The sequence below is a fragment of the Corallococcus aberystwythensis genome, assembly GCF_003612165.1.
Taxonomy (GTDB): Bacteria; Myxococcota; Myxococcia; order Myxococcales; family Myxococcaceae; genus Corallococcus; species Corallococcus aberystwythensis.
In genome coordinates this window covers 1-44,158 of record NZ_RAWK01000045.1, presented here as the reverse complement: position 1 = coordinate 44,158, position 44,158 = coordinate 1, and the positions used below count along the sequence as shown (strand labels likewise).

The 44,158-nt window shown below is 70.2% G+C and carries 34 protein-coding genes; 17 read left to right on the top strand and 17 right to left on the bottom strand.

The window, feature by feature from the left end:
* The first annotated feature begins 183 nt into the window (after positions 1-183).
* Entirely contained in the window at positions 184-1,152 is a 969-nt protein-coding gene (locus D7W81_RS09820) for a hypothetical protein (RefSeq protein ID WP_120555078.1), read from the top strand.
* Between the two features lie 23 nt (positions 1,153-1,175).
* On the opposite strand, the gene D7W81_RS09815 is transcribed toward D7W81_RS09820, so the two are convergent.
* From D7W81_RS09815 to D7W81_RS09805, 3 genes are all read right to left on the bottom strand, one after another.
* Positions 1,176-2,468, bottom strand: a complete 1,293-nt coding sequence (locus D7W81_RS09815) for a hypothetical protein (protein WP_120555077.1) — start codon at positions 2,466-2,468, stop codon at positions 1,176-1,178.
* 39 nt (positions 2,469-2,507) lie between these two features.
* A complete protein-coding gene (locus tag D7W81_RS09810) occupies positions 2,508-3,392 on the bottom strand; it encodes a hypothetical protein (protein WP_120555076.1) in 885 nt (294 codons plus the stop codon).
* 160 nt (positions 3,393-3,552) lie between these two features.
* On the bottom strand, positions 3,553-4,686 hold the full coding sequence (locus tag D7W81_RS09805) for an aminotransferase class I/II-fold pyridoxal phosphate-dependent enzyme (RefSeq protein ID WP_120555081.1): 1,134 nt from the start codon (positions 4,684-4,686) through the stop codon (positions 3,553-3,555).
* Positions 4,687-4,850: 164 nt separating this feature from the next.
* Here D7W81_RS09805 and D7W81_RS09800 point away from each other — a divergent pair, with 164 nt between their 5' ends.
* Together D7W81_RS09800 and D7W81_RS09795 are read left to right on the top strand one after the other, a co-directional pair.
* Positions 4,851-5,360, top strand: a complete 510-nt coding sequence (locus D7W81_RS09800; protein ID WP_120555075.1) for a peroxiredoxin family protein — start codon at positions 4,851-4,853, stop codon at positions 5,358-5,360.
* 41 nt (positions 5,361-5,401) lie between these two features.
* Entirely contained in the window at positions 5,402-6,442 is a 1,041-nt protein-coding gene (locus tag D7W81_RS09795; RefSeq protein WP_120555074.1) for an SDR family NAD(P)-dependent oxidoreductase, read from the top strand.
* A gap of 31 nt (positions 6,443-6,473) precedes the next feature.
* On the opposite strand, the gene D7W81_RS09790 is transcribed toward D7W81_RS09795, so the two are convergent.
* Positions 6,474-7,583, bottom strand: coding sequence for an MJ1255/VC2487 family glycosyltransferase (locus tag D7W81_RS09790; RefSeq protein WP_120555073.1), 1,110 nt, complete (start codon positions 7,581-7,583; stop codon positions 6,474-6,476).
* Positions 7,584-7,656: 73 nt separating this feature from the next.
* Here D7W81_RS09790 and D7W81_RS09785 point away from each other — a divergent pair, with 73 nt between their 5' ends.
* Both D7W81_RS09785 and D7W81_RS09780 read left to right on the top strand, forming a co-directional pair.
* Positions 7,657-7,944 carry a hypothetical protein gene (locus D7W81_RS09785; protein WP_120555072.1) on the top strand — a complete coding sequence of 96 codons (288 nt, stop codon included), beginning with the start codon at positions 7,657-7,659 and terminating at the stop codon, positions 7,942-7,944.
* A 129-nt stretch (positions 7,945-8,073) separates the two neighbouring features.
* Entirely contained in the window at positions 8,074-8,973 is a 900-nt protein-coding gene (locus tag D7W81_RS09780) for a LysR family transcriptional regulator (protein WP_120555071.1), read from the top strand.
* A 20-nt stretch (positions 8,974-8,993) separates the two neighbouring features.
* On the opposite strand, the gene rsmB is transcribed toward D7W81_RS09780, so the two are convergent.
* From rsmB to D7W81_RS09760, 4 genes are read right to left on the bottom strand one after another with little or no spacing between them, the layout of a single operon-like run.
* Positions 8,994-10,310: a 16S rRNA (cytosine(967)-C(5))-methyltransferase RsmB gene (rsmB, locus tag D7W81_RS09775; protein WP_120555070.1), complete on the bottom strand. Its 1,317-nt coding sequence runs from the start codon at positions 10,308-10,310 to the stop codon at positions 8,994-8,996.
* A complete protein-coding gene (locus D7W81_RS09770; RefSeq protein ID WP_208721234.1) occupies positions 10,307-11,269 on the bottom strand; it encodes a type II 3-dehydroquinate dehydratase in 963 nt (320 codons plus the stop codon). The genes rsmB and D7W81_RS09770 overlap by 4 nt, the downstream gene beginning before the upstream one ends.
* Before the next feature lie 49 nt (positions 11,270-11,318).
* Positions 11,319-12,257 carry a methionyl-tRNA formyltransferase gene (fmt, locus tag D7W81_RS09765; protein ID WP_120555069.1) on the bottom strand — a complete coding sequence of 313 codons (939 nt, stop codon included), beginning with the start codon at positions 12,255-12,257 and terminating at the stop codon, positions 11,319-11,321.
* Between the two features lie 33 nt (positions 12,258-12,290).
* Positions 12,291-12,881: a signal protein gene (locus D7W81_RS09760; RefSeq protein ID WP_120555068.1), complete on the bottom strand. Its 591-nt coding sequence runs from the start codon at positions 12,879-12,881 to the stop codon at positions 12,291-12,293.
* A gap of 103 nt (positions 12,882-12,984) precedes the next feature.
* Here D7W81_RS09760 and D7W81_RS09755 point away from each other — a divergent pair, with 103 nt between their 5' ends.
* Positions 12,985-14,580 (top strand): HEAT repeat domain-containing protein, encoded by a 1,596-nt coding sequence (locus D7W81_RS09755; RefSeq protein WP_120555067.1) that lies wholly within the window; start codon positions 12,985-12,987, stop codon positions 14,578-14,580.
* Between the two features lie 142 nt (positions 14,581-14,722).
* Here D7W81_RS09755 and D7W81_RS09750 read toward each other — a convergent pair whose 3' ends face one another.
* A complete protein-coding gene (locus tag D7W81_RS09750; protein ID WP_120555066.1) occupies positions 14,723-16,930 on the bottom strand; it encodes an FUSC family protein in 2,208 nt (735 codons plus the stop codon).
* A gap of 102 nt (positions 16,931-17,032) precedes the next feature.
* Complete coding sequence (gene rpsD / locus D7W81_RS09745) at positions 17,033-17,665, bottom strand: 30S ribosomal protein S4 (RefSeq protein ID WP_120555065.1); 633 nt, start codon at positions 17,663-17,665, stop codon at positions 17,033-17,035.
* A gap of 348 nt (positions 17,666-18,013) precedes the next feature.
* Between rpsD and D7W81_RS09740 the strand changes: the two genes are divergently transcribed.
* A complete protein-coding gene (locus tag D7W81_RS09740; RefSeq protein WP_120555064.1) occupies positions 18,014-19,807 on the top strand; it encodes a M4 family metallopeptidase in 1,794 nt (597 codons plus the stop codon).
* Between the two features lie 61 nt (positions 19,808-19,868).
* Here D7W81_RS09740 and D7W81_RS09735 read toward each other — a convergent pair whose 3' ends face one another.
* Positions 19,869-22,223 carry an arylsulfatase gene (locus tag D7W81_RS09735; protein WP_120555079.1) on the bottom strand — a complete coding sequence of 785 codons (2,355 nt, stop codon included), beginning with the start codon at positions 22,221-22,223 and terminating at the stop codon, positions 19,869-19,871.
* 96 nt (positions 22,224-22,319) lie between these two features.
* On the bottom strand, positions 22,320-23,354 hold the full coding sequence (locus tag D7W81_RS09730) for an aldo/keto reductase (protein ID WP_120555063.1): 1,035 nt from the start codon (positions 23,352-23,354) through the stop codon (positions 22,320-22,322).
* Positions 23,355-23,518: 164 nt separating this feature from the next.
* Here D7W81_RS09730 and D7W81_RS09725 point away from each other — a divergent pair, with 164 nt between their 5' ends.
* From D7W81_RS09725 to D7W81_RS09710, 4 genes are all read left to right on the top strand, one after another.
* Positions 23,519-25,300 carry an ABC transporter ATP-binding protein gene (locus D7W81_RS09725; RefSeq protein WP_120555062.1) on the top strand — a complete coding sequence of 594 codons (1,782 nt, stop codon included), beginning with the start codon at positions 23,519-23,521 and terminating at the stop codon, positions 25,298-25,300.
* A complete protein-coding gene (locus D7W81_RS09720) occupies positions 25,297-27,111 on the top strand; it encodes an ABC transporter ATP-binding protein (protein WP_208721232.1) in 1,815 nt (604 codons plus the stop codon). The genes D7W81_RS09725 and D7W81_RS09720 overlap by 4 nt, the downstream gene beginning before the upstream one ends.
* A 716-nt stretch (positions 27,112-27,827) precedes the next feature.
* Positions 27,828-28,580, top strand: coding sequence for an SDR family NAD(P)-dependent oxidoreductase (locus D7W81_RS09715; RefSeq protein WP_244227100.1), 753 nt, complete (start codon positions 27,828-27,830; stop codon positions 28,578-28,580).
* Positions 28,581-28,645: 65 nt separating this feature from the next.
* Entirely contained in the window at positions 28,646-29,524 is an 879-nt protein-coding gene (locus tag D7W81_RS09710; protein WP_120555059.1) for an aldo/keto reductase, read from the top strand.
* A 10-nt stretch (positions 29,525-29,534) separates the two neighbouring features.
* Here the strand turns inward: D7W81_RS09710 and D7W81_RS09705 are convergent, their stop codons facing one another.
* Positions 29,535-30,131 (bottom strand): TetR/AcrR family transcriptional regulator, encoded by a 597-nt coding sequence (locus D7W81_RS09705; protein WP_158621512.1) that lies wholly within the window; start codon positions 30,129-30,131, stop codon positions 29,535-29,537.
* A 108-nt stretch (positions 30,132-30,239) separates the two neighbouring features.
* On the opposite strand from D7W81_RS09705, the gene D7W81_RS09700 reads away from it, so the two are divergent.
* Positions 30,240-31,805, top strand: coding sequence for an FAD-dependent oxidoreductase (locus tag D7W81_RS09700; protein ID WP_120555057.1), 1,566 nt, complete (start codon positions 30,240-30,242; stop codon positions 31,803-31,805).
* A gap of 79 nt (positions 31,806-31,884) precedes the next feature.
* The gene (locus D7W81_RS09695) at positions 31,885-33,258 is read left to right on the top strand and encodes a spondin domain-containing protein (RefSeq protein ID WP_158621510.1); all 1,374 of its coding nucleotides are present in this window, start codon (positions 31,885-31,887) and stop codon (positions 33,256-33,258) included.
* On the opposite strand, the gene D7W81_RS09690 is transcribed toward D7W81_RS09695, so the two are convergent.
* Together D7W81_RS09690 and D7W81_RS09685 are read right to left on the bottom strand one after the other, a co-directional pair.
* The gene (locus tag D7W81_RS09690; RefSeq protein ID WP_244227098.1) at positions 33,242-34,672 is read right to left on the bottom strand and encodes a TerB family tellurite resistance protein; all 1,431 of its coding nucleotides are present in this window, start codon (positions 34,670-34,672) and stop codon (positions 33,242-33,244) included. The genes D7W81_RS09695 and D7W81_RS09690 overlap by 17 nt on opposite strands.
* Before the next feature lie 200 nt (positions 34,673-34,872).
* Entirely contained in the window at positions 34,873-35,736 is an 864-nt protein-coding gene (locus D7W81_RS09685) for a metal-dependent hydrolase (protein WP_120555055.1), read from the bottom strand.
* Positions 35,737-35,946: 210 nt separating this feature from the next.
* Between D7W81_RS09685 and D7W81_RS09680 the strand changes: the two genes are divergently transcribed.
* The 4 genes from D7W81_RS09680 to D7W81_RS09665 are packed head-to-tail and all read left to right on the top strand — an operon-like array spanning position 35,947 to position 39,763.
* Positions 35,947-37,797, top strand: a complete 1,851-nt coding sequence (locus tag D7W81_RS09680) for an HSP90 family protein (protein ID WP_120555054.1) — start codon at positions 35,947-35,949, stop codon at positions 37,795-37,797.
* Positions 37,794-38,906, top strand: coding sequence for a hypothetical protein (locus D7W81_RS09675; RefSeq protein ID WP_120555053.1), 1,113 nt, complete (start codon positions 37,794-37,796; stop codon positions 38,904-38,906). Before D7W81_RS09680 ends, D7W81_RS09675 begins: the two co-directional genes overlap by 4 nt.
* Before the next feature lie 15 nt (positions 38,907-38,921).
* Positions 38,922-39,296: a hypothetical protein gene (locus tag D7W81_RS44375; protein ID WP_120555052.1), complete on the top strand. Its 375-nt coding sequence runs from the start codon at positions 38,922-38,924 to the stop codon at positions 39,294-39,296.
* Positions 39,293-39,763, top strand: coding sequence for a DUF6714 family protein (locus D7W81_RS09665; RefSeq protein WP_147445411.1), 471 nt, complete (start codon positions 39,293-39,295; stop codon positions 39,761-39,763). Before D7W81_RS44375 ends, D7W81_RS09665 begins: the two co-directional genes overlap by 4 nt.
* 9 nt (positions 39,764-39,772) lie before the next feature.
* On the opposite strand, the gene D7W81_RS09660 is transcribed toward D7W81_RS09665, so the two are convergent.
* Together D7W81_RS09660 and D7W81_RS09655 are read right to left on the bottom strand one after the other, a co-directional pair.
* Positions 39,773-42,082 (bottom strand): Tex family protein, encoded by a 2,310-nt coding sequence (locus D7W81_RS09660; RefSeq protein ID WP_120555050.1) that lies wholly within the window; start codon positions 42,080-42,082, stop codon positions 39,773-39,775.
* A gap of 53 nt (positions 42,083-42,135) precedes the next feature.
* Positions 42,136-44,151 (bottom strand): glycosyl hydrolase family 28-related protein, encoded by a 2,016-nt coding sequence (locus D7W81_RS09655; protein WP_244227102.1) that lies wholly within the window; start codon positions 44,149-44,151, stop codon positions 42,136-42,138.
* Between the last annotated feature and the right edge of the window lie 7 nt (positions 44,152-44,158).

Below are 44,158 nucleotides of genomic sequence, written 5' to 3'. Positions count from 1 at the left end.
GACTTCGTGGGAGGACGCAGGCGGGGCGTCCACGTAGGGAGCAGGGGTGGGAGTCATGGGCGCCGGTAGGATATCGGGACTTGCAGCCAATAGGCATCGCGCGGAGCCCCCTAGCAACTCCTGCCGGGCCCGGCGGACAATGGATGAGCCGCCCGACCCACGGGCCATCACCCGAGGAGAACCATGACATCCATCCGCCGCGTGGGTTCTGGCATCTCGACGTCCCGGGCCTGGTCCATCTCCAATGAGCTGGAGGTCACCGCCCCGGTGAAGCAGGACCCCATGACGCCGGTGGAGCCGGTGCGGCGGGGCTTCGCCGACGAGAGCGACTTCCAGGCGGACGCCGACGGCGACCTGGCGGGGGCGCTGCTCGCGGACCTGGGGCTGACGTCCGGCCCGTCCCCGGAGGCCCGGGGGCGCGCGCCAGGACTGGAGGCCCCGGAGCCCCGGGCCGCGCTGCTGGAGAACGCCCAGCTGCGCACCTTCGCGGGGGAGAGCACCTTCGAGGATGCCGGGCCCGCGTACGCCCAGCTGCTGGGCACGCCGCAGACGTCGACGCCGCTCCTGCAGGCGCGCCACTTCCAGCAGGCGGAGCGCCGCGCGGAAGCCGCGCCGGTGGATCCGTCCATGGACCCGTCCGACATCCTGTCGCCCGACGACGCCGCGTGGGAGCTGCAGAACCTGGACACCATGCCGAGCACCGTCTCCGCGCAGGAGGCGGAGGACCTGCTGTTCCTCCTGGAGTCCGGGGACCTGTCCAGCCTGAGCGACGAGGAGCTGCGCGCGCTGGGTGATGACCTGGACGTGGCGGACGCGGACGCGGACAGCCTGGAGGCGCCCGGCGCATCGGATGACTCGGATGGGTTCCTGGCCACGCTGGAGGACAGCGGACCGGAGCTGCCTCCAGAAGAGGCGCCCGGCACCTCGTCCTCGAGTGACTTCCTCGCGGACGCGGACGACTTCACGATGGAGGCCGTGCAGGCCGAGGCCGCCTATGCCGCGGCCTACGCGGAGGCCCGCTCGGGAACGGCTCCCGCCGCCGAAGCGGAGCCCAGCATCGTGGTGGCCTCCGACGTGGAGGACGTGCAGGACGCGGACCTCGTGGAGGTCGACGCGGCCCACACGCCTCCGCCACCGCCGCTCGAATCCTGAGCCCGGTCCCCCGGCCCTGACGCTCAGGGCTCGGGCGTGTCGGAGAGCGCGGCGTCCAACTGCTTCTGCGCCTCCATGACGTCCTTCTCCAGCTCGTTCGTGTAGCGGTCGCGCTCCGGGCTCCTCCACTCCGCGGGCGAGAACTGCTGGAGCGAGTACTCGCGCGTGGTGTGCACGGGCCCCCGCAGCGTGACCATCAGCTCGCGGTCCGGGTCGCCCATCTCCTTGAGCAGGAAGCCCTCCACGTCGCGCAGGGTCAGCGGGAACGTGGGCGCCTCGTCGCGGATGAGCTTGCCGAAGACGTTGAGCTTCACCTCCTGCGCCCCCTCCTGCAGCTCCTCGTTGAACGACACCGACGCGAACGGCACGCCGCCTTCGTCGTCCAACCGGCCGGACACCACGTACCGCCCCGCCTTGCGGACCTGCACGGACAGGTACAAGTCCAGCGACCCCGCCTCCACCACCTCGCGCACCCGGCGGGTGAACGTGGCCGGGGGCGCGGGCGTGTAGAGCACGTCGAAGAACGCCGAGTCCTCCAGCGAACCCGAGCGCACGCGCACGTCCACGCGCAGCGTGCCGGAGAACATCGCGAAGCCCTGCTTCGACGGCTGGAAGCGCCCGGTGAGCATTCCGTCACCCGCCACCGCGTCGCCGCCCTGGCCCGAGTCCACGAACGTCACCGGCATGCCCGGCACGCCGCCCGCGTCCACCAGGTGGTCCGCCTCGTGCGCCATCGCGGACACCACCTCGCACGGGCGCGGCGCGCGGCGCGAGTCCTCGCACCCCACGGTGAAGAGCACCGTTTCATCACCGACGACGAACACCTTGTCCTGCTTGAGCCGCAGCTGCACGTCGGAGGTGCCGTCCTCCGCCGCCTTCGGGCTGAGCGGCCGGGTGCGCTCCGGCTCCGCCAGCTCCATCTGATCCGGATGCTCGCGGCTGGGCCGCGACTCGGGCGGATAGCGCGTGGCCGCCACGTAGGACTCCAACGAGCGCTTCGCGCGCTCCAGCCGCTTCTGCCACAGCTCGCGGCGGGCCTCGCGCTCGCGGGCCTCCGGGCTGAGCAGTGACGGCGGGGCGGACTCCGCCGCCATCGCCGCGCCGCCGCGCTCCGCCGGTGCCCGCGCCACCTCACGGGGGGCGGACGACACCGGAGCGGAGGCGGACTCCGGTGCGCCCTCCGGCGCTTCGGCCCCCTCGCTTCCCTGCCACCAGAAGAACGCGCCTCCCACGAGCACCAGGGGCACGAGGGCAAACAACCACCGGCCGTGGCGCAGCCGGGAGGCGGAAGGGACAGGGCCGTCGTCGGGGGTCATGAGCGGACTTCGCCGGAGGGGGCGGGGGAAGCCGTTACTCTAGTACGCGTACGTGGCGACGTCCTCGCGCACCTTGGAGACGATGCCGCCCCAGTTGCCGTTGGCGTAGTGGTTGTACGACTCACCATCGTCACGCAGGGACACGGTGTGGAAGCTCCACTTCGCCCGGCCGTCGCTGCACGCCGCCGTGCCCGTGTTGAGCGTGCCGCCGCAGAACCAGTCGCCCGGGTTGCAGTAGGACCCGTTGCCGCTGCCGGACACACCGCCCGTGGAGTGGTAGGCCACCGCCTCGTCGTCCTGGCCCGGGAGGATGCCGGAGTACGCCGTGCCCTTGGAGCCGGCGAACATGTAGAACCACACGTTGCGCGTGGTGTTGTGGTTGTACATCGCGCGCGCCGTCGTGGTGACCAGGTCGCTCACCAGCGGGTCGCTCACCGCCCAGTCACCGTGGTCCGCCAGCTCGCTGCCGCCGCCCGCGCCGGACGCCACATCCACCCACTTGATGTTCCAGCCCGTCTGCGTGGAGGTGCCCACGTTGCCGCACTCGCCGTTGGCGTTGGGCACGGCGTTCTTCACCTGCCGCGTGCTCCCGCCGTACATCGACAGCGCGTAGCCGATCTGCAGGTCACCGGCGCTGTGCGCGGCGACGTAGCACCAGTTCGTGCCCGTGCAGAAGCAGTCCAGCGCGTTGCGGATGCGGTAGTTCTCCGTGCCGATGCGCTGCGTGCCGTTCCAGTTGACCGCCTTCTTGTTCACGCCCGCCGCGGTGGTGGAAGGACCCCAGTAGCTGAAGTCGGCGTAGTTGCCCGCCTTCGTCGTGTTGCCGTTCTTGCCGTGGATCCACAGCGTGTAGTTCGTCGCGGCGGCCTCGGTACCCACCAACAGCGTCGCGGCGGTCACGGCCGCGCCAATCAGCATCTTCATCGGGGTGTGTCTCCTGGCCTCTCGGGGGGATGAGAGGGCTTCCGCACGGCCCCAGGCCGAGCGAGGGGACAGCCACTCTAGGGGTTGTTTCAGATGAACGCGATAAGCCGAAAGTCCAGTGCTCTGTGCAAACCCTGACGCATCGCGCTGACCGGTGGCGTCACTCCAACGCGTCCAGGGCGCCGTCTCGTACGAAGCGTTCCAGGCGCTCCAGTGCTTCCAGCATGTTGGCGCGTCCCAACCCCAACCGGAAGTGATTGCCGGGAAAGCCATACACGTCCCCCGGCAACAGCAATACGCCCTCACGGGTAATCAGTGACTCAGTGAAACGAGCCACCGGAATGTTTCGCAACAGACGGGGGAAGGCCACGCTGCCGGCGCGCGGGCGCACCCAGTGGAAGGTGTCCGCGTGGCGGGCGAAGAAGTCATCCAGCCGCGCGAGGTTCGCGGTGAGCAGGCCGCGGCTGCGCTCCAGCACGCGCTCGCGGGCGCGCAGCGCGATGAGGGACAACAGCTCACTGGGGGCGCCGTTGCAGAGCGACGTGTAGTCCTTGAAGGCGCGGCAGCGCGCCAGCAGCTCCGTGTCCCGGGTCGCGAGCCAGCCCACGCGCAGCCCCGCCAGGCCAAACGCCTTGGACATCACGCCCAGGCTCACGCCCTTCGCGAAGCACGCCGCGGCGGGCGGCAGCGTGTCCGCGGCGTCGTACTCCAGCAGGCGGTACACCTCGTCGGAGAACAGGTGGATGCCGCGCGCTTCGCACAGCGCGCACAGCTTCTGGAACGTCGCGCGGTCCGGCAGCGAGCCCGTGGGGTTGTGGGGGAAGTTCACCACCACCATGCGCGTGTCGGGGCGCAGCGCCGCCGTGAGCGCGTCCAGGTCCAGCGCCCAGCCGTCCTCTTCGCGCAGCGGCAGCAGCGTCACCTCCGCGCCGGTGGCGCGCGCCACTTCATAGAGCGACTGGTAGCCCGGCCAGGTGACGACGGCGTGCGTGCCGGGGCCCAGTTGGACGTTCATCGCGACGAACAGGGCCTCCTGCGCGCCCGCGAAGGTGAGGATGTCCTCGGGGAGCAGGCCCGGGTACATCCCGGAGATGGCCTCGCGCAGGGCGGGCAGGCCGGACGTCTCCGTGTAGCCGAGCGTCAGCCCGTCCCAGCGGGCGCGGTCCTCCGGCGACGCGAGCGCCAGCAGGTCCGCCATGCGCCAGCCCTCCACGTCGGAGGCGCACAGCAGGTAGGGCGCGGCGAACTCCCAGCGCGCGAAGTACCGCTCCAGATCGAAGTCGGGGATGCGCATCACGTCCTCCATGCCGCCTGCCTGCCCACCGGAGGGCAGAGCAGGCCACCACACCTTGCCGGACAGGCGAGCGGACGGGCGCGCAGCCGGGAGCAACCGGTAGCGCATGCATAGCTTGAGTCACGTCCCGTTGAAGCGCTTTCCACTTCCCATAGGGAGCCCGTATGGCCTCGACGAAAATCCCGCTCACGCTGCTGGACCCGGATGGCGGCTGGGTGAATGCCCCCGTCCACGTCTCGGAGCTCGATGGACTGCCCGTCCTCCTGCACTTCTGGACCATGGACTGCGAGGACTGCGCCGCGCAGTTCGAGGCCGTGAACCAGTGGATCGTCGATTACGGGCCCAAGGGCCTGAAGGTCATTGGCGTGGACGTCACCCACTCGGAGACGGAGCTGCGCGACACCAACAAGGTGGAGGGCTTCGCGCGCGAGCACGGCCTGCGCTACCCCATCGCCATGGATGACGGCTCCATGGCCAAGGCATACGGCGTGGAAAAGCACCCCGCCTTCCTCCTCTTCGGCACGGATGGACGGCTGAAGAACCGCATCGGCGGCAAGGACGCCCTGCGCCGCATGCGCACGCTGCTCAAGGACCTGCCCGGCCAGGAGGCTCCCGCGCTCTCCGGCGAGGTGTCCCGCGAACAGGAAGACCAGGCCGCGGCCTCCAATCCCTAGCGCACGCCCCTTCACCCCTCCCTTTCCTGGAGCGCCTCACCATGGCTGACCGACGACACACCGAGCGAAAGGGCTTCTCCCTGGGCGCGCTGGCCGCCGGGGTGGGGGCCGCCGTGGGGCTGACGCGCGCGCTGCGGCCGCGCTACAGCTTCAAGGACAAGACGGTGCTCATCACCGGCGGCTCCCGGGGGCTGGGGCTGGTGATGGCGCGCATGCTCCTGAAGGAGGGCGCGCGCGTGGCCATCTGCGGCCGCGACGTCGAGTCGCTCCAGCGTGCCCACGAGGACCTGGCACGCGGTGGGGGCGAGGTGCTCTCCCTGCGCTGCGACGTGCGCGACCAGGTGCAGGTGGACGCGATGGTGGGCGCCGTCCACGAGAAGTGGGGCGTGGTGGACGTGCTCATCAACAACGCGGGCGTCATCATGGTGGGCCCGCTGGAGTCCATGGCGCTGGAGGACTTCGAGGAGGCGGTGGACATCCACCTGTGGGGGCCGCTGTACACGACGCTCGCGGTGGTGCCGTCGATGAAGGCGCGCGGCGAGGGCCGCATCGTCAACGTGTCCTCCATGGGCGGAAAGCTGAGCATCCCGCACCTGGTGCCGTACTCCGCGAGCAAGTTCGCGCTGGTGGGCCTGTCGGACGGGCTGCGCGTGGAGCTGGCCCAGGACGGCATCCGCGTGACGACGGCGTGCCCGTCCCTCATCCGCACGGGCAGCCCGCGCAACGCGAGCTTCAAGGGCGCCAACGAGAAGGAGTACGCGTGGTTCCACGTGAGCAATTCGATGATGGGCGTGTCCATGAGCGCCGAGCGCGTGGCGCACAAGATCATCGAAGCGTGCCGCCGGGGTGACGCGGAGGCGCTGGTAGGCATGCCCGCGAAGCTGGGGGCGGTGGGCCGCGCCCTGGCGCCCAACCTCACCATGCGGGTGCTGGACGTCGTCAACCGGCTCCTGCCCCAGGACAGCACCCCGGAGCGCCACAAGGGCAGTGAGAGCGAGACGCCCCTCACCCGCTCCTGGCTCACGGAGATGAGCCGCCGCGCGGCGGAGCGCAACAACGAGAACGAGGTGTCCCTGCACTGACGGCGCGGGGACACCCCGGTGGACGGCGGCCTCAGGCCTTGCCGTCCATCTCCGCCAGCTCCATGCGCCAGTGGCCGCGGTGCTCGTAGGCCTGCGCCAGCTGGTCGTTCAACGCGGAGAGCATCTTCACGTTCCCGTCCTGCTCGTAGCCCTTGAGGGCCTCCGCGCAGGCGGGCACGCGTGAGAGGAACGTCTTCAGCGCGTCCAGGCTCAATTCCTTCACATACATCCCGTAGCCCAGCTTCTCCAGATACAGGGCGTTGAGCACCTGTTCGAACTGGCCTCCCACGGGGATGCTGAGCAGCGGCTTGTGCAGGTAGACGGCCTCGCTCATCAGCGTATAGCCGCCGCCCGCCACCACCGCGCGCGCGGTGCGCAGGTCGTCGATGAAGCCCGCCTCGCTGAAGGGCCGGTAGGTGAGGTTGCCGTCCACCACGTCCTCCTTCAGGTCGCGGCGAAGGCCATACACGCGGCACGGCACGCCGGACTGCTTGAGGATTTCCGGCAGGTGCGTGTTCGTCGTCGCCGTCTGGTACACGAGCAGGTGCTCACCGGCCTCCGGCTTCGCCGTGATGATTTCCGGCCGGAGGATGGACGGCGCCAGCGTGGTGCGGCGCTTGCGCACCGGCGGGTAGAAGAACGTCGTGGTGAGGTAGTGGAAGGCCCCGGGCAGCTTCGCCTTCACGATGGCGCGTGACGCCTCGAAGCTCTCCTCGTGGCCCGCGAGCAGCGCCGGGTCATGCTGACAGCGGTTGATGACCTGCATGTTGTCCACGCTGATGACGGGCAACATGTGGCGCTTCGCGAAGAGGTAGCTGAACGTCTCGAAGTCGCTCACCACCACGTCCGGCTTGAAGCCCTCCACCAGGTCGAAGTACTGGCGCACGTTCTGCGGCCAGCCCGCGACGGCGCCCTGCAGGTTCTGCAGCACCGTCTGCCACTTCTTCACCGAGTTGCCTTCGTAGGCGATGGTCAGCCCCCAGATGCCGTGCACGTTCTGGAAGCGCTGGGCCAGGTAGTGCTGAGCCCGGCCCGACACCACGATGTGGACCTCGTGTTCCTTCGTCAGCGCCTCCAGCAGCACGCGTGAACGCGTGGCGTGGCCCATCCCTTCGCCGACGACCCCATACAGGATTCGCATGGTCCGGAAGCATACGCCCGGGACACCCTCCCCTGTCCCTTCCAGCCCGGGACGGTGCTACGCCTCCGGGCCCATGACCTCCCTGCCCACGCCCCGGGGTGCCTCCGTCCTGCGCGCCGCGGCGCTCGGGGGCGTGGCGGGCCTCATGCTGGGCGGCCTGGGGCTGCTCGGGCTGGGCGTGAGGGCCGTCTTCGCCCCCGCCGACTGCGCCCAGCTGTCCTCGCAGGAGTGCCAGCTCCTTCATGAGACGGACCGCGACCTGGGCCGCGTGCAGACGCTCTCCGGCGGTGCGCTCGTCGCCCTGGGCGCCGCCCTCTTCGCCCTCACCCGCCCCCGGCCTCCGAATGACTCCAGCGTTTGAGAGCCCGAGGATTTCGCCGCGCCGCGCAAGCAGCCGGGCGCCTTTTTCCTGTAGGTCATTTTCGCGCGCGGGGTAGGTCAACTAATTACCACTGGCCCGGCCATTAGGTTTGAGGGTAGGAGACGGCCCATGCAGCTCGAATCATTGAAGATGTTCTGTGACGTGGTCGAGACGGGCTCTTTTTCGCGCGCGGCACAGCTCAATCACGTGACCCAGTCCGCGGTGAGCCAGCAGATTCGCGCGCTGGAGAACCGCTATGAGCAGAAGCTGCTCTCGCGCAGCGCGCGGCAGGTGACGCCCACGCCGGCGGGCGAGCGCCTGTTCCGGGGCTGCAAGGAGATATTGGCGCGCTTCGCGGAGGTGGAGCAGGAGATCCGCGAGCAGGCCACGGAGATCCAGGGCGCGACCACCGTGTCCACCATCTACTCGGTGGGTCTGCACGAGCTGGCCGCGGTGCAGAAGCAGCTGCTCAAGACGCACCCCAAGGTCAACATGCGCCTGAACTACCGGCGCAATGATCAGGTCTACGACGACGTGATCCTGGGCGCGGCGGAGATTGGCATCGTGGCCTATCCGCAGCCGCGCGCGGGCGTGGACATCCTGCCGTTCCGCGACGACAAGCTGGCGGTGGTCTGCGCGCCCAACCACCCGTTCGCCAGCAAGGCGAAGGTGAGCATCACCGCGCTGTCGGGCGTGCCCTTCATCGCCTTCGACCGGGAAGCCCCCACGCGCAAGGCGCTGGACCGCCTGTTCCGCGAGAAGAACATCGACATCAATCCGGTGATGGAGATGGACAACGTGGAGACCATCAAGCGCGCGGTGGAGATGGGCCTGGGCGTGGCCATCCTCCCGCTCGCCACGGCCCACGCGGAGATCAAGAACAGCTCGCTGGTGGCGAAGCCCTTCGCGGAAGGGCCCGTGTCGCGCCCCATTGGCCTGCTCATCCGCAAGGGCAAGTACCTGGACCGCGCGTCCGGCGCGGTGCTGGAGGCCTTCAAGCAGGCCGCCCTGATTCCGAACGAGGACTGAACGCCCTCGCGCGGCGCTTTTCAGTAGAGCTTGCGCAGCCGGGCCGCGAAGAAGCCGTCGTAGCCCTCCGGCCCGGGCAGCGTGCGCAGCCAGGCCTGGGCCAGGGGCAGCTTGAGGCCGGGCAGCACGGGCGGCTCGGCCGTCCACTCCGGGTGGCTGCGCAGGAACATGTCCACCTGGTCCTGCCCCTCCTGCGGCTCCGGCGTGCAGACGGCATAGACGAGCAGGCCGCCCGGGGGCACCGCTTCCTGGCAGTTCTCCAGGATGCGCCGCTGGAGCGTCGCCAGCCGCGCCACGTCCTCTTCCTTGCGGCGATAGCGCAGCTCCGGGTGCCGGCGCAGCGTGCCCAGCCCGGAGCACGGCGCGTCCACCACCACCGCGTGGAACTCGCCCCAGCTTTCGGGGAACGGCTCGGCCGCGTCGTGCGCGTAGGCCTTCAGCCGGCCGGACAGCCCCAGCCGCTGGGCCTCCGCGTCAATCTTCCGCAGCTTGTTGGCGTGCAGGTCCACCGCGACGACGTCGTGCGTCTCCGCCTGATGGCAGGCCTTGCCGCCCGGCGCCGCGCACGCGTCCAGCACGCGCGCGGACTCCGGGATGGCGCCATAGACGCCCACCAGCTGCGCGGCCTCGTCCTGCACCTGCCACAGCCCCTCGGCGTAGCCGTACAGGTCCTCCACCCGGCCCACGGACGGCAGGATGATGCCCACGGGCGACGACTCCGTGGCACGCGCGTCCACGCCCACGTCCTTGAGCTGCGCGAGCAGCGCGTCGCGGGTGATCTTGGAGGTGTTGGCGCGCACGACGACGGCGGGCGGCAGGTTGTTGGCGACGAGCATCGCCTCGGCGCGCTCGCGGCCGAACTGGCGGATCCACCGCTCCACCAGCCAGCGCGGGTGGCTTTCGCGCACGGACAGGTACTCCACCGGGTCCGTCTGGGCCGGCAAGGGCGGCGAGGGAAGCTCCGACAGCTTGCGCAGGATGGCGTTGGTGAAGCCCGCCGCGCGCCCGAGTCCCACGTCCTTGAGGGCCTGGACGGTCTCCGCCACGGCCGCGCGCGCGGGCACGCGGGTGTGGAACAGCTGGTAGGCGCCCACGCGCAGGGCGGCCAGGACCTTGTCCTCCAGCGCGTCCAGCTTGCGGTCCGCGAAGCGGGTGATGGCGTAGTCCAGCGCCATCTGCCGGCGGGTGGCGCCGTAGGTCAATTCGGTGACGAGCGCCGCGTCGCGAGGGTCCTTGGGCGGGGACTCCGACAGCACCGTGTCCAGCACCACGTTGAGGTAGGCATCCGTGGCGCGCACGCGCGACAGGATGTTGATGGCGAGGATACGGGCGTTCATCCTTCTTCCAGCCGGGTCATCAGGTCCACCAGTTGCGTGTCCGTCAGCCGCGTCGCGGGCAGATGGGACAGGGTGAGGCTCTGGAGGCTGTCCTCCAGCAGCTCGCGGTGGCCGCTCTCCGCCGGCTCTCCGCGCTGGACCTGCTGATACTTCGCGCGGGCCCAGGTGGCCAGCTCCGCTTCACTGAGCCGTCCGGCCAGCCGGTCCGCGATCTTCTGGCGCACGAGCGCCCGCGTGAGCAGGTCCGACGCGGGCGTGGCCCCGGCCTTCGCCGCGCGGCCCAGCGTCTTGCCCGCCTTGCCCTCCCCCTTCACGACGGTGGGCACGGACTTGCGGCCCAGCGTCTTGAGCGGGCCCCCCGCCTCCGCCGTGCGCCGCAGCGAGCGCGCGGGCGTGGCCAGCGGCGTGAGCTCCGGCCCGTCGTCCTTCTTGAGCGGGTGCACGCGGGCCACCAGCTTGGGCTTCGGGCGTGAGCCCTCGTCCTCTTCCGCCGCGGCGCCCTTCTTGCGGCGGCCCAGCGTCTTCACCGGCCCGGGGATGGCGGGGTGGAAGATGCCGCTCGCGAAGGTCTCCAGCGCCTGGATGTACGGGTCGAAGCCGTGCAGCCCCAGCACCTGCATGGCGCAGGCTTCCGCGACCACGGACTCGCGCGCGGGCGGCTTGAGCAGCACCTCGATGGCGGGCAGCCCCACCGCCTCCAGCGCCTCCTTCAGCGCGTAGGACGCGAAGTACCCCGCCGGGTTGATGAGGATGCCCTCCACGTTCTTGCGCTCGGCGTGGAGCGTGTCGATGAGGACGCCTTCGTGATTGGACTGGACGATGGTCAGCTCCAGTCCCAGGTCCTTCGCCTTCGCGCGCAGGGCCGCGTCGAGGTCCGGCAGGCGGCCCCCCGCGACGTCCTCGCGCTCCCCCAGGAGGTTGAGGTTCGGCCCGTGCAACACCAGCAGCTTCATGCCCATCCGTGAGACTCCATCGCGCAAGGATTCCACATGGCGCTCGGGGGCGCGCTCACGACGTGAACGGCTGACTGCCCGGCTGCAATCTGTTTCCGGAGAGGAAGTCCGCGGCGCGCATCACCCGCTTGCCCTCTGGCTGGACCTCCAGGAAGACGACCGAGCCCTCGCCGCAAGCGACCTCGATGCCCTCCGGCCCTGCGGACAACACCGTGCCGGGCTCTCCCTTCCCCGCCGCCGGCTGCATCCGGTGCACCTTGAACACCTTGCCCCCCAAGAGCGTGTACGCGCCAGGCCACGGCGTGAAGGCGCGCAGGCGGCGGTCCAGCTCCACCGCGGGCTTCGTGAAGTCCAGCTTGCCGTTCTCCTTGTCGATGATGGGCGCCAGCACCATGCCCTCGGAGGGCTGGGGCCGGGGCGTCAGCTCCCCGCGCAGGTAGCGCGGCAGGGACTCACGCAGGATGTCGCCGCCCAGCGCGGACAGCTTCGCGTGCAGCGTGGCGCTCGTCTCATCCGGGGCGATGGGCAGCCGCTTCATGTCCAGCACGGGGCCCGTGTCCAGGCCCTCGTCCATCACCATCAGCGACACGCCCGTCTCACTGTCGCCGTGCGCGATGGCCCACTGGATGGGCGCGGCGCCCCGGAAGCGCGGCAGCAGCGAGGCGTGCACGTTCACGCAGCCCTTCACCGGAAGCGCCAGCAGGTCCTTGGGCAGGATCTTCCCGTACGCGGTCACCACGCAGACGTCGGGGGCGTACTGGCGCAGCTCCTCGGAGAAGGGCGGCGTGCGCAGCTTCTGCGGCTGGAGCACGGGGATGCCCTTCTGGAGCGCGCGCTCCTTCACGGGCGGCGCGGTGACGGCGTTGCCCCGGCCCTTGGGCTTGTCCGGCTGGGTGACGACGGCCACGACGTCGCCCACGTCGAAGCAGGCCTCCAGCGAGGCCACGGCGAACTCGGGCGTGCCCATGAAGACGATGCGGGGTCGGCTGCTCATGTGAGGAGAATCTCTTGAAGGAAGGGGATGGGGTCAGGCCACGGACTTGAACGTGGCGGGCGGCGCGGAGGGGTCCACCGCCTGGCGCTTGCGCGCGCGCAGCGCCTCCAGCGTGGACAGGGCCTCGCGCGATTCAGGGGTGGTGGCCACGTCCTTGAGGACGTCCAGGGCCTTCTCCAGCGCCAGGGCCTCGTCCGCCTCGCGCTGGCGGATGCGGTCCACCGCTTCGCTGAAGCGCGCGAAGAAGGCGCGCAGCTCGTCCTTGCGCCGCAGGGGGCGCAGGCGCGGATAGCGGCCCGCAGCGAGCGCGGCGACGTACAGGCTCATCACGTGGACGGGGCCCGCCACACGGTGCGTGAAGAGGAGCCCGAACAACCCGAGCGCGATGCCTAGCCCCACGGTGGCCACGCCGGTCAGCCACCAGAGCGTCTCCTCGCCCGACAGACCCCCTTCGGCCGCCATGCGGTGCACCTGATGGGCGAGCACGCCGAACAGCAGCATGCTCCCGGCGCCCATGCCGGCGAGCAGCAGGATGTATTTGAGCTGGAACTCCCGGTCGAGCAGGTACGTCCGGCGGATGATGGTCGGACGCGACGCGTTACGACTGTCTTCGGCAAGGGCCATGTCGTTGACCAGCGTACCTCAGGAGGTGGGGGAGGTTTGCGTCCTTCGTCAGGACAGGTCTACACCCGACGAAAGCCCAGACGTTCGGACGCAAAGGAGCCTCATGTCCCGCTCATTCGTCGCCCTGTCCCTGGCGGTGTCCTGCCTCGCCCTCGGAGGTTGCAAGAAGGAGGACCCCAAGACGCCGGAATACTGGCAGTCCAACCTGGAGGGGGCGAAGCGCCCCGACGACCGGGTGCGAGTGATTGAGTCCATGCGCACGTCGGGCAACGTCAGCGAGCAGTTCCTGCCCTTCCTGCACGCGCGGCTGTCCTCGGAGCGCCGGCCGGAGGTGAAGGCGGCCCTGGCCCGGGCGCTGGGGGATTTGCACCACCCGACGTCGCTGGAGCCGCTGACGGCCGCGCTGGACCCCGGCGCGTCGGACGCGTCCGAGCAGCAGGTGAACAAGGCGGTGGTGGGGGCGCTGGGGCGCATTGGAGATGCGCGCGCGGTGCCGTCGCTGGTGCCCCTCCTGCGCAGCAAGGACAACTACACGCGCATCGAGGCCATCCAGGTGCTGGGCGCGATGAAGGCGAAGCCCGCGGTGGAGCCGCTCATCCAGCTGGCGACGGACGAGGCCACCGAGCCGTTCCTCAACAAGAAGGCCATCGAGGCGCTGGGGCAGATTGGAGACCCTCGCGCGGTGCCGGCGCTGATGCGCACGCTGACGAAGGAGCGCCGGGGCGTGTCGTTCTACGTGGAGAGCAGCTTCGCGCTGTTCCAGCTGGGCGCGCCCGCGGCGGACGCGCTCCTGCCGGTGCTGGAGGGCAAGGACGCGGAGCTGCTCACGTGGGCGAAGGCTCAGGGCGTGAACCCGGCCAGCTACCCGATGAAGGCCGCGCAGGTGCTGGGCGACCTGCGGGAGAAGCGCGCGGTGCCGACGCTGGTGAAGCAGCTGTCGTTCACGCACTCGGATCCGCAGATTCAGGCGCTGGTGCGGATGCAGGCGGCGGATGCGCTCGGACGGATGCGCGCGCCGGAGGCGGTGAAGCCGCTGTCGGGGCTCGTGGCCGAGCCGGATCCGACGGTGCGTGATGCGTACGTGCGGGCGCTGACGCTGCTGGGCAGCCGGGATGCGATTCCCGCGCTGGAGAAGGCGGCGGGCAGCGGGGACTGGTACGCGCGGGAGATCGCGGTGAAGGGCATCGTGATGCTGGGGGATGCGCGGGAGCAGCCGGTGCTCGCGAAGCTGGCGGCGGCGGAGCCGGCGCGCACGGCGGCGGACTGCAAGGAGACGGGCGAGGACGGCTGCAACGACCCGGCGGCGCTGGGCAAGAAGCGCGCGGACCAGGTGCAGGGCTATGGCGCGGTGCTGGAGGCGGCGCAGGCGTGCACGGGTAACGCGGGCTGCTGGTCGCAGCGGCTGGCCAAGGCGGACGCGGTGCTGTTGCAGCGCGCGGCGCTGGAGCTGGGGCGGCTGGGGGCCGCGGACCAGGGCCCGACGCTGGCGGCCCGGCTGGCCGAGCGCGACACCGAGGCGCGCGCCACGGTCATCCAGGCGGTGGACTGGCTGGCGGACGCGCCCGGCGCGGCGAAGAAGCTGCGCGACGCGTCCCTGCCCGCGCTGAAGAAGCAGCTGGAGGACGAGAAGGGCAACTCCAACTTCGTGCGCGTGAACGAGGACCTGCGCCGGCTGATGGTCAAGCTGGAGCGGGCGTAGCGCGTCCCTGAAGCATCCAGCGCGGAGGGCACGCGCATGTGCCCCCGTGCAGGCCCCGGCTCACGCTGGAACAAGCGTGGCGCCGTCCTCCGAATCGCGCAGCGCGGAGGGCACGCGCATGTGCCTCCGTGGAGGCCTCGACTCACGCAGGAACCGGCGCAGCGCCGTCCTCTGACGCTCGCAGCGCGGGCGGCATGCGCTCCACCGCGTGGTGGAGCACGCCCAATTGGCGCACCAGCCGCGCCACCTGCGTGCGCGCCAGCGCGTCCGGGCCCTCGAATCCGGGCGCCTCGCGCTTGAGCGCTGACGGCACCCGGTGCGCCACCAGCGCCGCGGACAATTCCTCCAGCGCATCCGACGCGTAGCGCACCACCGGTCCCAGGTCCGCCCCCGGATGCCAGGAACGGCTCGCCGCCAGCGCCGTCACCGCCGCGGTGAAGCGCCGCGCGTAGGTGATCAACGCCATCCCTGGCTCCAGCTCCTTCGCCGGTCCCTTCCACTCACTGAGCAGCCGCTGAAAGGACGCCTCCGCGGACAGGAGCGCCAGGCCCACCTTGCGCCGGGCCTCGCGCAGCGCGGCCTCCGAGGGCACCGGCGTCCGCGCCACCTCCCGCAGGTAGTCCCGGTCCGCATTCAGCACACGGGCCACCTCCTCGGCGAAGCGCGCGTGCTCGGGACTGGGCCAGAGCAGCCGGATGCCCAGCAGCGCCAGCACGCCGCCCATCAGCGTGTTGAGGATGCGCACCCCCGCGAGCCGCCAGTCTCCCGTCTGCATCTCCGCGAGCAGCACCAGCGCCGGTGCCAGGAGCACCTGGTAGACCGTGAAGTTGAGCGGCCGCACGCTCACCGACACACAGACCAGCACCACGATGACCGCGAGCATCATCCAGTGCTCCGGCAGCACGTGTACCAGCCCCATGGCCAGCACGCTGCCCACGAACGTGCCCGCCACGCGCTGAAGCCCCTTCTCCGTCGTGAGCCCTGCGTACGGCTGCAACACGACAATCACCGTGATGGTCACCCAGTACCAGTGATTGAGCCCCAGCCCCTCCGCCAGCGCCGTCGCCACCATCGCGGTGAGCCCCAGCCGCAGCGCGTGCCGGAAGACCACGGACTCCGGCGTCAGGTGCTCGCGCAGCACCTTCCACCAGGACCGCCCGCGGCCCGGCTCCAGCCCGAAGGGCTTCGTGTCCCGCTCCGGCAGTGGCTTGCCGCTCTCCAACCGCGCCGCCACATCCAGCGCCACCGCGCTGTACTCCCGCAGCCGCCTCAGGAGCCCCGCGACGTGCGCGTATTGCGAACGCGCCTGCTCCGGAGGCGCCGGAGCCCCGCCGTCCGGCTGGAGCACCCGCATCACCCGCTCCGCGTCCCACGACGCAGGCACTGGCACCGTGCCCCGCGTCAGCGCGCCCACCACGCCCCGCAGGTCCACCGCCAGCGCGCCCAACGCGTGCTGCGCCTCGATGCGGGCGGCGCGGCACGCGCCCTCGCGCGGCGCCTCGTCCAGCGCCTCCGACATCGCCGTGAGCAGCAGGGACAGCGCGTCCGCGTCCTCCATCAGCACCAGCAGGTGCTCGCCCCGGCCGCTCTCCTCCTGCCGCCCCTGGCGCGTGGCGCCCAGCATGGCGCGCGCCGTCTCCATCGCTCGCCGGATGCGCGCGGCCCGCTGCACCGCGTCCCACGTCCCCACCCGCGAGGGCCCCTCCATGGGCCAGCCCGCCACCGCGTCCGCGCCGTCCGCCAGCTCCTCGTAGCAGGCCGCGACGGCGAGCCGCGCCGGGCGGTAGGGCCTGAGCGGCCACAGCACCAGCGCCAGGAACATGGACCACAGGCCGCCCGCCACGAAGAACGCCGCCTGCATCAGCGCGGCTTCTGGCCCGCGCGACGGCAGCGCCAGCGACACCACGAACAGGTTCGCCAGCAGCATGCCCACGATGCCCGGCGTGTCGCCGTAGCTGCGCGCGAAGCCGCACGCCGTCACCCAGAAGAACGTCAGCGCCACGTCCACCCAGAAGGGGCTGGGCAGCGCGACGACGAGCCCCACCATCGCGCCCAGCACCGTCATCGCCCCCATGGCCCGGGCGCGCGTGCGGTACGGCCCGCCCTTGTCCACCAGCGCGACGAAGAGCCCCGCCATGCCGGCCCAGGCCAGGGCCGGCATGCCCAGGAGCGCGGAGACGATGAGCGGAACCCCCAGCGCCAGCGCCGTGCGCAGCCCCGCCGCCAACGCGGGCCGCCCCGGCTGGAAGCGGAAGAGGCCCGCGACATGGCGGGGCAAGTGTCCCCGGGCCGCACGCCCGCGTGGCGCCACCCAGCCCTCCGCCACCGTCTCGCCTCCGTCCCCGCGCATCCCCGCTCCTCCCTCTCCGGGAGAAGATGGGGTGCGCGAGCGCCGCATTCCGCGCCTGCCCGCCCGCATGCACGGCGGGCGGGAGGAAGCGGGCGCGGACGGTCAGCTGCGCTGCGCGTAGTACTCGACGATGAACGGCTCGTTCACGTCCACGGGGATCTCCTCCCGCTCGGGCAGCCGCACGTAGCGCATGCCCTCCCCTTCCCCCAGGACCTGCACATACGCGGGCACCTGGCGGGACTTCATCCGGCCGAAGGCGTCCTGCACCGCCGCGAGCTTCAGGTGCGCCGGATGGAAGCGCACCTCGTTGCCCGGCTTGAGGCGGATGCTCGGGATGTCCGCGCGCTTGCCGTTCACCTGGAAGTAGCCGTGGCGCACGAACTGCCGCGCCTGGCGGATGCTCGTGGCCAGCCCCGCGCGCAGCACCAGCGCGTCCAGCCGGCTCTCCAGCAGCTGCATCAGCACCTTGCCCGTGTTGCCCGGCGACCGGCGCGCTTCCAGGAACGCGCTGCGGCACTGCTTCTCCAGCAGGCCGTAGTACAGCTTCAGCTTCTGCTTCTCCCGCAGCCGCTGCGCGAAGTCGCTCACCGACACGCGCGCCGTCGCCCCGTGCTGGCCCGGCGGATACGGCCGGCGCAGCACCGGGTCCTTGTCGGGGTCCTTCGCGCTGATGCGCGACAGCGGGATGCCCAACCGCCGACACAGCTTCCCTCGCGGTCCCAGTTCACGTGCCACGGTGTGCCCCTCCGGCCTTCCTGTTGGCTCGAGCCAAGTTGATTTTGATAATCACTATCAATTTCAATACCCACAAAGGGAGCGGGCGGTCAAGCTTCCAGCCACTGGGTGTGGGTGGACGGGCGGGCACAGGCAGGTTGAAAATGAACGGAAATACAACCCGGCACACCTGCCTACCTACCGGTCGGAATGTGTTTCCGGAACAGATGTGGGACGAACACTTCACCTGTGAATTCATGAGGATGGACCCACTCATGACCGTGTAAGCAGCCACCCACACGCAACATCCTGGCGGCTGACACGAGAATCAATTTGTCCGCTTCACCTTCCCCCCGAAAGCACGCCCCCATGGCCCTGCGCACCGACCTGTCGAAGCCCGTTGCCGCCACCCAGACCCGCACCGACACGAAGCCGGTGAACACCGTGAAGCCGCAGGGCCCGGTGGGCATGAGCTCGCAGTCCAGCTTCAGCGCGGGCGCGCCCTCCAAGGCGAAGGCCACGGTGGCGCTGAACGGCGTGGGGCAGAAGCTGACGCCGGGCCCGGTGGACCTCGCCAGCCCCCAGGCGCAGCAGGCCGTGCAGCAGACGGTGGCGTATGTGAACCAGAAGAACCCGCAGCTGACCGGCATCACGGGCGGCACGTCGTTCTCGCCGCGCACGGTGGAGCGGGACCAGCTGGGCATGACGCACGTGCGCATGGACCGCATGCACGAGGGCGTGAAGGTCGCCGGTGAGCAGATCATCGGCCACCTGGACGCGAAGGGTCAGTTCGACAGCCTGACGGGCGACGTGTCCAACATCCCCGCGGGCCTGGGCAAGGCGCCCACGAAGCTGAACGCGAAGGACGCGCTGGCGGTGGCGCAGAAGGACTTCAACGGCGACACGACGCGCGCGCCCACCGCGGAGAAGGTCATCGTGAAGGGCAAGGACGGCCAGTACCGCGCCGCCTACCACGTGACGCTCACGGACACGTCCGTGTCCACCGGCAAGGACCCGCGCTCGATGAACTACTTCATCGACGCGAACACTGGCGAGTCCCTCAAGCAGTACAACACCATCAGCCACCTGGACCGCACGACCAACGCGAAGCGCGCGGAGGGCACCCAGGGCAAGCCCGCGACGCCCACCACGCCGACGACGCCCACCACGCCGGGCAGCGCGGGCCGCGTGGCGGACGACCAGACGATGTACAGCGGCAAGGTCGACATCCAGACCACGAAGAACAAGGACGGCACGTTCTCGCTGGATGACAAGACGCGCGGCAAGGGCATCGTGACGTACGACGCGAAGAACAAGGCCGAGGCGTCCGGCACCACGGGCTTCACCGACAACAACGACGCCTGGGGCGAGAAGACCGACCCGTCGCGCGCCGCCACCGCGGTGGACGCGCACTACGGCGCGGAGATGACCTACGACTTCTACAAGGAAGTCCTCGGCCGCGACTCCATCGACGGCAAGGGGGAGAAGCTCGTCTCCTACGTGCACACCGACGTGAACCTGGTGAACGCGTTCTGGGACGGCGAGAAGATGCAGTACGGCGACGGCGACGGCCGTGACTCCGGCCCGCTCACCACGCTGGACATCGCGGGCCACGAAATCACCCACGGCCTCACCGAGCGCACCGCGGGCCTGGAGTACGAGGGCGAGTCCGGCGGCCTCAACGAGTCCTTCAGCGACATCATGGGCACCGGCGTGGAGTGGTTCGCCAGCCAGAAGAACCAGGCCGTGAAGTTCGACTGGGCGGTGGGCGAGGACGCGTGGACGCCCAAGAACGGCGACAACACGGACGCCCTCCGCTACATGAACGACCCGACGGCGGACGGCTACTCCATCGACAACTACAAGAACTACCCGAAGATGACGGAGGTCCACGGCTCCAGCGGCATCGCGAACAACGCCTTCTTCCTGCTCACCGAGGGCGGCAAGAACAAGACGTCCGGCATCGAGGTGAAGGACGGCATCGGCATGGAGAAGAGCCTCAAGGTCTTCGGCCGCGCGCTCACCACGTACATGACGCCGCAGACGAACTTCTCCCAGGCCCGCGCCGCCACCATCAAGGCCGCCACGGACCTGTACGGCAAGGACTCCGTCGAGGCGAAGAAGGTCGCCGAGGCCTGGACCGCCGTGGGCGTGACGAAGTAGTCCGCTGAAGTTCCAGGCCCGGGCGGGAGTCTTGACGGCTCCCGTCCGGGCCTTTTTCGTTTCACTGCTTCGCCATGGCCACCTTCTGTTCGGCCTTCGTGTCGCGGACCTGCTCCCCGGCGACGTCCACCGTCACCTGGTGGAGGGTCCCGGTGAACTCGAAGGGTGAGGAGTAGCGCTCGCTCACGGGCGAGTTCTCGTCCCGGCCGCAGGTGAGCCCCTCGCCCAGGCTGAGGATCACCGGCATGGTGACGCCGATGTCGCTCTGGGCCACCAGGTCCCCGTTGATGTAGAGCCGGCCGCGTCCGGGAGCGCCCCGCCCCAGGGCCGGCTCCGCCTTGCCGGTGGGTTCGAACTCGAACTTCAGCTCCGAGCGCCCCTCCGGCACGTCCACCGCCGACTCGATGTGGAACTCCTGCTCGCCGACGTAGTTGTAGACGTAGTGCAGCTTCCGGTCCTGGATGAAGAACGTGTATCCCCCGGTGAGGCCGCCGTGGCTGAGCAGCACGCCCTCCGTGCCGGCCGTCACCTCCGCGTCCGCGGTGAGGGTGTGGGGCCGGTTGAGCACGTGCACCGCGGCGTTCTCCGGTGCCGGAGACGTATGCGGCCGGTACACGTAGCGCGTGCGGTCCTTCGTGAGCTGCGGGCGCTCCAGGGCGAACACGGTGAGCGTGGGCGACGCGAGCGGGAACACCTGGTAGCGCCCGGCCTCCGCGTACCAGAGGGCGATCATCTCGATGAGCTTGCCCCGGTTCTCCTCCGCGACGTTCTTCGTCTCGGAGCAGTCCTCCGCCACGTGGTACAGCTCCCAGCCGTGCGCATCCAGCTCGCGCAGCCGGGCCTCGTCGAGCAGCGACTGGCCGAATGCCTCTCCGGCCTCGGCGAAGGACGGGCCGGGGAACGGGCACACCGCGCGCCAGCCGTCATGGTAGATGGCGCGCGAGCTGAACATCTCGAAGTACTGCGTGCGGTGGCGGCTCTCGACGTTCCCGTCGTTGAACGTGTGCCGGAAGCTGATGCCCTCCAGGGGTGACTGGGTGACGCCGCGGATCTCCGCCAGCGGCTCCAGGCCCAGGCAGTCCAGCACCGTGGGCACCATGTCGATGGCGTGCGCGTACTGCGTGCGCACCTCGCCCTTCGCCTGGATGCCCCGGGGCCAGTGGACGAGGAACGGGTCGGTGGTGCCGCCCCGGTACGTCTCGCGCTTCCAGCGGCGGAACGGCGTGTCCCCCGCCCAGGCCCAGCCCCACGGGTAGTGGTTGAAGTACTTCGGGCCACCCAGGTCCTCCAGCGCCGCCAGGTTCTGCTCCAGCGACTCCGGCGCGTTGTTGAAGAACTTCAGCTCGTTCACGGAGCCGTGCGGCCCGCCCTCGGCGCTGGCCCCGTTGTCGGACAGCACCATGATGAGCGTGTTGTCCAATTCGCCCGTGTCCTCCAGGAACTTGAGCAGCCGGCCGATGTGGTGGTCCGTGTGCTCCAGGAAGCCCGCGAACACCTCCATCATCCGCGCGTAGAGGTGCTTCTCCTCGGGGGGCAGAGAATCCCAGTCCTGCACGTCGGGGTCGTGCCGGGACAGCTGCGTGCCTTGGGGGACCACGCCCAGCTCCAGCTGCTTCGCGAAGACGCGCTGGCGGTAGGCGTCCCAGCCGTCGTCGAACTGGCCCGCGTAGCCGTCCGCCCACTCGCGGGGGACGTGGTGGGGCGCGTGCATGGCGCCGGTGGCGAAGTAGAGGAAGAAGGGCTTGTCGGGCGCGACCTGCTTGGTGTCCGCGATGCAGTCGATGGCCTTGTCCACCAGGTCCGGGGTGAGGTGGTAGCCCTCTTCTGGAGTGCCGGGCGGGCGGATGGCGTGGTTGTCGTGGATGAGGTCCGGGTAGTACTGGTGCGTGTCACCGCCCAGGAAGCCATAGAAGCGCTCGAAGCCGCGGCCCAGCGGCCAGCGCGAGTACGGCCCGGCGGCGCTCGTCTGCTCCGCGGGGGTCAGGTGCCACTTGCCAATGGCATACGTGTTGTAGCCGGCCTCCATCAGCATCTCGGAGAGGAAGCCGTTCTCGAAGGGGATGGTGCCGTTGTAGCCGGGGTAGCCCAGCGACGTTTCGGTGATGGTGGCCATCCCGTTGGAGTGGTGGTTGCGGCCGGTGAGGATGCACGAGCGCGTGGGCGAGCACAGCGCGGTGGTGTGCATGTTGTTGTAGAGCAGCCCGCCCTTCGCCAGCCGGTCCAGGTTCGGCGTGCGGATGGGCGAGCCGTAGCAGCCCAGGTGCCCGAAGCCCGTGTCATCCAGGATGATGAACAGGACGTTGGGCGCGCCCGGCTTCGAGCGCAGGGGGGAAGGCCACGCGGGAGACGACTGCTCCCAGGTGCGGCCGATGACGCCGGGGAAGGGACTGCCGGGCTTGTATTCTTTGAGGGACATGGGTGTGAGGTGCATCGCCCGGGAGGACAATGAACCTGCCCTCCGGACGGAGCCGGGCGCGCACAGGCCCCGGCCGCCTCCCCCTTCACGCCCCGCTCACGTCACGGGGAACGGGTTGCGCTCGTGGAACTGGCGCTGGTGGAAGTACGGGTACGGCCAGGGCACCGTGCTGGCGGCGTCCAGCGTGGCCACCTGCGCGGGCGTGAGGTTCCACCCGATGGCGCCCAGGTTCTGGCGCAGCTGCTCCTCCGTGCGCGCGCCGACGATGACGTTCGACACCGTGGGCCGCTGGAGCACCCAGTTGAGCGCCACCTGCGGCACCGTCTTGCCCGTCTCCTGGGCCACGGCGTCGAGCGCGTCCACGACCTTGAAGAGGTACTCCTCCGGCACCTGGGGGCCGCCGGCCGCGGTGGCGGGGTTGTTCAGGCGGCTCGTCTCCGGCTTCGGAGCGCCCCGGCGCAGCTTGCCCGTCAGCCGTCCCCAGCCCAGCGGGCTCCACACCACCGCGCCCACCTTCTGGTCCTGCGCGAGCGGCATCAGCTCCCACTCGTAGTCGCGGCCCACGAGCGAGTAGTACGCCTGGTGGGCCACGTAGCGCGCCAGGTTGTAGCGCTCCGACACGGCCAGCGACTTCATCAGGTGCCAGCCGGAGAAGTTGGAGCAGCCGATGTAGCGGATCTTCCCCGCGCGCACGAAGCCGTCCAGCGTGTTGAGGACCTCCTCCACCGGCGTCACCGCGTCGAAGGCGTGGAGCTGGAACAGGTCGATGTAGTCCGTCTTCAGCCGGCGCAGCGCGGCCTCCACGGCGCGCGTGAGGTGGAAGCGCGAGGAGCCCACGTCGTTGGGGCCCTCCCCCGCGCGGAAGGTGGCCTTGGTGGAGATGATGGCCTTGTCGCGCCGTCCCTCCAGCGCCTTGCCCAGGATCTCCTCCGCGAGCCCGGCGGAGTAGCCGTCCGCGGAGTCGAACATGTTCACGCCCGCGTCCAGCGCGATGTCCACGAGCCGCGTGGCCTCCTTCACGTCGCTGGACCCGAAGCCCTTGAAGAACTCACCCGAGCCGCCGAACGTGCCCGTGCCCAGACTGAGGACGGGGACCTTGAAACCAGAACCACCCAGCTGCCGGTATTCCATGACGTTCACCTCGTGACGAAGCGGGAGGAAAGGCGGCCCACGTAACGGGCCGTGGCGCGGCGCGCAACCGTCGTTTCGCGACATGCGTGGTGCTTGAAGCGGCGCGGTGGGGCGCCCATCATGCGCGCGCCTTCCCGGGCGGGAAGGCAGGGTCCAGGTCCCACGTGAGCACGTCCGCGCCACCCGCATCCGGCCGCCCCCCCATCCTGCGGGCGCTGGGCTATCTGCGCCGCTACCGCCTGGAGGCGTTGGGGGCACTGCTGTCGCTGCTGCTCGTCTCCGTGGCGAACCTGGGCGCGCCGCAGATGATCCGCATCGCCATTGACCAGGGGCTCGCCCGGGGTGAGCAGCGGCCCGTGTGGCTGGCGGTGGGAGGACTGGTCGCCATCGCGCTGGGGCGCGGCCTGTTCAACTTCCTCCAGGGCTACCTGGCGGAGCGCGCGTCGCAGGGCGTGGCGTTCGACCTGCGCGACGCGCTCTTCGCGCGCATCCAGCGGCTGTCCTTCAGCTACTACGACCAGGCGCAGACGGGGCAGCTGCTCACGCGGCTGACGAGCGACGTGGAGGCGGTGCGCACCTTCGTGGGCAGCGGCATCGTGCAGTTCGCCGCGGCGGCGGCGATGCTGGTGGGCTGCGCGGGGCTGCTGCTGTACCTGGATCCGGTGCTGGCGCTGGCGGCGTTCGCGCCGGTGGCGCCCATCGTGGTGGTGCTGCGCATCTTCATCCGGAAGATGCGGCCGCTGTTCGGCCAGCTCCAGGCGCTGCTGGGCTCACTCAACACCACGCTCCAGGAGGACCTGCGCGGGCTGCGCGTGGTGCGCGCCTTCTCCGCCGAGGCGCGGGAGCTGGAGCGCTATGGGAAGACGAACGCGGAGCTGAAGGAGAAGAACCTGCGGGTGGTGGACGCGCTGGCCAGCAACTTCCCCTTCGTCACCTTCTTCGCCAACCTGGGCATGCTGATGGTGATAGGCGTGGGCGGCTGGCGCATCTTCCACCAGCGGCTGACGCTGGGGGAGCTGGTGGCCTTCAACAGCTACCTGGCCTTCCTGCTGATGCCCCTGATGACGCTGGGCTTCATCGCGGCCAGCCTGTCGCGGGCGAGCGCGTCCGCGCAGCGCCTCTTCGAGCTGCTCGACACGGCGGTGGAGGTGACGGACCGCCCGGGCGCGGTGGCGCTGCCGCAGCTGCAGGGCCGCATCGAGCTGCGCGACGTGCGCTTCCGCTACGCGGGCAGCGAGAGGGAGATCCTGCGCGGAGTGAGCGTGACGCTGGAGCCCGGGCAGCTGGTGGCGGTGCTGGGCACCACCGGCTCCGGCAAGAGCACGCTCATCAACCTGCTGCCCCGCTTCTACGACGTCACCGGGGGCGCGGTGCTGCTGGACGGACAGGACGTGCGGGACGTGACGCTCGCGAGCCTGCGCTCGCAGATCGGCGTGGTGCTCCAGGACGCGCTGCTGTTCTCCGGCACGGTGCGGGAGAACATCGCCTACGGGCGCCCGGAGGCGACGCAGGCCCAGGTGGAGGCCGCGGCGGAGGCGGCCCAGGCGGCGGAGTTCATCCGCGAGCTGCCCCAGGGCTACGACACGGTGGTGGGCGAGCGCGGCGTGGGGCTCTCCGGCGGGCAGCGGCAGCGGCTGGCCATCGCGCGGGCGCTGCTCACCGACCCGCGCCTGCTCATCCTGGACGACAGCACGTCCGCGGTGGACGCGCGCACGGAGACCGCCATCCAGGGCGCGCTGGACGCGCTGATGCGGGACAAGCGCAGGACGGCCATCGTCATCGCCCAGCGCATCAGCACCGTGAGGGACGCGGACCTCATCCTGGTGCTGGACGAGGGGCGCATCGCCGCGAAGGGCCACCACGAGGAACTGAAGGCCACCAGCGAGCTGTACAACGACATCCTCGGGTCGCAGCTGCTGCCGCCGCGTCAGGAGGAGGTGGCATGAGGCGGCCCGGAAGCATCGAGGCGATGGCGGAGCTGGAGGCGGGCCGCGCGAAGCAGCGCGGGAAGGTGCTGCGCCGGCTGCTGGGCGAGCTGCGTCCGCACACGCGCATGCTCGCCGCGGCCATGGTCTTCATCCTGGTGGGCGCGGCGTCCCAGGCGCTGGGGCCGTACCTGATGAGCCGGGCCATCGACCACGACATCGGCGCGGGGGACGGCTGGGGGCTGCTCAAGACGCTGGGGCTGCTGTTCGTCGTCTACGCCGTGGGGCTGGTGTCGCAGCAGGCGCAGACGCGGCGGGTGGGCCACGCGGGGCAGCACGTGCTGGCGGACCTGCGCCAGCGCCTCTTCGCGCGGCTCCAGCAACTGCCGCTGTCATGGTTTGACCGCCGTCCGCTGGGCGACCTGATGAGCCGCCTGCTCAGCGACGTGGACACGCTCAACCAGCTCTTCGCGCAGGGGCTGACGCAGCTGCTGGGGTCGCTGCTGGGGCTGGTGGGCGTGCTCGTGGCGATGTTCGCGCTCAACGCGCGCCTGGCGCTGGCGTGCTTCTCGCTCATCCCCGCCATCGTGCTCACCACGTGGTTCTTCGCGTCGCGGGCGCGCAATGCCTACCGCAAGACGCGGCAGACGGTGGGCGACGTGACGGCGAACCTCCAGGAGGAGATTGGAGGCGTGCGGCAGGCGCAGGCGTTCAACCGCACGGAGAAGAACATCGAGCGCTTCCGCGGCCGCAACGCGGCCAACCGCGACGCGAACGTGGCGGCGGTGGGCATCACGTCCGCGTTCTCGCCGGCCATCGACCTGCTCTCCACGCTGTCCACGGCGCTCGTGATTGGCTACGGCGGCGCGTTGGCGCTGAGCGGGCAGCTCACGGTGGGCGGCGTGGCGGCGTTCCTCATCTACGTGCAGCAGTTCTTCCGGCCGGTGCAGCTGGCCGCGTCGGTGGCCGCGCTGATGCAGTCCGCGCTGGCGGGGGCGGAGCGCATCTTCGCCATCCTCGACGAGACGCCGGAGCCGCCGGACGCATCCGGGGCGGTGGAGCTGGGGCCGCTCCAGGGCCAGGTGGTGTTCGAGGGGGTGTCCTTCGGGTACGACGCGGCGCGGCCGGTGCTGCGCGACGTGTCCTTCCAGTTGGAGCCCGGCCAGACGCTGGCGCTGGTGGGGCGCACGGGCGCGGGCAAGACGACGGTGGCCAGCCTGGTGCCGCGCTTCTATGACGTGACGGGAGGCACGGTGCGCGTGGACGGACAGGACGTGCGCCAGGTGACGCGTGGAAGCCTGAGGCGGCAGATGGCCATGGTGCTCCAGGAGCCATTCCTCTTCAGCGGGAAGGTGGCGGACAACATCGCCTATGGGAAGGCGGACGCCACCCGCGAGGAGGTGGAGGCGGCGGCGAAGGCGGTGCACGCGCACGACTTCATCACCCGGCTGCCCCAGGGCTACGACACCGTGCTGGGCGAAGGTGGCGCTACGCTGAGCCAGGGACAACGGCAGCTGCTCGCGTTCGCGCGCGCGGTCATCGCGAATCCGCGGGTGCTCATCCTCGACGAGGCAACGGCGAACATCGACACACGCACGGAGGGGCTCATCCAGCTTGCGCTGGGGCAGCTGCTGTCGGGCCGCACGAGCATCGTCATCGCGCACCGGCTCAACACCATCCGCCACGCGGACCTCATCCTGGTGCTGGAGCACGGCACCGTGGCAGAGCGAGGCAACCACGAGGAGCTGCTCGCGAAGGGCGGGCTCTACGCGGAGCTGTACCACCAGCAATTCCGTGACACCCCGGAGACGACGGTCAAGGCACTGGGCTGAAGGAGCGCAGCGCGGCGCGTGGACGGCGACGCGCTGGCTGCAATCCCAGCGCCAGCCCCCGGACATCCGGCGCCCCCTGCCCGGCGCGGGCTTCCCAACTGGTCCGACTGTCGGACCAGTTCATCCCACGCGGCGCCGACAGGGGCCCCGGGTCGCGGTCTTCCAACTGGTCCGACTGTCGGACCAGTTCATACGGACCGCCGCCGACAGGGCGCCCCGGGTCGCGGTCTTCCAACTGGTCCGACTGTCGGACCAGTTCATACGGACCGCCGCCGACGGGGGGCCCCGGGTCGCGGTCTTCCAACTGGTCCTACTGTCGGACCAGTTCATCCCGAGCGGCGCCGACGGGGAGCCTCCTCAGCGCTCTCACCTTCTCAACTCGAGGGACGGGCTGCATGCCCGAGGCTCCTGAGGAGGCGCGTCCCGGCCTATGGACGCCGGTACGTGGACCCCATCCCTGTGCCGGACGGAAGCGTGCCGCCACGGCGTGGACGTCGCGCGCTGGACCGTCGCCTGGACTTTGATTCCCGCCGGGCCTGCATCCTTCTTGCACGGCTGCCCGTCCCCCGTTACCCAGCGGCCGAGGGTACGGCGCGGGCGGCATGCGCTTCGCGGCGGCTGTCTCCATCTCCAGCATTCATTGCGACGGCGACGGGCGCGCACCCTCTTCACCTATCCAGGGAGCAGGCATGGCAGGCAGTCGAGGGACAGCGTTGGTGACGGGTACGTCCGCGGGAATTGGCGCGGTGTACGCCCGGCGGCTGGCGGCGCTTGGGTATGACCTCGTCCTCGTCGCGCGGAGGGAGGAGCGGCTGAAGGCGCTGTCGGCGGAGCTGACGGCGGCGCATGGCATCCGCGCGGAGGTGCTGCGGGCGGACCTCACCGTGCACGCGGACCTCCAGCGGGTGGCCGGGCGCGCGGCGGGCGAGGACGTCACCCTGCTCATCAACAACGCGGGCGTCGGCGGCTATGGCCCCTTCGCGCAGGTGGAGCCCACGGCCCTGGAGGGGCTGGCGAACCTGCACATGATCGCGCCGATGCTGGCCACGCGCGCGGCGCTGCCCGGCATGCTCGCGAGGGGCAAGGGCGCGGTCATCAACGTCGCCTCCCTGCTCGCCTTCTCCGGCGCGATGCCGCCGGGTCCCCTGCCCCACCGGGCCACCTACGCGGGCGCGAAGGCGTTCCTCGTCCACTTCACCCGCACGCTCGCGGGCGAGCTGCGCGGCACGCCCGTGGTGGCACAGGTCGTCTGCCCGGGCATGACCTTCACCGAGTTCAACGGCGGCTATCCCGGCACCATGTCGCCGGAGGACGTCGTCACCGCGTCGCTCGTCGCACTGGAGCGCGGCGAGACGGTCTGCGTCCCCGGGCTGGAAGCAGCGGAAGCCCTCGCGGCCCTGGAGAAGGCCGAGGCCGGGCTGCTGCGGGGAGCCACCCACACCCTGGCCGGACGGTACCGGACGGTCTGATTCGCGGAAACGCATTTGCTGCACATGCATCGATTCAGGCGTTCACCTGCACGGAGGAAGCACTCATGAGCGGAACCTCGACGCGACCCGCGGAGAAGAGCGGCACCTTCAAGCTGGGCGGCGACCTGCCCGTCCACCGGCTGGGCTACGGCGCCATGCAGCTCACCGGCCCCGGCATCTGGGGCCCGCCCAAGGACCGGGCGGAGGCGGTGCGCGTGTTGCGCCGCGCGCTGGAGCTGGGCGTGGACTTCATCGACACGGCGGACTCCTACGGTCCCTACGTCAGCGAGGAGATCATCGCGGAGGCCCTGCACCCGTACGCCAAGGGCGTGGTGGTGGCGACCAAGGCGGGCCTGGTGCGCACGGGGCCCAATGAGTGGCACCCGGTGGGCGCGCCGAAGTACCTCCGCCAGCAGCTGGAGATGTCGCTGCGCCGGCTGAAGCTGGAGCGCATCGACCTGTACCAGCTGCACCGCATCGACCCGAAGGTCCCGGTGGAGGAGTCGCTGGGTGAGCTGAAGGCGCTGCAGAAGGAAGGGAAGATCCGCCACATCGGCCTGTCGGAGGTGTCGGTGGAGGAGATTGAACGGGCGCGCAAGGTGGTGGACATCGTGTCGGTGCAGAACCGCTACAACCTGACCGACCGCGTGCACGAGAAGGTGTTGGACTACTGCGAGAAGGAGAACCTGGGCTTCATCCCCTGGTTCCCGCTGGCGACGGGCGGCCTGGCGAAGCCGGGGAGCACGCTCGACTCCGTGGCGAAGAAGCACGACGCGACGCCCGCGCAGATTGCCCTCTCCTGGCTGCTGGCGCGCTCGCCGGTGATGCTGCCCATCCCGGGCACGTCCTCCGTGAAGCACCTGGAGGAGAACCTCGCGGGCGCGGAGGTGAAGCTCACCAAGGACGAGCTGGGCGCCGTGGACGCGCAGGCATCGGGCCGCTGAAGCCAGACAGTCACTTCCGCTTCACGTAGCGCAGGAGGAGCGTCACCAGCTCCTCCTGGAGCAGCCCCGGGGTCAGGGACTCGGGGCGCTCCACCACCGCGCGGTGGATGACCGCGTGGGACACCGTGTCGATGAGCCACAGCGCCAGCTCCGGGTCCGGCACGTCGGTGCTGAAGCGGCCCAGGGCCTCCACCATGGGCGCGTCCTCCGGGTCCCACTTCCTGGCGGGACGCGCGGGCAATTGCTCCGTCAGCGCGTGGTGCAGCTTTGGATCCACCGCGTGCGCCGCGAAGCCCAGCGCCACCAGCGTCCGGATGAGTTCCTCCAGGGTGTCGAACTTCCGCGTCGTCAGCACCTCCCTGGCGGCGGCGCGCTGCTCCTTCACGTGCCTGCGGTTCACCTCCGCCACCAGCGCCTCCTTGCTGGGGAAGAACTGGTACAGCGAGGCCACGTTGACGCCTGCCCGCTCCGCGATGCGGTTCGTCGTCAGCTTCGCGTAGCCGTCGCGGACCAGAATGTCAGCAGTCGCCTGCACCAGCGCGTCCACCGTCGCGCGCGAGCGCTCCTGCGTGGGCATCTTCCGAGGGGAAAGCTTCGCGCGCGGCATGCCGGGCTCCTGGGGCGGGAACGCAAGCTGACAACATAAGCAGTTCCTTACATTCTTGTCTCCATCGCCGTTGGCCCACGAACGGGCCACCGCGACAGGAGACCTTCCATGTCCCATGCAATCCTGCCGGTGCTCGTCATTGGCGCTGGCCCTACCGGTCTGACGCTCGCGTGTGACCTCGCGCGCCGGGGCATTCGCGTGCGCATCGTGGACGCGGCCCCTCGGCCCTTCGTCGGTTCTCGCGGCAAGGGGCTTCAGCCTCGCACGCTGGAGGTGCTGGACGACCTGGGCGTGCTCGATGCCGTGCTCGCCGCGGGCACCACCTACCCCCGCATGCGCATCCACTGGCGGCGCTTCGTCGTGGGCCGCTGGACCCTGATGGCCCCCCGCGCCGCGACCCCGGACGTGCCCTACCCCAATGGCTGGCTCGTCCCCCAGGACCGCACCGAGGGCATCCTGCGCGACCGGCTGGCGTCGCTGGGCGTCACGGTGGAGTTCGGCGTCGCGCTCACCGGCCTCACCCAGGACGGCACCGGCGTCACCGCCACCCTCTCGCGTAACGGCACGGAGGAGACCGTCCGCGCTCAATATCTGGTCGGCGCGGACGGCGGACACAGCCGCGTGCGCAAGGAACTGGGTCTGGCCCTCCATGGCGTCACCCATGAAGAGGAGCGCATGGTCGTGGGCGACGTGCGCGTAGAGGGCCTGTCACACACGCACTGGCACGTGTGGCCCTTCGCGAAGCGCGGCATGGTGGCGCTGTGCCCGCTTCCCGGCGCGGACCGCTTCCAGTTCGTCCTCCAGGTGAAGCCCGGCGACACCGTGCCGGAGCTCACCGAGGCCGCGCTCCATCAGCGCTTCCAGGAAACCGCGCGCCCCGGCTCCAGGCTGCGCCTGCACGACGCGAGCTGGCTGTCCGTGTATCGCCCCAACGTGCGCATGGTGGACCGCTACCGCGTGGGCCGCGTCTTCATCGCGGGCGACGCCGCGCACGTGCACCCGCCCACCGGTGGCCAGGGCCTCAACACCGGCGTGCAGGACGCCTACAACCTGGGCTGGAAGCTGGGCCACGTGATCCAGGGCGCGGACCCGGCCCTGCTCGACACCTATGAGGCGGAGCGGATGCCCGTCGCCGCGCGGGTGCTCGGGCTGTCCTCGAAGCTGTATGACGGCATGAAGCAGGGGCGCATGAAGGCCATGCGCCGGGGCGACGAAGAGCGGCAGCTGGGCTTGAGCTATCGCGGCGGTCCGCTTGCTCCCGAGTCATCCGGCGACACGGCCCGCGTGCACGCCGGAGACCGGGCTCCGGATGCACCGTGCGTGGATGCGCACGGCAAGCCGTTCCGCCTGTTCGACGCATGCCGGGGGCCTCACTGGACGCTGCTCGCCTTCGGTCCGGGCCCTTTGGACCTGCACACACGCTTCGGCGACGCCGTGCGCGTCGTCCGCGTCCTCCCGAAAGGGACATCCCCTGAAGCCAATGCCCTGCTCGACGCGGATGGCCACGCACACCGGGCCTACGACGTGGCCACGGGCACGGGAGCGCTCATCCTGGTGCGCCCGGATGGCTACGTGGGACACACGTCCCGGCCCGGCGACCTCGCGGTGCTGGAGCACTTCCTGACGCGGCTCCTGCCCTCCTCGCGGGCAATCCCATCCAGGCACCTGGCGTAACCACCGCCATCCCCCCTGCGTAATGGGAGCAACGCTGCCGGGCTTCGCATTTCCGCGAGGCCCATGGAGACTGCCACCCATGTCCATCCGCTCCTTCCGTGGAAGCGCCGCCTGTGCCGCGCTCGGTCTGCTCACGCTGTCCGCCTGCGGCTCCGGCGACGACACCGACCCGTCCTCGCGGCGCTTCCGCGTGCGCATCGAGAACGTGGCGCCCTTCCAGCAGCTCAAGTCCGGCCGCTTCGACACGAAGCTGAGCGGCACGTCTCCGGGCCCGCTGGCCCCGGGCGACACCTACGAGTTCAGCTTCACCGCCGGCCTCAACCACCGGCTCTCCTTCGCCACCATGTTCGGTGCGTCCAACGACTGGTTCTTCGGCACGGAGCCCCAGGGCATCCCGCTCTACTCCGCCGACGGACAGCCCCTGACCGGGAACATCACGTCGCGGGTCATCCTCTGGGACGCGGGCACGGAGGTGGACGAGGAGCCCGCGGTGGGCGCGCACACCGGCCCGAAGCAGGGCACGTCCACGGACGGCCCGGGCATCAAGGACTTCAACCCCAAGGTGCATCGCGTGGGCACGCGGCCCGTGCTCAGCAGTGGCGTGCCATTCGCCCTGCCGGACCTCACGACGATGATCCGCGTGCAACTGGCCCACGACGCGGCCACGCGCCGCTTCAGCGTGCGCATCGAGAACGTCTCCGACGACCGCAACACCCTGAGCACCTCCGAGGGCATCAAGCCCGTGCGCATCTCGCCGGGCGTGTGGACGGTGACGGCGGGCAGCGAGCCCCTCTTCACGGAAGGAGCGCCGGACCGGGGCCAGGGGCTGGAGGCGCTCGCGGAAGGCGGCGACGCCACCCCGCTTCACACCTGGCTCACGCCGCTCAACGGCGTGGCCACGCCCCTGTCACCGGGCGTCTTCGCCGTGCACAACGCCGCCGCGCCGCTGTTCATGGAAGGAGCACCGGACCGGGGCCAGGGGCTGGAGGCGCTCGCGGAGACCGGTGATGCCATGAAGCTGGCCAGCGCCTTCGCCACCACGCCGCCCGCGGGCGTGAGCACGTCCGGCACCTTCAACACCCCCGTGGATGCGTCCTCCCCCGGCCCGCTCCTGCCGGGCCACGCCTACGAGTTCACCGTGACCGCCCGCCCCGCGGAGCGGCTGTCCTTCGCGACGATGTTCGGCCAGTCCAACGACTGGTTCTTCGGCACCGACGAGCAGGGCATCGCGCTGTTCGACAAGAACAACACGCCGCTGACGGGCGACATCACGGCCAAGGTGTACCTGTGGGACGTGGGCACGGAGCTGGACGAGGAGCCCGGCGTGGGCCCGCACCAGGGCGCCCCCGAGTGGACGCTGGACACCGACAAGACCGTGCGCCGCGTGCCGCCGTCCCGCTACGGCACGCCGCTGTCCCAGCACCTGCGCGTCACCGTCACCGAGGCGAACTAGACACGCCGGGCGCGGGGAGCGGCCACTCCTCCACCTCGTACCCGGTGGCGTCCTCGTCCGGGTCCACCGCGGGCCCGTCCTGGAAGGCGCTGGGCAGCAGGCTGAAGGGCAACACCTTCGCCAGCGCCGCCAGGAGCAGGATGCCGCCCGGCGCGGCGAAGATGGCCAGCGCGGGGATGGCCTTCGCCACGTCGATGAGCTGGGCGCGCATGCGCTGGCGCTCGTCGGCGGTGAGCGTCTGACGCCGCGCCGCCTTGGTGAGCAGCACCGCCAGGTCGCCCGTCTCGCGCGCCTCCTGCATGAGCCGGTGGAAGTTCTTCTCCAGCGTCTCCTGCATGCCGCCCATGAGTTCCTCGCCCATGGCGCCCGCCGCGTCCGACACGGTGAAGACATCCACCAGCGAGCGGTGCCGCGCGTAGAACTCCGCCATCTCCAATTCCAGACGGCGCAGCTCCGCCTGGGGCACGTGCAGCGCGCCCGCCAGCGTTTCGATGAAGGCCCGCTCCCGCCGCGTGCGCCGGCCATCCACCAGCGCCGCCAGCAGCGTCTGCTCCAGCAGCAGGTGGCGCATGTCCACGCTGCGCACGCGGCGCACCACGTCCCGCACGTCGCGCTTGCGCTCGAAGGACTGGCGCACCGCGGCCTTCACCTCGCCCTCCAGCGCGTGCGGCAGCTTCAGCCCCTCCACCTGCCGGAGGATGGCGCGGCGCGCGGGCTGGCTGGGTTCGCGGTCCACGCACGCGAGCGCGGTGAGCACGTCCACCAGGAGCGCCTTCTGCCGCGCCGCGAAGTCCCGCCGCCGCTCCGCCGTCGCGCGCGACAGCCGCCCGCTCGAGAACAAATCAATGGCCTGCCGGCAGAACAGCTGCGCGTCCGCGTACTGCGCGCCGTTGTGCAGCACCAGCCCGTACACCGGATCCCCGGCCAGCGACGGCGCCCGCTTGTCGAGCGCGTCCTCCACCCGGCCCACCATCCGCCGGGGCACCGGCAGCCCGGCCTGAAGCCGCGCGTCCAGCGCCACCGCCAGGTCCAGCTCGCCCGCCAGCACCGCGAAGAGCACCAGCAGCTGCTCCACCCGGGGGCCCTCCGGCGCGTCCATCACCCGCGCCAGGTCCAGCGCCATGCGCGCCAGCGTGCGCACCACGGCGTGGAACAACTCGTCCTCCAGGGCGCGCGCCGGGACGTCCGCGGGCTCACCGCCGTCCACCGGCGAGGGCAGCGGCACCGGCGTGCCGTACACGAGCCCCGAGGCCCGCAGCGTGCGGCGCAGGAAGGCGCGGCCCCGGGCGCGGCTGGAGAGGGTTTCGGGAATCGGGGGCGACGGGACGGGCGTGGGGGACTGGGCATGCGCGGAGACCACGTCCGCCAGGAGCGTGGCAAGCCAGGTCCCCCTTCCAAAAACCAGCACCGACACCGGTACACCCCTCGAACGCGCGCGGCCGGACCCCGCCGGAAGCGCACGATGCGGGGAATAACCCAGTCACCTCCGGGATGCCACCCGGCCCCAGGCCAGCAGCGGCGTCCTGCAACGGATGCTGATGGCTGGTGGAAAGAACAGCGCGCCCGTCCACCAGGAGCGGACGGGCGCGCGTCGACGCAACCTGTCAGGACTGCCTACAGCGCGGTGGCCTTGCCGGGCTCCAGGGCGAGCACCTTGGTGGTGGCCCGGGTCTTCTTCAGCTCGGTGGTGAGCGCGTCCGGCGTGCCGGCCAGGGCGGGGAAGGTGCCGTAGTGCATGGGCACCACGGACTTCACCTTCAAGAGCTTCGCGGCGACGGCGGCCTGCGCGGGGTCCATGGTGAAGTGGCCGCCAATGGGGAGCAGCGCCACCGTGGGCTTGAACTGCTCCGCGATGAGGGCCATGGACCCGAAGGCCCCGGTGTCACCCGAGTGGTACAGCGTGGGGCCGTTGGCGATCTGGATGACGAAGCCCAAGGGCGCGCCGGCGTACTGCGACGGGGCCTTCGGGTCCGCCTGGTAGCTGCTGGAGTGCACCGCCTCCACCAGGTGGATGGTGGCGTCCTTCACCGTGAACGTCCCGCCCGCGTTGGCGCCCATGCCCTGCGCCTCCGGCAGGCCCAGGAGGTTCACCAGCTCGAAGGAGCCGTACACCTTGGCGCTCGTCTTCTGGGCCAGGGCCTTCGTCTCGCCCACGTGGTCGAAGTGGCCGTGGGACACGAGGATGGCGTCCACCGCCTCCGGCCAGGTGGCGCCCTGCGGCGCCTTGGGGTTGGTGAGCCACGGGTCGATGGCGATGACCGCGCCGCCCGGCGTCTTCACCACGAAGGCGGCGTGGCCCCACCACGTCACCTCTGTCTTGCCCGAGGTGGCCGCGGCCTTGCCCGCGACGGCTGCCTTGGCCGCTGCCTTGGCCGCTGCCTTGGGGGCCGCCGGCGTCGTCGGAGTGCCCTGCGCGAAGGCCGCGCCCGTGACGCCCAGCACCGCGCCCACCACCACTGCCTTCAGGTTGTTGCCCATCGTTGTCCACTCCAGGAGGAAGGAAAGAGACGACATGCCGCCGTGCCGCCCGGGGGCGCCGCACGGCCGGGGCGCGACATACCACCCCGCCAGGGAGGCGGAAGGGGGCTGGCGCGTCCGCCTGCCACGGGAAGGACACATGCCTTCATCCACCCACGGCGGGGGATTGTGGCCCCGGGGAGGAATCCGCGCGCTACGCTCGATGGCCGCGTGGACCATCGATTCCAAGTCAGCCTCCGTGGGGTCATCGACCTCCTGTCCCACCACCTGTACAGCTCGCCCGGGGTCTACGTGCGGGAGCTGCTCCAGAACGCCACGGATGCCATCCGCGCCCGCCAGCAGTTGGAGCCCCAGGCGACGGGGGCCGTGGGGCTGGAGCTGCGGGAGAAGCAGGACGGCGGGCCGCCCACCCTGCTCTTCACCGATGAAGGCGTGGGGCTGACGGAGGAGGAGATCCACCGCTTCCTGGCCACCATCGGCGAGTCCTCCAAGCGCGAGCAGCTGGAAGCCCGGCGCAATGACTTCATCGGGCAGTTCGGCATCGGCCTGCTGTCGTGCTTCATGGTGTGCGACGAGCTGCTGGTGGTGACGCGCTCGGCGAAGGGGGACGGGCGGACGCTGGAGTGGCGGGGCCGGCACGACGGCACCTACGACGTGCGCGTCTCCGAGCACCCGCTGGACGCCCCCGGCACGCACGTCTACCTGGTGGCCCGTCCGGACATGGTGGAGTGGTTCACGCCGGAGCGCGTGCGCCAGCTGGCGAAGCACTACGGGGGCCTCTTGCCCTTCCCCGTCCGGCTCACGGTGGACGGGAAGACGGAGGCGCTCAACCTGGACGGTCCCCCGTGGCGCCGCTTCTACGAGACGCCAGGGGACCGGAGGCAGGCGCTGCTCGCGTACGGGCGCGAGGTGTTCGGCACGGACTTCCTGGATGTGATTCCGCTGCGCTCGGAGGCGGGGGACGTGGACGGCGTGGCGTACGTGCTGCCGGCGTCGCCGCACTTCAATGCCAAGCAGAAGCACCGCGTGTACTTGAAGCAGATGCTGCTGTCGGAGAGCGCGGAGAACCTGCTGCCGGAGTGGGCCTTCTTCGTGAAGTGCGTGGTGAACGCGAACGGGCTGCGGCCCACCGCGAGCCGCGAGTCCTTCTACGAGGACGCGGTGCTGGCGAAGGCGCGCGAGGCGCTGGGCCAGTCCCTGCGCCAGTACCTGATGGACCTGGCGCACGAGCAGCCTCGGGCGTTGCAGCGGTTGATTGCGTTGCACGGGCTGTCGGTGAAGGGGCTGGCGCTGGACGACGACGACTTCTACCGGCTGGTCATCGACTGGCTGCCTTTCGAGACATCGCTCGGGGTGATGACGCTGGCGGACTACCGGCGGTCGTGGCCGGTGGTGCGCTACACGCCGACACTGGATGCGTTCCGTCAGGTGGCGCGGGTGGCGGCGGCGCAGGGGCTGTGCGTGCTGAACGCGGCGTACACGCATGACACGGCGCTGCTGGAGAAGCTGCCGCACGTGGTGCCGGAGGCGCAGGTGGCGCCGTTCTCCTCGGCGGACCTGCCGCAGAGCTTCGAGGAGCTGACGCTGGACGAGCGCGAGGCCGTCTATCCGCTGCTGCGTCTGGCGGAAGGCGTTCTGGCGCCGTTCCGCTGTGGGGTGGAGGTGAAGAAGTTCTTCCCGGCGGAGGTGCCCACGCTCTACAGCTCGGACGCGGAAGGGGCGTTCCGGCGGGACGCGGAGCGGGCTCGGGAGGAGTCGGACGACCTGTACGCGGGCGTGCTGGACGGCGTGATGGCGGGCGGGGGCGGTCAGGAGCGGGCGCTGCTCTGCCTCAACCTGCACAACCCGGTGGTGCGCAGGCTGGCGGCGGTGGAGAGCCGGGAGCTGCTGAAGCTGTCGGTGGAGATGCTCTACGTGCAGGCGCTGCTGTTGGGGCAGCACCCGCTGAACGCGCAGGAGATGGCGCTGCTCAACCACGGGCTGCTGGGGCTCATCTCGGCGCGGCTGGATGAGGGTGGCGGCGGTGGTTCGTCCGGTCCGGGCTCGCGGGGGATGCACTGATGGGGGACTGGCACCAGCAGGTGGAGGCGTTGCGCGCGCAGGCGGGCGAATTGCCGGAGGGCGACGCGAAGGTGCGTGCGCTGGAGGAGGCGGTGCGGTTGGTGGACGTGCACGGCGACGTGCCGTTGGGGTACGAGCTGCGGGACGCGCTCATCGACGCGGCGACGTTCGGGGGCTATCCGGACAAGGCGCTGGTGGCGTTCGCGTGGTGCCGGGGGCAGCAGAAGAAGGATCCGCAGCGGTTCGACCCGGAGGACATGCTCTGGAAGCAGAAGTGGGTGGTGGGCCGGCTGGACGAGTTCCCGCACATCAGCCGCAAGCAGATCGCCGACGCGCTGGATGACGTGGAGCAGGGCTTCGCGAAGATGGACGCGGGCAAGCGGGCGGCGCTGAAGCTGCGCTACCAGATGGCGCGGGACATGGGGGACACGGCGGAGGCGGAGCGCCTGTGGGAGGCGTGGCTGGTCGCGCCCAGGGACCACCTGACGGACTGCCGCGTGTGCGAGCTGGACGACGAGCTGGACCACCACGTGGACAAGGGTGAGTGGGAGCAGGCCATCCAGAAGGCAAAGCCCATCCTGGACGGGCGCCAATCCTGCGCGGAGATCCCGCACCTGACCTTGGGCACGCTGCTGTATCCGTTCTTCAAGCTGGAGCGGATGAAGGAAGCACGGGACTGCCACATGCGCGGCTACGCGATGGTGGCGAAGAACCGCGAGTTCCTCTCCACGGTGGGAGAGCACCTGGAGTTCCTGGCGCTGACAGGCAACCTGGCGCGCGGATTGACGCTGCTGGAGAAGCACCTGGGCTGGGCGCTGGAGCACGCGAGCTACCGGGACCGGTTCAGCTTCTACACGGCGTCGGCGTTCCTGCTGGGCCAGGTGGTGACGGACGGCCGCGACGAAGTGAGTCTGCGATTGCCCCGAGCATTCCCGATGCACGCGGTGGACGGAGGCTACGGGACGCGAGCACTGAAGGACTGGCTGGAGTCCCAGGCACGAGACATCGCGGGCCGGTTCGACGCGAGGAACGGGACGAAGCGATTCACGGGACTGCTGGCGCGCAATGAGGTGCTGGCGGGGGAAGCGCGGCTGTTCCCGCTGGATTGATCAGGAGGGCGCAGCATGAAGGGCTCAAGCTGGATGCTTGTCGCCATCACGGGGTTCCTACTTCTCGCGTCCCACAGTCGGGCCGAAGAAGCAGCACTGCCTCCTCCAGGAGACTGCACCAAGGACGTCTGGCGTGACCTGAGCAAAGCAGTTGGCACGGCATGCAAGACGCAAAGCATGAGCTGTAACGCAACAATGTCCTGCGTGGATTTGACGGTTCAATGGAATCGTTTTGAGCGCTGCATTCAAGCACGCAGGACCTTGATGAACCGATGCTTTCGCGGCGGCGATGCGGAGCACAAGAGCCTCCTCACCGACTATGAGAGGGGGCAAGCTCGTTGCACGGAATTCATTCGCGTCCAATGCAGCCCCAACGAGCAATGCAAATGAGCGATGACTCTCTCCGGCAGAGCATTGAACAGGCCTTCGCGGATGTTCCCCGCCCCGAAAAGAAACGCGTCGCTTATGCACGCGGTGCATGGGAGACACCCAAACTCGTTCGGGACTTCGGGGGGCGTCACTGGAAGGACGTCCCAATAGAGAAGGTGCGCGACCATGCGGCGCACCTCTCGCTGTTCAGCCTGGAGGCACTTGCCTACTACCTTCCGGCCTATCTCAGCGCTGCGCTCGTGGATCTGGATGTGCGCGACTTTCTCCTGTCCTCATTGACCATTCCTGATGAAACACAGCCAGACTTACGCGCATTCTTCCTTCGCAGATTTGACCGCCTGAGTCCGCTCCAGAAGAACGCAATCCGGATGTTCCTCACCCAAATGAGGGACGCGGTCGCTTCGCCCGTCTCCAAGCAGTTCTGGTCCCAAGCGCTGGAAACGTATTGGGACCCTCCCTCGGAGTGACGTCCGCGATCAGCGCTTCAGCTTCGAGAACGGATTGTTGAACGGCTCCGGCTTCTTCGGCTGGGCCGGAGCCTGATTCGTGGGCTTCTGCGCGGGCCGCTGCTGCTGCACCGGTGCACTGGCGGGCTTCGACGCCTGCGCCGGCCTCCCCGACGGCTGCGGCGTCCCACCCTCCAGCACCGCCCTCACGGACAAAGCCAGACGCTTGCGCGCCAGGTCCACGGTCAGGACCTTCACCGTCAGCCGGTCGCCCACCTTGGCCACCTCTGACGGATCCTTGATGAAGCGCGCCGACAGCTGCGACACATGCACCAAGCCGTCCTGATGCACGCCCACGTCCACGAACGCTCCAAACGCCGTCACGTTCGTCACCACGCCCTGCAACACCATCCCCTCCTTCACGTCCTCCAGCGACCGCAGGTCATCCCGCGTCGCGTGCGCCGTGAAGTCACCGCGCGGGTCTCGGCTCGGCTTCTCCAGCTCCGCCAGGATGTCCTTCAGCGTCAGCTCTCCCAGCTCCGGCCCCAGGTAGCGCTTCGCTTCAATCTTGCGCACCAGCGCCGCGTTCCCCACCAGCGACGCCACGTCCACGCCCAGGTCCTTCGCCATCCGCTCCACGACCGTGTAGCGCTCCGGATGCACCGCGCTCGAATCCAGCGGCTCCGGCCCGCGCACGCGCAGGAAGCCCGCTGCCTGTTCGAACGTCTTCGGCCCCAGACCGCTCACCTTCAGCAGCTCCCGCCGCGTCGTGAAGCGCCCCTTCGCCGCCCGGTGCGCCACCAGTTTCTTCGCCAGCGACGGCCCCACGCCGGACACGTGCTCCAACAGCTGCGGTGACGCCGTGTTCACGTCCACGCCCACCGCGTTCACGCACGAGTCCACCACCTCGCCCAGCTTCTTCTTCAACAGCCCCTGGTCCACGTCGTGCTGGTACTGCCCCACCCCGATGCTCTTCGGGTCGATCTTCACCAGCTCCGCCAGCGGGTCCTGCAAGCGCCGCCCAATCGACACCGCTCCGCGCAGCGACACGTCCAGCTCCGGGAACTCCTCTCGCGCCACCTCCGACGCGGAGTAGATGGACGCGCCCTGCTCGCTCACCGACACCACGGGCACCTGCACGCCCATCGCCTTCAGCGTGTCCCTCGTGAAGATCTCCGCCTCGCGGCTGCCCGTGCCGTTGCCCACGGCGATCAGCTCCGGATTGTGCTTGCGCACCACCGCCTCCAGCAGCTTCGCCGCGCGCGCCCGCTCGTCCGCGCTCCGCTCCGAATAGAGCGTCGTCGTCTCCACCACCGTCCCCGTCGCATCCAGCATCACCAGCTTGATGCCCGTGCGCAGCCCCGGGTCCAACGCCAGCACCGCCCGAGCCCCCGCCGGCGCCGTCAACAGCAGGTGCCGCAGGTTCTCCCCAAACACCCCGATGGCGCCCTTGTCCGCGCGCTCCTTCAGCTCCGTGCGCAACTCCGACTCCAGCGACGGCCCCATCAGCCGGTCCCACCCGTCCTCCACCGCCGCGCGCAACTCCCCCGCGAACAGCGACTGCGGCCGCGTCACCACGCGCCCGGTGAAGAGCCCCTTCACCTCGTCGTCCGGCAGGCCCAGCTTCACCTTCAGCACGCCCTCCTCTTCCCCGCGCAACAGCGCCAGCACGCGGTGGGACGGGGCCTGGGACAGCGGCTCCTCGTGGCCGTAGTAGTTCTCGAACTTGGTCGTCTCGCCCTTCTTCGCGGGCACCACGTCCGAGCGCAGCGTGCCCCGCTTCGTGCACAGGTCGCGGGCCTCGCGGCGCAGCTTCGCGTCCTCCGCCACCCGCTCCGCGCAGATGTCGCGCGCGCCCGCCAGCGCCTGGGCCACGTCCGCTACGCCCTTGTCCGCGCTCACGTAGGGCTTCACGCGCGCGTCCAGGTTCTCCCCGCGCTGGCCCTCCTGCTTCCACACCAGGTCCGCCAGCGGCTCCAGCCCCTTCTCCCGGGCGATGGCCGCGCGCGTGCGGCGCTTGGGCTTGTACGGCAGGTACAGGTCCTCCAGCTCCGCGCGGGTGCGCGACGCCTCGAGCGCCTTCTTCAGCTCCGGCGTCAGCTTCCCCTGCTCCTCGATGCTGCGCAGGATGGTGTCGCGCCGCGCGTCCAGCTCTCCGCGCTCCGTGGACCTGTCCAGGATGGCCTGGATCTGCACTTCATCCAGGCCCCCGGTGGCCTCCTTGCGGTAGCGCGCGATGAAGGGGACCGTGCCTCCCTCTTCGTGCAGTGCGAGGGTCCGGTCCACCTGCTCCGGCTTGATGCCCAGCTCCTGGGCCAACGCGACGGCATAGACGTGCATGGCGCCCGTCTATACCCCGGTCCGCTCGCGCCTCCCAGAGACGGGACGCTCGCCTACTGGCGCACCAGCCGGATGGCGTCCAACGCGACGTTGTAGCCCGTGCTCGCCGCGTTCTTCCCAACAGTCGTGAACGTGAACGCCTTCGGCTCCAGGTCCGTGAACGTCACCGTCCCCAGCTCCGCCTCCGCGAACTGTGTGGTGGCGGAATACTCGTCCCGCGTCCCGCCCACCACCACCCCGTTCACGTCCAGCCGGTACTGCCCGCGCCCGGTGTTGCGCTTGGTCCGCACCTGCACCGCGAACGTGCCCACCGTGCGCGGATAGAGCGTGTACGTCACCTTCGCCCCCACCGCGCCCGTGTTGTGGTAGCGGATGCCGCCCAGCTCGGGCCCGGACTCCACGCCGGTGGACGACGGGTCCGGGGTGCTCGTCGGCTTCAGGTTCTCCGCCTGGTACACCAGCGCCCTCGCGTCGTGCTCCACCGCGCGCCCCAGCCGCTTCTGCGTCTGGTCCACGTAGAGCGACTGCGGCACCAGTTCGTTCCCGGACGTGGACACCTCCGCGAAGTCCGCCGGGGCCGTCTTCGTGGTCACCGCCACGTCCACGCCCGTCGCGCTGCCGCGCATCCCAATCACATACCCCTGCCCGTACTGCTGCGAGCGCACCACGCTGGAGCCTCCATACGCCGGCGCCTTCGCCCCGTTGGTGTTCCAGAACACGCTCTCCGTCGTCGTCACGCCGTGGCTCGTCGTCCCGTAGGGCGAGCGGTCCGCGGCCTCGAAGCGCTCCTGGTACAGCGTGGTGTTGTCCACCAGGTTCGCCGCGCTCAGGTGCATGTGGAAGTCAGAGACCTTCTCCCCGTTGGAGACGCGGTTGTTGAACAGCACGTTGCCGGTGGTGTGCATGGAGCGGAAGTCGAAGTTGTGCCGCCCGCCGTACGCCACGCTGTCCTTGAACAGGCTGTCGCTGCCGCGAATCGAATACAGGTAGCCGTTTCCGCCCCCGCCCTTGTACTGGGGCTTGTTGATTTCACACGCCTCCACCGTGATGTTGCGCGCGTAGTTCAGGTCGATGCCGTTGGACAGCACGTGCACGTCCTGCGTGTTGGACGGCGGCCGGTAGGAATTGACGCCGCGCACCCACCCGTCCACCACGTGGTTCATCAAGAGCACCGTGGACTCGTGCACCTGGTACGCGCCCGTGCCCTGCACCGTGTAGTCCTCTTCCGCCAGGCCCGGCGTGGGGTTCTCCCGCATGCCGATGGCCAGGTGCTCCACGCCCACCTCCGACAGGTGCGCGGGCACGCGGTACACCCGCGCGTTGTCGCGCATCAGCAGCCCCTGGCGCAGCGGGATGTCCAGCGTCAGCATCCGCGTGGCCGCGTCCACCGCCACCACCTGCCGGTAGAACGACGGCCCGGGCAGCGACGTCCACGTCGTGCCCATGTTGAGCTCCCCGCTGCGCGCCGCCGTCAGGTCCGCCCGCACCACCACCCACGTGCCCACGGTGTAGCCGGACACGCTCGCCAGCTGGATGCGCGCCGCCTGGTTGGGCGCGTCCTGCGTCAGCGCCGTCGCCGCGGTCGAAGCGGACGTCCAGGACACCGTCGTGTCACGCGGGCTCACCTGCACCACGCGCTTGCTGCGCATGTCCGTCGCGGAGTTGTAGAGGAACGTGGCCGTCGCGCCCTGCCCTCGCAGCACCACGTTGCTGTGATGGATGAGCAGCGCGTACGGCTTGCCCGCGGGCGGCGCCACCCGGTACGTGCCCCGGGGCAGGTACACCACCCCGCCGCCCGCCACCGCCCCCGCGTCGTCGAGCGCCTGCTGCAACACCGCCGTCACGTCCGACGCGCCCGTGTTGTCCGCGAAGTACGGCGCCTGCGTCACGTCCAGCACCCGGTCCATCCGCACCGGCGGCTCCGCCTGCCGCATCCGGTAGCCCGCGTAGGAGAAGTCATGCAGGAACCGCGACGGAGTGCCCGGCTGCGAGTAGCCCGGCGTCCACGTCGACGGGTACAGCACGCTCCGCCAGGGCGCCGCGTCCGCCACCCCCACGGCCATGATCAGCCCCTGT

What these genes read in the sequence shown, in the direction of transcription:
- D7W81_RS09820 (WP_120555078.1), top strand. Translation starts at nt 184, where the DNA reads ATGACATCCATCCGCCGCGTGGGTTCTGGCATCTCGACGTCCCGGGCC.
- D7W81_RS09815 (WP_120555077.1), bottom strand. Translation starts at nt 2,468, where the DNA reads ATGACCCCCGACGACGGCCCTGTCCCTTCCGCCTCCCGGCTGCGCCAC.
- D7W81_RS09810 (WP_120555076.1), bottom strand. Translation starts at nt 3,392, where the DNA reads ATGAAGATGCTGATTGGCGCGGCCGTGACCGCCGCGACGCTGTTGGTG.
- D7W81_RS09805 (WP_120555081.1), bottom strand. Translation starts at nt 4,686, where the DNA reads ATGCGCATCCCCGACTTCGATCTGGAGCGGTACTTCGCGCGCTGGGAG.
- D7W81_RS09800 (WP_120555075.1), top strand. Translation starts at nt 4,851, where the DNA reads ATGGCCTCGACGAAAATCCCGCTCACGCTGCTGGACCCGGATGGCGGC.
- D7W81_RS09795 (WP_120555074.1), top strand. Translation starts at nt 5,402, where the DNA reads ATGGCTGACCGACGACACACCGAGCGAAAGGGCTTCTCCCTGGGCGCG.
- D7W81_RS09790 (WP_120555073.1), bottom strand. Translation starts at nt 7,583, where the DNA reads ATGCGAATCCTGTATGGGGTCGTCGGCGAAGGGATGGGCCACGCCACG.
- D7W81_RS09785 (WP_120555072.1), top strand. Translation starts at nt 7,657, where the DNA reads ATGACCTCCCTGCCCACGCCCCGGGGTGCCTCCGTCCTGCGCGCCGCG.
- D7W81_RS09780 (WP_120555071.1), top strand. Translation starts at nt 8,074, where the DNA reads ATGCAGCTCGAATCATTGAAGATGTTCTGTGACGTGGTCGAGACGGGC.
- rsmB (WP_120555070.1), bottom strand. Translation starts at nt 10,310, where the DNA reads ATGAACGCCCGTATCCTCGCCATCAACATCCTGTCGCGCGTGCGCGCC.
- D7W81_RS09770 (WP_208721234.1), bottom strand. Translation starts at nt 11,269, where the DNA reads ATGGGCATGAAGCTGCTGGTGTTGCACGGGCCGAACCTCAACCTCCTG.
- fmt (WP_120555069.1), bottom strand. Translation starts at nt 12,257, where the DNA reads ATGAGCAGCCGACCCCGCATCGTCTTCATGGGCACGCCCGAGTTCGCC.
- D7W81_RS09760 (WP_120555068.1), bottom strand. Translation starts at nt 12,881, where the DNA reads ATGGCCCTTGCCGAAGACAGTCGTAACGCGTCGCGTCCGACCATCATC.
- D7W81_RS09755 (WP_120555067.1), top strand. Translation starts at nt 12,985, where the DNA reads ATGTCCCGCTCATTCGTCGCCCTGTCCCTGGCGGTGTCCTGCCTCGCC.
- D7W81_RS09750 (WP_120555066.1), bottom strand. Translation starts at nt 16,930, where the DNA reads ATGCGCGGGGACGGAGGCGAGACGGTGGCGGAGGGCTGGGTGGCGCCA.
- D7W81_RS09740 (WP_120555064.1), top strand. Translation starts at nt 18,014, where the DNA reads ATGGCCCTGCGCACCGACCTGTCGAAGCCCGTTGCCGCCACCCAGACC.
- D7W81_RS09735 (WP_120555079.1), bottom strand. Translation starts at nt 22,223, where the DNA reads ATGTCCCTCAAAGAATACAAGCCCGGCAGTCCCTTCCCCGGCGTCATC.
- D7W81_RS09730 (WP_120555063.1), bottom strand. Translation starts at nt 23,354, where the DNA reads ATGGAATACCGGCAGCTGGGTGGTTCTGGTTTCAAGGTCCCCGTCCTC.
- D7W81_RS09720 (WP_208721232.1), top strand. Translation starts at nt 25,297, where the DNA reads ATGAGGCGGCCCGGAAGCATCGAGGCGATGGCGGAGCTGGAGGCGGGC.
- D7W81_RS09710 (WP_120555059.1), top strand. Translation starts at nt 28,646, where the DNA reads ATGAGCGGAACCTCGACGCGACCCGCGGAGAAGAGCGGCACCTTCAAG.
- D7W81_RS09705 (WP_158621512.1), bottom strand. Translation starts at nt 30,131, where the DNA reads ATGCCGCGCGCGAAGCTTTCCCCTCGGAAGATGCCCACGCAGGAGCGC.
- D7W81_RS09700 (WP_120555057.1), top strand. Translation starts at nt 30,240, where the DNA reads ATGTCCCATGCAATCCTGCCGGTGCTCGTCATTGGCGCTGGCCCTACC.
- D7W81_RS09695 (WP_158621510.1), top strand. Translation starts at nt 31,885, where the DNA reads ATGTCCATCCGCTCCTTCCGTGGAAGCGCCGCCTGTGCCGCGCTCGGT.
- D7W81_RS09685 (WP_120555055.1), bottom strand. Translation starts at nt 35,736, where the DNA reads ATGGGCAACAACCTGAAGGCAGTGGTGGTGGGCGCGGTGCTGGGCGTC.
- D7W81_RS44375 (WP_120555052.1), top strand. Translation starts at nt 38,922, where the DNA reads ATGAAGGGCTCAAGCTGGATGCTTGTCGCCATCACGGGGTTCCTACTT.
- D7W81_RS09665 (WP_147445411.1), top strand. Translation starts at nt 39,293, where the DNA reads ATGAGCGATGACTCTCTCCGGCAGAGCATTGAACAGGCCTTCGCGGAT.
- D7W81_RS09660 (WP_120555050.1), bottom strand. Translation starts at nt 42,082, where the DNA reads ATGCACGTCTATGCCGTCGCGTTGGCCCAGGAGCTGGGCATCAAGCCG.